Annotated in this window: 51 protein-coding genes (1 of these 51 running past the window's edge); 14 read left to right on the top strand and 37 right to left on the bottom strand. The window is 43.5% G+C overall.

What is annotated here, in order from left to right; genetic code table 11:
• The 7 genes from IH597_05105 to IH597_05075 form a co-directional block, all read left to right on the top strand.
• Nucleotides 1-1,101, top strand: the 3' portion of a protein-coding gene (locus IH597_05105) for a hypothetical protein (protein MBE0661828.1). It extends 372 nt beyond the left edge of the window; 1,101 of the gene's 1,473 nt are visible here — the last part of the coding sequence; its start codon lies off the left edge, out of view; its stop codon occupies nucleotides 1,099-1,101.
• Nucleotides 1,102-1,416: 315 nt separating this feature from the next.
• Nucleotides 1,417-2,295 (top strand): NAD kinase, encoded by an 879-nt coding sequence (locus tag IH597_05100; GenBank protein MBE0661827.1) that lies wholly within the window; start codon nucleotides 1,417-1,419, stop codon nucleotides 2,293-2,295.
• A gap of 61 nt (nucleotides 2,296-2,356) precedes the next feature.
• Nucleotides 2,357-3,151: an outer membrane beta-barrel protein gene (locus IH597_05095; protein ID MBE0661826.1), complete on the top strand. Its 795-nt coding sequence runs from the start codon at nucleotides 2,357-2,359 to the stop codon at nucleotides 3,149-3,151.
• A 71-nt stretch (nucleotides 3,152-3,222) separates the two neighbouring features.
• The gene (locus IH597_05090) at nucleotides 3,223-3,978 is read left to right on the top strand and encodes an isoprenyl transferase (protein MBE0661825.1); all 756 of its coding nucleotides are present in this window, start codon (nucleotides 3,223-3,225) and stop codon (nucleotides 3,976-3,978) included.
• Complete coding sequence (locus IH597_05085) at nucleotides 3,975-6,608, top strand: BamA/TamA family outer membrane protein (protein MBE0661824.1); 2,634 nt, start codon at nucleotides 3,975-3,977, stop codon at nucleotides 6,606-6,608. Before IH597_05090 ends, IH597_05085 begins: the two co-directional genes overlap by 4 nt.
• A 134-nt stretch (nucleotides 6,609-6,742) precedes the next feature.
• Nucleotides 6,743-7,255 carry an OmpH family outer membrane protein gene (locus tag IH597_05080; GenBank protein ID MBE0661823.1) on the top strand — a complete coding sequence of 171 codons (513 nt, stop codon included), beginning with the start codon at nucleotides 6,743-6,745 and terminating at the stop codon, nucleotides 7,253-7,255.
• A 112-nt stretch (nucleotides 7,256-7,367) separates the two neighbouring features.
• Entirely contained in the window at nucleotides 7,368-7,883 is a 516-nt protein-coding gene (locus IH597_05075) for an OmpH family outer membrane protein (GenBank protein ID MBE0661822.1), read from the top strand.
• A 93-nt stretch (nucleotides 7,884-7,976) separates the two neighbouring features.
• Here the strand turns inward: IH597_05075 and IH597_05070 are convergent, their stop codons facing one another.
• The 6 genes from IH597_05070 to IH597_05045 form a co-directional block, all read right to left on the bottom strand.
• Complete coding sequence (locus IH597_05070; GenBank protein MBE0661821.1) at nucleotides 7,977-11,852, bottom strand: SBBP repeat-containing protein; 3,876 nt, start codon at nucleotides 11,850-11,852, stop codon at nucleotides 7,977-7,979.
• A 215-nt stretch (nucleotides 11,853-12,067) separates the two neighbouring features.
• Complete coding sequence (locus IH597_05065; protein MBE0661820.1) at nucleotides 12,068-12,748, bottom strand: zinc metallopeptidase; 681 nt, start codon at nucleotides 12,746-12,748, stop codon at nucleotides 12,068-12,070.
• Between the two features lie 401 nt (nucleotides 12,749-13,149).
• The gene (locus IH597_05060) at nucleotides 13,150-13,662 is read right to left on the bottom strand and encodes a gamma carbonic anhydrase family protein (GenBank protein MBE0661819.1); all 513 of its coding nucleotides are present in this window, start codon (nucleotides 13,660-13,662) and stop codon (nucleotides 13,150-13,152) included.
• Between the two features lie 259 nt (nucleotides 13,663-13,921).
• Entirely contained in the window at nucleotides 13,922-15,229 is a 1,308-nt protein-coding gene (odhB, locus tag IH597_05055) for a 2-oxoglutarate dehydrogenase complex dihydrolipoyllysine-residue succinyltransferase (GenBank protein ID MBE0661818.1), read from the bottom strand.
• 385 nt (nucleotides 15,230-15,614) lie between these two features.
• Entirely contained in the window at nucleotides 15,615-18,416 is a 2,802-nt protein-coding gene (locus tag IH597_05050; protein MBE0661817.1) for a 2-oxoglutarate dehydrogenase E1 component, read from the bottom strand.
• A 229-nt stretch (nucleotides 18,417-18,645) separates the two neighbouring features.
• Entirely contained in the window at nucleotides 18,646-18,813 is a 168-nt protein-coding gene (locus tag IH597_05045; protein ID MBE0661816.1) for a 4Fe-4S binding protein, read from the bottom strand.
• 373 nt (nucleotides 18,814-19,186) lie between these two features.
• Here IH597_05045 and IH597_05040 point away from each other — a divergent pair, with 373 nt between their 5' ends.
• The 7 genes from IH597_05040 to IH597_05010 all read left to right on the top strand — a co-directional run bounded on the left by IH597_05040 (nucleotide 19,187) and on the right by IH597_05010 (nucleotide 28,724).
• Nucleotides 19,187-21,037, top strand: coding sequence for a 2-oxoacid:acceptor oxidoreductase subunit alpha (locus tag IH597_05040; GenBank protein ID MBE0661815.1), 1,851 nt, complete (start codon nucleotides 19,187-19,189; stop codon nucleotides 21,035-21,037).
• Complete coding sequence (locus IH597_05035) at nucleotides 21,034-22,071, top strand: 2-oxoacid:ferredoxin oxidoreductase subunit beta (protein MBE0661814.1); 1,038 nt, start codon at nucleotides 21,034-21,036, stop codon at nucleotides 22,069-22,071. Before IH597_05040 ends, IH597_05035 begins: the two co-directional genes overlap by 4 nt.
• Nucleotides 22,072-22,374: 303 nt before the next feature.
• Nucleotides 22,375-24,036, top strand: coding sequence for a C10 family peptidase (locus IH597_05030; protein ID MBE0661813.1), 1,662 nt, complete (start codon nucleotides 22,375-22,377; stop codon nucleotides 24,034-24,036).
• 90 nt (nucleotides 24,037-24,126) lie between these two features.
• Nucleotides 24,127-24,705 (top strand): four helix bundle protein, encoded by a 579-nt coding sequence (locus IH597_05025; protein MBE0661812.1) that lies wholly within the window; start codon nucleotides 24,127-24,129, stop codon nucleotides 24,703-24,705.
• Nucleotides 24,706-24,879: 174 nt separating this feature from the next.
• On the top strand, nucleotides 24,880-26,049 hold the full coding sequence (locus tag IH597_05020; protein MBE0661811.1) for a sigma-54-dependent Fis family transcriptional regulator: 1,170 nt from the start codon (nucleotides 24,880-24,882) through the stop codon (nucleotides 26,047-26,049).
• 19 nt (nucleotides 26,050-26,068) lie between these two features.
• Nucleotides 26,069-27,247 (top strand): putative C-S lyase, encoded by a 1,179-nt coding sequence (locus IH597_05015; GenBank protein ID MBE0661810.1) that lies wholly within the window; start codon nucleotides 26,069-26,071, stop codon nucleotides 27,245-27,247.
• 436 nt (nucleotides 27,248-27,683) lie between these two features.
• Complete coding sequence (locus IH597_05010) at nucleotides 27,684-28,724, top strand: aminotransferase class I/II-fold pyridoxal phosphate-dependent enzyme (protein MBE0661809.1); 1,041 nt, start codon at nucleotides 27,684-27,686, stop codon at nucleotides 28,722-28,724.
• Between the two features lie 21 nt (nucleotides 28,725-28,745).
• On the opposite strand, the gene IH597_05005 is transcribed toward IH597_05010, so the two are convergent.
• The 31 genes from IH597_05005 to IH597_04855 form a co-directional block, all read right to left on the bottom strand.
• Nucleotides 28,746-29,279: a DUF4424 family protein gene (locus IH597_05005; protein ID MBE0661808.1), complete on the bottom strand. Its 534-nt coding sequence runs from the start codon at nucleotides 29,277-29,279 to the stop codon at nucleotides 28,746-28,748.
• Nucleotides 29,280-29,317: 38 nt separating this feature from the next.
• Nucleotides 29,318-30,490: a T9SS type A sorting domain-containing protein gene (locus IH597_05000; protein ID MBE0661807.1), complete on the bottom strand. Its 1,173-nt coding sequence runs from the start codon at nucleotides 30,488-30,490 to the stop codon at nucleotides 29,318-29,320.
• 192 nt (nucleotides 30,491-30,682) lie between these two features.
• A complete protein-coding gene (locus tag IH597_04995; protein ID MBE0661806.1) occupies nucleotides 30,683-31,426 on the bottom strand; it encodes a sulfite exporter TauE/SafE family protein in 744 nt (247 codons plus the stop codon).
• A gap of 3 nt (nucleotides 31,427-31,429) precedes the next feature.
• Entirely contained in the window at nucleotides 31,430-31,876 is a 447-nt protein-coding gene (locus IH597_04990; GenBank protein ID MBE0661805.1) for a FixH family protein, read from the bottom strand.
• A gap of 25 nt (nucleotides 31,877-31,901) precedes the next feature.
• Complete coding sequence (gene ccoG, locus IH597_04985) at nucleotides 31,902-33,335, bottom strand: cytochrome c oxidase accessory protein CcoG (protein MBE0661804.1); 1,434 nt, start codon at nucleotides 33,333-33,335, stop codon at nucleotides 31,902-31,904.
• Between the two features lie 249 nt (nucleotides 33,336-33,584).
• On the bottom strand, nucleotides 33,585-34,193 hold the full coding sequence (locus tag IH597_04980; protein ID MBE0661803.1) for a c-type cytochrome: 609 nt from the start codon (nucleotides 34,191-34,193) through the stop codon (nucleotides 33,585-33,587).
• Nucleotide 34,194: 1 nt separating this feature from the next.
• Complete coding sequence (locus IH597_04975; protein ID MBE0661802.1) at nucleotides 34,195-34,422, bottom strand: CcoQ/FixQ family Cbb3-type cytochrome c oxidase assembly chaperone; 228 nt, start codon at nucleotides 34,420-34,422, stop codon at nucleotides 34,195-34,197.
• Between the two features lie 7 nt (nucleotides 34,423-34,429).
• Nucleotides 34,430-36,571: a cytochrome-c oxidase, cbb3-type subunit I gene (ccoN, locus tag IH597_04970; protein ID MBE0661801.1), complete on the bottom strand. Its 2,142-nt coding sequence runs from the start codon at nucleotides 36,569-36,571 to the stop codon at nucleotides 34,430-34,432.
• 15 nt (nucleotides 36,572-36,586) lie between these two features.
• Nucleotides 36,587-36,775, bottom strand: coding sequence for a cbb3-type cytochrome oxidase assembly protein CcoS (gene ccoS, locus IH597_04965; GenBank protein ID MBE0661800.1), 189 nt, complete (start codon nucleotides 36,773-36,775; stop codon nucleotides 36,587-36,589).
• Nucleotides 36,776-37,358: 583 nt separating this feature from the next.
• Nucleotides 37,359-39,749 (bottom strand): heavy metal translocating P-type ATPase metal-binding domain-containing protein, encoded by a 2,391-nt coding sequence (locus IH597_04960; protein ID MBE0661799.1) that lies wholly within the window; start codon nucleotides 39,747-39,749, stop codon nucleotides 37,359-37,361.
• Nucleotides 39,750-40,043: 294 nt separating this feature from the next.
• Nucleotides 40,044-40,559 (bottom strand): cob(I)yrinic acid a,c-diamide adenosyltransferase, encoded by a 516-nt coding sequence (gene cobO / locus IH597_04955; protein MBE0661798.1) that lies wholly within the window; start codon nucleotides 40,557-40,559, stop codon nucleotides 40,044-40,046.
• A 56-nt stretch (nucleotides 40,560-40,615) separates the two neighbouring features.
• Entirely contained in the window at nucleotides 40,616-41,797 is a 1,182-nt protein-coding gene (locus IH597_04950; GenBank protein MBE0661797.1) for a PLP-dependent transferase, read from the bottom strand.
• Nucleotides 41,798-41,801: 4 nt separating this feature from the next.
• The gene (locus tag IH597_04945) at nucleotides 41,802-42,215 is read right to left on the bottom strand and encodes an acyl-CoA thioesterase (protein ID MBE0661796.1); all 414 of its coding nucleotides are present in this window, start codon (nucleotides 42,213-42,215) and stop codon (nucleotides 41,802-41,804) included.
• The gene (locus IH597_04940; GenBank protein ID MBE0661795.1) at nucleotides 42,215-43,573 is read right to left on the bottom strand and encodes an FAD-dependent oxidoreductase; all 1,359 of its coding nucleotides are present in this window, start codon (nucleotides 43,571-43,573) and stop codon (nucleotides 42,215-42,217) included. The genes IH597_04945 and IH597_04940 overlap by 1 nt, the downstream gene beginning before the upstream one ends.
• Before the next feature lie 20 nt (nucleotides 43,574-43,593).
• Complete coding sequence (locus tag IH597_04935; protein MBE0661794.1) at nucleotides 43,594-44,409, bottom strand: Mrp/NBP35 family ATP-binding protein; 816 nt, start codon at nucleotides 44,407-44,409, stop codon at nucleotides 43,594-43,596.
• Nucleotides 44,410-44,449: 40 nt separating this feature from the next.
• Complete coding sequence (locus IH597_04930; protein ID MBE0661793.1) at nucleotides 44,450-45,058, bottom strand: DUF169 domain-containing protein; 609 nt, start codon at nucleotides 45,056-45,058, stop codon at nucleotides 44,450-44,452.
• Nucleotides 45,055-45,585, bottom strand: a complete 531-nt coding sequence (gene def / locus IH597_04925) for a peptide deformylase (GenBank protein ID MBE0661792.1) — start codon at nucleotides 45,583-45,585, stop codon at nucleotides 45,055-45,057. Before def ends, IH597_04930 begins: the two co-directional genes overlap by 4 nt.
• 4 nt (nucleotides 45,586-45,589) lie before the next feature.
• Nucleotides 45,590-46,528: a radical SAM protein gene (locus tag IH597_04920; GenBank protein ID MBE0661791.1), complete on the bottom strand. Its 939-nt coding sequence runs from the start codon at nucleotides 46,526-46,528 to the stop codon at nucleotides 45,590-45,592.
• A gap of 2 nt (nucleotides 46,529-46,530) precedes the next feature.
• Nucleotides 46,531-47,394, bottom strand: coding sequence for an ATP-binding protein (locus tag IH597_04915; GenBank protein MBE0661790.1), 864 nt, complete (start codon nucleotides 47,392-47,394; stop codon nucleotides 46,531-46,533).
• Nucleotides 47,369-48,262 carry an ATP-binding protein gene (locus tag IH597_04910; GenBank protein ID MBE0661789.1) on the bottom strand — a complete coding sequence of 298 codons (894 nt, stop codon included), beginning with the start codon at nucleotides 48,260-48,262 and terminating at the stop codon, nucleotides 47,369-47,371. The genes IH597_04915 and IH597_04910 overlap by 26 nt, the downstream gene beginning before the upstream one ends.
• Nucleotides 48,255-48,701 carry a CGGC domain-containing protein gene (locus IH597_04905; protein MBE0661788.1) on the bottom strand — a complete coding sequence of 149 codons (447 nt, stop codon included), beginning with the start codon at nucleotides 48,699-48,701 and terminating at the stop codon, nucleotides 48,255-48,257. Before IH597_04905 ends, IH597_04910 begins: the two co-directional genes overlap by 8 nt.
• 30 nt (nucleotides 48,702-48,731) lie before the next feature.
• The gene (locus IH597_04900; protein ID MBE0661787.1) at nucleotides 48,732-49,469 is read right to left on the bottom strand and encodes a DUF89 family protein; all 738 of its coding nucleotides are present in this window, start codon (nucleotides 49,467-49,469) and stop codon (nucleotides 48,732-48,734) included.
• Between the two features lie 118 nt (nucleotides 49,470-49,587).
• Nucleotides 49,588-49,959: a NifB/NifX family molybdenum-iron cluster-binding protein gene (locus IH597_04895; GenBank protein MBE0661786.1), complete on the bottom strand. Its 372-nt coding sequence runs from the start codon at nucleotides 49,957-49,959 to the stop codon at nucleotides 49,588-49,590.
• 71 nt (nucleotides 49,960-50,030) lie between these two features.
• Nucleotides 50,031-50,738, bottom strand: coding sequence for a peroxiredoxin (locus tag IH597_04890; protein ID MBE0661785.1), 708 nt, complete (start codon nucleotides 50,736-50,738; stop codon nucleotides 50,031-50,033).
• A 144-nt stretch (nucleotides 50,739-50,882) separates the two neighbouring features.
• Entirely contained in the window at nucleotides 50,883-51,107 is a 225-nt protein-coding gene (locus tag IH597_04885) for a DUF5320 domain-containing protein (GenBank protein MBE0661784.1), read from the bottom strand.
• Nucleotides 51,108-51,137: 30 nt separating this feature from the next.
• A complete protein-coding gene (locus IH597_04880; GenBank protein ID MBE0661783.1) occupies nucleotides 51,138-51,320 on the bottom strand; it encodes a DUF5320 family protein in 183 nt (60 codons plus the stop codon).
• Nucleotides 51,321-51,332: 12 nt separating this feature from the next.
• Nucleotides 51,333-51,650: a NifB/NifX family molybdenum-iron cluster-binding protein gene (locus IH597_04875; protein MBE0661782.1), complete on the bottom strand. Its 318-nt coding sequence runs from the start codon at nucleotides 51,648-51,650 to the stop codon at nucleotides 51,333-51,335.
• Nucleotides 51,651-51,708: 58 nt separating this feature from the next.
• Nucleotides 51,709-52,317: a DUF134 domain-containing protein gene (locus IH597_04870; GenBank protein MBE0661781.1), complete on the bottom strand. Its 609-nt coding sequence runs from the start codon at nucleotides 52,315-52,317 to the stop codon at nucleotides 51,709-51,711.
• A 176-nt stretch (nucleotides 52,318-52,493) separates the two neighbouring features.
• Nucleotides 52,494-54,191, bottom strand: a complete 1,698-nt coding sequence (locus IH597_04865; GenBank protein MBE0661780.1) for an agmatine deiminase family protein — start codon at nucleotides 54,189-54,191, stop codon at nucleotides 52,494-52,496.
• 102 nt (nucleotides 54,192-54,293) lie between these two features.
• The gene (locus IH597_04860; protein ID MBE0661779.1) at nucleotides 54,294-55,106 is read right to left on the bottom strand and encodes a hypothetical protein; all 813 of its coding nucleotides are present in this window, start codon (nucleotides 55,104-55,106) and stop codon (nucleotides 54,294-54,296) included.
• A gap of 139 nt (nucleotides 55,107-55,245) precedes the next feature.
• Complete coding sequence (locus IH597_04855; GenBank protein ID MBE0661778.1) at nucleotides 55,246-57,375, bottom strand: TonB-dependent receptor; 2,130 nt, start codon at nucleotides 57,373-57,375, stop codon at nucleotides 55,246-55,248.
• Nucleotides 57,376-57,671 lie beyond the last annotated feature (296 nt).

Raw genomic sequence — 57,671 nt, 5'->3', positions numbered from 1 at the left:
GTTGAAAGATGGTATATATGGCCAATCCCTGTGGTTGAACTTGCCGACCGCAACTTCAATGAGTGGTGGGAAAGTCGGGATTTTTCGCGACTCAACTACGGCATCTTTCTGAACCACAATAATTTCCGCGGGCGTCGTGAATTGCTCCAGGCGCTTGTGCTGGCAGGTTACAGCCAGGCTTTTGCACTGAACTACCTTAAGCCCAATTTAAACAAGGCGCAAACGCTGGGCTTTGGACTGGGTTTTTCTTTTAGCCGCAGGCATGAACTCGCTTATGCCACCAGCAACGACCTGCTTGTATATTTTGATGACCCCAGAAAATATACCATGAGGGATTTTATTGTTAATGGCAGTTTGTTTTTTCGCCCCCAAATCCATCAAAGCCACAGTCTTTTACTGCAATTCAGTCAATTTCATTTTACTGATACAATTTACAGTCTAAATCCTGATTTTTATATTAACAACAATACATCGCCACGTTTCCTAAGCCTGGTGTATGAATTCCGCAGCGATCACCGCAACCTGAAATATTACCCTACCTCAGGTTATTACTACGACCTGGTAGTCTCAAAACACGGACTTGGAATTTTGCAGAACAGCAAGCTGAATGTTCTCAATGTGAGTTCAAGTTATAAACGTTACCTTCCATTACACGAGCGATGGTATCTGCTGACGGGTGCTACAGCAAAGCTCTCATTTTCTTCCGAACAACCTTATTTTATGAGCCGTTCACTCGGCTATATGTATGATTTTGTAAGGGGGTACGAGTATTATGTTGTGGATGGAACGCATGCAGGCCTCTTGAAAACAAATCTTAAATATCAAATCCTTAAGCCGGTTGTCATTCAATTGCCATTTATCAGGTCGGAAAAATTCAGCAAATTACATTTGTCACTTTTTCTGGGCATTCATTCCGACATTGGTTTTGTTTACGAACCCGGAAACGATAATTCTGCGAACCAGTTGCCCAACCGTTTGCTCTGGGGAAATGGAGTAGGTTTTGATGTGGTAACATACTATGATCGGGTCATGCGGATGGAATACTCTGTGAACCATTTCGGTGAATACGGTTTCTTCGTGCACTTCCTGGCGCCCATTTGAAAGTCCCAAATCCCAAGTCTCAAAATCAAAGACCCAAGAGACAAGAGACGAGAATCAAGAGAAAAGAGAAAAGAACCAAGACCCAAGTCCAAAATTCAAAATCCCAAGAAAAAAGTTGGCAGTTGGCAAATAACAGTTGGCAAAAACTGAAGTCCGCAATCCTGGTACTTAGTACAACACTCCATCACTGCATCACTGCAACCAATCAACCAATTGACCAGTTGACCAGTTGACCAATCGACAAATCACACAACAAAACAATTTTTCGTAATCTTGCACTATCAATCCCTTGCATACATTTAACCAAATAAGCGTATGAGAATAGCATTATACGGGAAATCAGCCGATAGCGAAGGCATCGCTTGCCTTAAACCATTGTTTGAAAGATTCAGCCATCACCAGATCAGCTACATAATTTACAAGCCTTTTTATGAAGTCTTGCGATCTGAGATTGATCTGGGTGACAATCCGGCACTTTTCACAAGCAAGGATGTGCTGAAGGATAAAGCTGACTTTCTCTTTTCAATCGGTGGCGACGGTACGCTGCTTGACACACTAACACTTGTGCGCGATTCAGGTATACCGGTTATGGGTATCAACCTGGGCAGAATGGGATTTTTATCAAGCATCTCAAAAAAAGATATTATTCCGGCTATTGATGCAATCGTCAGCGGTGAATATGTGCTGGATTCACGGGAATTGCTCAGCCTTGAAACTTCCGGAAATCTTTTTGGCGAACTGAACTTTGCATTGAATGAACTCACCATTAATAAGAAAGATACATCCTCCATGATTCTGATCCATGTTTATGTGGATGAGAAATTCCTGCATGCCTATTGGGCCGATGGACTGATCATTTCCACACCTACCGGATCAACCGCTTATTCATTATCATGCAATGGCCCAATCATCGCACCCGATGCTGCTAATTTCGTAATCACACCAATTGCCACACACAATTTAACCGTAAGGCCTGTCGTTATTCCCGATAAAAGCATTATCCGCATCAAGGTAGAGGGTCGTGAAAAAGAATATCTTGTGAGCCTTGATTCCCGCTCAGAGGTGATACATCCGGAAACTGAACTTCTGGTGCGCAAGGCCAACTTCCGCATCAACCTTCTTCAGATGAAAGATCAATACTTCTTTCGCACCATTCGCGAGAAGCTGAGCTGGGGTCAGGACATAAGGAACTGAATCAAACCCGTTACCCTTTGTTGTGAAGATAAAAGTGGTAATTTAGCGCCCTCAAAATAAAATGAAAAAATATCTTGTAGCACTGCTCCTTGCCAGCATTTTTTATGCATCAAATGCACAGAAAATTGAACTCGGGGCTTTTGGTGGGGTATCTTATTATATGGGAGATCTGAATCCTGATAAGCCTTTCGAACTTATACAACCAGCCTATGGTTTGGTTTACAGGTATAACTTTAATAACAGGGTTGCTGTGAAAGCCAACCTGTTAAGAGGACTGGTTATAGGCGACGATCTATTAACCAAATACCGTGAAGAAAGAGCCATCAATTTTGAATCCGACATTTATGAACTGTCAGTAATGATGGAGTTTAACTTTTTGGATTACTTTACCGGAAGCAGCCACAACTATGTTACTCCTTACATTTTCGGCGGAGTCGGAGCATTTATGTTCGATCCGCAGGCAACTTACGGTGGCACGCAATACAGCCTGCGCGAACTGCAAACCGAAGGCAACTCTTACTCACAGTTTGCTATGACGTTTCCATTTGGCATCGGATTAAAATATAGCCTTACCAGCAAAATTGGCCTGACATTAGAGTGGGGCATGCGAAAAACAACTACGGATTACCTCGATGATGTGAGCACAACCTATTCATCACAGGCATTGGGCATTGGTGCTGACCTGAACCCACAACCTGTTGCCCCTTTCGACCCATCAGGAAATTACACGGAAGGAATGCAGCGGGGAAATTCAAAAGATAATGATTGGTATAGTTTTGCCGGCCTGTCGGTGGTATTCAGGATTAACTTCAAGGGAAAGGCAAACTGCGATGAACCGGACAGGGTGCGGTTTTAACATTACTTAACAATATAAAACACGGTGTATTTGTATTTTATCCGTTATTTTGGATGACGGCAATTAGCAAGATGAGCCTAAAAGAAAAAATAAACCCCGACCAATTACCACAGCATATTGCCATCATCATGGATGGAAATGGCCGTTGGGCAAAAATGCGAGGAGAGCATCGGATTTTCGGGCATGAGCAAGGTGTAATATCAGTAAGGGAAACCGCTGAAGCTGCCGCCGAAATCGGAATTAAATATCTGACCCTGTATGCCTTTTCAACTGAAAACTGGAAACGCCCGGCTACCGAAATTGAAGCATTGATGCATTTGCTGGTTCAAACCATTAACCAGGAAACAAAAACGCTGTCAGACAATGATATAAGGCTTAAGGCAATTGGCGACCTGAATTCACTTGATAGTCGTTGCCGGGATGAATTACTGGAAGCAATTAAGAAAACATCCGGCAACAAAAGGATGGATCTTATGCTGGCGCTGAGTTACAGTGGTCGCTGGGAGCTTACAGAAACCTTTAAGCAACTGGCCCAGCAGATAAAAGATGGTGTTCTTAAACCATCCGATATCTGCCAGGAAACGATTGCCGCAAACCTGACTACGGCAGGCATTCCCGACCCTGAGCTGCTGATACGTACAAGCGGTGAGTACCGCATCAGTAATTTCCTGCTATGGCAAAGCGCTTACACCGAAATGTATTTTACAACAAAACTCTGGCCCGATTTCCGGAAAGACGACCTGTATGAAGCCATCATTGACTATCAAAACCGTGAGAGGCGGTTCGGGAAAGTGAGCGAACAACTTATAAAGTGTAAACAAAAATGAAATTGAGGTTAATTTGTTCTATCTGCCTGGTACTATCCTTTATTGGCCCTCCGGCAGCGTTATCACAGGTGTTGATCGGCTCTGAACTCCCTGAAATCAATTATACCAGGCCTGCAACCTATACAATAGGTGGAATCACAGTAAGCGGTGTTGAATATCTCGATCATGGTGTAATCATCGTGCTTTCCGGACTAAGCGTAGGCGATATAATCGAAGTTCCAAGCGACAGAATCCGCGATGCTATAGAAAAACTCTGGCTGCAGGGTTTGTTTGAAAATATTAGCATTACCGCAAGCCGGGTAGAAGGTGAGTTGATCTTCCTCAACCTTCACATGAAAGAAAGGCCGCGTTTGAGCAGGTTCAGCTTTCGTGGCGTAAGAAAAGCTGAAGCCGATGATATGCGCGACAAAATAAAACTGGTTCGCAATGATGTTGTAACAGACCATCTGATCATCAGAACCGAAAACATCATCAAAAATCATTTCAGCAGTAAAGGCTATATGAACACCGAAGTAGACATCACTTCTATTCCCGACACTGCTGCCATTCACCAAGTTGAACTTATCATCAACATTGATAAGAAAAGCCGCATCCGTATCGAAACCATCAACATTGATGGCAATCATGCATTATCAGATAAAAAGGCAAAACGGCAACTCAAAGATACCAAGGAGCGCGGGATAGTTAAGCCTTTCGACAGCATGGAACCGTTGATACGGAATGTTGGAAAATCTGCGCTGCGGCTCGATGTACAAGGCATTGGTCAAGCAATAGTAGACGCTTTCAGTGAAGATATCAGGCCCCGAATTCTAAAATCTTCCCGTTTGATCCAGGATGATTATGCTACCGATAAACGCAACCTGATCAGTAAATACAATGAGTTAGGCTATCGCGATGCACGGATCATCTCTGATTCCGTTTATCGAACCGGCAAAAATTTTGTAGCTATTGACTTAAAAATTGATGAAGGCCCGCAATACTATTTTGGCGATATCAGATGGATAGGCAATACCAAATACAGCACAGAAGTGCTTAGCACCGTTCTGGGTATCAATAAAGGGGATATCTACAACCAGAAAATACTTGAAACAAACCTGATGTATAATCCGCAAGGCCTTGACATCAGTTCCCTTTACCTCGACGACGGGTATTTATTTTTCCGTGTCACCCCAGTGGAAGTGCGGGTTGAAAACGATACCATTGACCTTGAAATGCGCCTTTTTGAGGGCAAGCAGGCAACCATCAATAATGTTTCGATTCAGGGCAACACAAGAACAAATGACCATGTTGTTATCCGTGAGTTGCGAACCAGGCCCGGCCAGCTATTCAACCGTACCGATATTATACGATCCACACGCGACCTGGCTCAATTAAAATATTTTGACGCCGAAAAAATAAACCCGGTTCCCATTCCCAACCCCGACGAAGGAACTGTTGATCTTATTTATGAAGTGGAAGAAACCTCCGCTGATCAAATCGAATTGTCGGGTGGCTGGGGCTATGGGCGTATCATTGGCACCCTGGGTTTATCGTTCAATAATTTTTCGACACGGAATTTATTCAAAGGCGATGCCTGGCGGCCAATTCCTGGCGGCGACGGGCAGAAACTCAGCCTGCGGATGCAATCCTTCGGCCGGGGTTACATAAGCTACAGCGCCTCATTTACTGAGCCATGGCTGGGTGGGAAAAAGCCCAACTCCCTTAGTGTTTCTTACTATCACTCAACTTTTACAACAGGTGTTGCAAAGAGCAATCCGCAGTTTGGATCGTTCAAACAGGATGGGTTCTCAGTGATGCTTGGAAAACGTTTACAATGGCCCGACGACTTTTTTGTGCTTATACAAACCATGTCCCTGCAACGCTATTCATTATTTAACTATGCCAATATTCTCCCCGTCGGTGGCGGTACCGGTGATTTTAACAGCATCAGCTACGGGGTAACATTTGGACGAAAATCAGTTGATCAGCCGATTTACCCGCGCGGAGGTTCCGATTTCACCGTTGCACTCACAGTCACACCGCCATATAGTCTTTTCAGCAATAAAAACTATGATGGAATGGCTGATAAAGACAAGTTTAAATGGCTTGAATATCATAAGTGGAACATCAACTCGTCATGGTTTCAGGCAATTGTTGGAGATCTGGTTCTTAGTGTGCGATCACGATACGGTTTTCTTGGGCATTACAACAACGATATTGGCACCATACCCTTCGAACGCTATTTCGTAGGTGGCGATGGCCTTTCGGGTTACAACAACTTCGACGGGCGCGAAATCATCGCCTTCCGTGGGTATAGCGACCAATCACTCACACCAGGCCGTTACAATAACGAGAATATCGGAGCCACTATATATAATAAGAACACCGTGGAGGTCAGATATCCTTTATCACTTAATCCAAGTGCAACGATTTATGTTCTGGGTTTTGCCGAAGCAGGCAACGCCTGGCGTAACTTCGGCGAGTTTAATCCTTTTGATCTCAAACGCTCGGCAGGTGTTGGGGTAAGGGTATTTTTGCCCATGTTCGGTTTGTTAGGCCTCGACTGGGGTTATGGGTTCGACCCAATACCCGGAATGCCATCAGCCAATAAAGGACAGTTCCATTTCTCGATCAACCAATCCATTGATTAGCTATGAAAACTAATAATTTTCAAATTTGGCAGGAAGTTTGCTTATGCGCTGTTGTCGAAAATATTTTTAACATCTAATTTTAGGAGAAATTTATCATGAAAGCATATTCTTTGTTAACCAACCAGAAATCCAACATGATCACATTGTTGGTTGCAGCTACCTTTATGGTTTTTGGGTTCACAAGCCAGGCACAGAAGTTCGCATACGTTGACACCAGTTATATCCTTGAAAACGTACCTGAGTATAATAGCGCTCAAACCCGTATTGATGCCTTAACCGTTGAGTACCAAAAAGAGATTGAGGCGAAGTTTGCTGAAATCGAAAGTCTTTACCGCACTTTCCAGAACGAAGTGATCTTGCTTCCCGAAGAAATGAAACGCAAGCGTGAGGAAGAGATCGTTACCAAGGAAAAGGAAGTAAAAGAATTGCAGCAAAAGCGGTTCGGACAAAGTGGTGATTTATTCAAAAAGCGCGAAGAACTCATCAAGCCTATCCAGGAAAAAATTTACACCGCCCTTGAGGAAGTGGCAGCTGCTGGCAATTATGCCATAATTTTTGATAAAGCCGGCAGTGTTTCTATGCTTTTCACCGATCCGCGATTCGACATCAGCGAAGAAGTGCTGGCTAAGATGGGATATGCTTTCTAAGAATTCTCAATCCGCCCGGTCAGATCGCTAAACAGGGTTTTTGAAATGTTATTAATTGTCTACTTTTGCAGTTTATTAATCAGAAAAACAAATATTTAATTTACGAATGAAAATGAAAAAAGGACTAATTTTTATTGCTTTAAGTGTGTTGGTTTTTACCACACTCAATGTTTCGGCTCAGTCGAAAGCCAAATTTGGCCATATTGATTTTGCTGTATTGTATGCCGCTATGCCGGGTCAGGACTCAATCAAAACGATTTTTGAACAATACACCAAAGACCTGCAGGATACTTTTGCCAGCATGACCAATGAGTATCAGACAAAACTCCAGGATTACCAAGCCAATATGGCCACTATGTCGAACCTGATCCGCCAGAATAAGGAACGCGAAATCATGGATATTCAAACCCGTATGGAAGATTTCCGCACACAAGCAGAACAGGATTTGCAACAAAAGGAGCTTGAACTGACAACACCGATCATTGATAAAGCCCGCCAGGCTGTAAGTGATGTAGCCAAAGAAAACGGTTACACCTACGTTTTCAATAGCTCAGAAGGACTGTTGCTTTATTCTGACCCAAGCGATGATATACTTCCGCTGGTAAAGAAAAAGTTAAACATTCAGTAGCCAACAAAAGAAATCATAAAAAACGAGGCTGCCTCATTGCGGGGCAGCCTCGTTTTGTTTTTGAATAGGTGTTTTTTTTGAATTGTTTTCGGTTCATAGTTTGATCATCTTCACACTGCCGGAAATATTTGAACCAGCAACCCGCAGATAATAAATGCCTCCTGGCAGATGTTGCATGTTAAGTTTAACGTCAAGGCTGCCGGAAATAATTTCCTGTGTGTGAAGAATACTGCCAAGCAGATCAAAAACTGTAATCGTTAAATCGGATTCGTAAACTGGTGCTTGGAAAACAAGTGTGAACAAACCATCGCCGGGATTGGGATAGATCATGAACCCAACTTTGCCTGCCAGATTTCCAATTCCTGATGGTTCATGAATTACAGTATTCGAGTGAATTTTTAAGCCATCTTTCATTAAACTACAATCTTCCGGCATATCAATTTCAACCATGTATTTTTTATAGCCTGTTGGTGGGGCAACATCGGTAAACGACAGGTTTGTTGATGGAACCAACCCAATTTGCTGATAAGGACTGTTATCGATGCTTCGCATAATATAATGGGTAGGATAGTTAAATCCCTCATAGGGCGTCCATAAAAGGTTGATCTCATTATTCACACCCACATTCATTGATAAATGTATGGATTTATGCAACGAGCTTAAACCCGATTCTTCCTGACATGAATCAACCACGGCCAGTTTGTAGCGGTAACTTTGTTGTGCAGGATTTGCTAATGTATCTGTAAACACAGAAGGCTCAGAGAAAAGCGTGGAGCCAATCATTTCATAAACACCGCTTGCGCTGCCTTCCCGGTAAATATTATATGCTATGGTTCGCACATTCTCAGTCTTTTCCCAGAGAATGGTGTTGTTACCGGTTTCCGGATTTACCGTAACCGCGCAAATCAGCTCCCCATCGTAAGGCCGGATGTAGTCAATGCTGAAGCTAATAGTTTCTTCGCACCCATTTGAATCAATAATAGTTACGGTATTTTCCCCAATCGGCAAAGTAACAGCCATATCACCGGTTTCGCTGTTGCTCCAGGCAAAAGTATAAGGCGGAGTTCCTTCCGAACCTTCAACAATTGCAACACCGTCAAGACTGTTTGCACAACTTGCAGCTTGGGTGCTTACTATTTCCGGAACGGGAACCGGGACATGCCCGATGCTGAAGCTGATAGTTTCTTCACACCCGTTGGCATCAGTTACAACTACAAAATGATTACCAACAGCGAGTGCAACAGCCGTATCTCCGGTTTCACCATTGCTCCAGGAAAATTGATAAGGCGGGGTTCCGCCTGTGCTTGTGGCAATGGCCGACCCATTCTGGCTACCAATACAACTTGTTGGCTGAATATTTACTATTTCAGGAACCGGGGCTGGTATGTGTCCAATTGTAAAACTGATACTATCCATGCAACCATTATTGTCCGTTACGACTACAAAATGCTCACCGACCTCCAGGCTTTGGGCTGAATTTCCGTACTCACCATTACTCCACTCAAAAGAATATGGAGGTGTTCCACCTGATGTAATAGCAATTGCAGTTCCATCTGCCGAATTAGAGCAACTTGCCGGGCCTGTAACAATGGTGTCGAAAACGAGTAACAATGGTTCCTCAATCACAATGCTTTCTGTTGCGGTGCAACCGATGGAGTCGGTTACTGTTACCGTATAAGTGCCGGCAGCAAGGTTTAGTGCAATGGCGCTTGTCTGTCCATCGCTCCATACATACGTGTAGGGTGGAATTCCACCTGCAGGAATTGATTGAGCCTGGGCATCAACACCACCTTTACAGCTAACATGGTTAATCACACTTACATTGCATACAGTTTGGCAATTAACCGGCATTATTGATGTAATAAATATATCCCAAGAGCCTCCACCAAATGTTTGCTGGTATGCACCATTGGTTATATGATACCCCGGACCCGTTATTCCGGCTACAATGATATTATCATCCGCATCTACTTTAACATCACGGCCTGACGTGGATGAAAATGAATAGTTTGACAGCAGGGCTGAATAAAACAACTCAGATCCGTTATTTGAAAGTTTACTGACAAATACGGCTTCATAAAATCCATCATTACCTATAAATTGATCTGTGGTTACGGGAAAATCATAAGAGCCTGTGTGGCCAGTGACTATAACATTGTCATTGTCGTCAAGCTCCATTCCAAATAATTGTTCTATTCCATTTCCACTTAGAACAGTTCCCCAAACCATTTGGGTACAACTGGAATTAAGCCTGATAATAAATGCGTCATGCCCATTTCCTACAGGTTGAAACGATCCTGGTGAAGTTGGGAAGTTGGTGGACCAGGTGAAACCACCAACGACGATGTCTCCGTTGGATGCAATTCTAATTGTTCGGCCATAATCCGTACTACTTCCTGTTAGATAGGTTGAATAGAGTACGGCAGTTGCAGTTGGATTGACAACCAGGGCAAAAGCAGGCCAATAGGCTGGACTTGGTAATGTTTGGAATGCACCAGGTGTGATTGGAAAGTGTCCTCCTGCAGATACACTTCCTGTCAGATAAGCATTACCAAGCGCATCAATAGAAATATCTTGGCCTTCAGCTTCGGCAAATATTGCACTATAAATAAGACCTGTGCCTGTGGGGTTTAGCTTGGCTACGAATAAAGTGCCATATTGATAATGAATTGTTCCAGGTGTGGTTGGAAAACCAGAATATGATAATGAACCTCCGGTTATATAAGCATTTCCGGTTTGATCAACAACAATAGCCTTACCGTAGTCATTTCCATTTCCGCCTAAATAAGTTGAATAGGTTAAGGATGTTCCTGTTGCACTCATCCGGGTTACGAACGCAGATGAACCTCCAGGATTCGTTGTCTGGAAAGCTTGATTTGTGACAGGAAAATCGGATGATTGTGTAGATCCGGTAATAAATATACTTTCATCTTGTCCCAATACCATTTTGGGGTGTTCCTCACGCTGACCTCCACCAAGAAAAGTTGAAAAAATCAACATTGACCCTGTGTGATCCAACTTCGAAATAAAAATATCAAAGTCGTCATTTTTTTCCGTTTGGTAAGCTCCTGCTGTTGCAGGGAAATTAGTTGAAATGGTTTGTCCAGCAATAATTATAGAACCATCCTGAGTCAAAGCAATTGAAGGATAAGCATCCAATGCATTCCCTCCCAAATACGTCGAAAACACCAGCGGGTCAATTACCAGGTCTTTGTCAGGGTCATAATTTTCTGCTACGACTCCAAGTGTGCCATCGGTGTTCTTTAGAAAATGACAGGTGACTTCTTTTTCTGCACCATTGATAAACTGGTAGGCGTAGAGTTGGCCGTGGATGACTTCGCCCAGGCTGGTTTCAATTATTAGTTCGCCGTTTTCGTTGATTTTCAAAGCGGCCGGGCCTTCGAGGCTGAATCGTATCTGGTTGATATCCGCCCCGGCTTTCACATGAAAATCATAGCGCAACAAACCGCCATCAAAGTAATATTTAACATTGATGCCTTCATAAACCTCATGGATTTCAATTTGTCCGTAAAGCGGCACATAGCTGGCCCATTTTTCCGGATCATTGCCTTTGAAATAATTATAGTAACCCGGCTGTTTGTCAATTCCGGCGCTTGCGGCGTTTTGGTCAGCGCCCTCAAGGTTCATTTTCACAACATGCCCCTTAATTGTGGTGTTCTCCATTTCGGCCATTCGCTTTTCGTGGACAGGCAAATTCAGTAAATCGGAGGGTTCGTAATTGCGTTCAATAATAAAGTGATCGTAAACAACTCCATTGTTTGTGATCCAGGCGTTCATTCCCGCAATTTTTGTCAGGAAACGAACCTCATCAGGCCATTGGCCTTTGTTTTCAATAAAAAACTGATTGTTCGATCCATTAGTTTCACCAGCATTGGTTGGAATATTTCCAAAAGCGATGAAGGCAACAATGAAAGTTGTAAAAGCGAGGGATAGGTTTTTGTGTTTCATCGTGAATAGGTTTGATGGGTAATACAATAACACGATTGGAATGTCGAACAAATATATATAACATTGTTGAAAAATCTATCAACATCTTAAAATTTAATCCTAAGCATGATTTAAAATGGCAATGAGGCTATTTCTGGTTTAGAAATAGCCTCATTGTTATCAATGTCTAGGTTCTCTCAATTAAGAACCTCAAACTTTTTTTAGTTACACGATCATTAATCCCTTCTTCCCATAAAAATCATGATGTAATACAGCAAAGTCGCCAGTGAAGCCAGTGCAGCCACTACATATGTGTAAGCTGCCCAGCGTAAAGCTTCCTGTGCCTTGGGATGGGTTTCGCGGTTGGTAACACCGGTGCTGCTTAACCAAACAAGGGCGCGGCGACTGGCATCAATTTCAACCGGAAGTGTGATAAAGCTAAAGAGTGTTGTCAATGCAAATAAAACGATACCTGCCAGTAAAATTCCTGGCATGGTTTGAACCAGTAAAATGCCTGCCAGTAAAACCCATTGTACCCATTTTGAAGTAATGCTTACAACCGGAACAAGTTGAGAGCGCATCTGCAACCACGCATAGGCGCGGTCGTGCTGCACGGCATGGCCACATTCGTGTGCTGCAACCGCAGCTGCTGCAACACTGCGACCATTGTATACCTCGGGACTTAAATTCACGGTTCGGTTCGCAGGATTGTAGTGATCAGATAACTTGCCGGGAACCGAAACCACGTTCACACCTTCAACATTGCTTTCGCGGAGCATGCGCTCGGCAATTTCTTTACCGCTAAGCCCAAAGTTGATAGGTATTTTAGAAAAGGCAGTGAATTTTGATTTTAACCGCTGTCCGATGAGCCAGCTCAAAATCATGAAACCAATAAATATAATCCAGATTATGGGCATTTTTCTTTAAGTATTAAGTGAGATGTTCAATTAATCAAACCATTTGCCAAATTTGCTTTCACCGTAATCAACGCCAAATTGACACAATTAGTTTATCCGCTGAAGTTTTGTGATGCTGTGTTGCAGTAGTGCTGTGATGCAGTGATGCAGTGATACTGTTTGGAATAATGGAGTAATGGAGTTGTGGAGTTGTGGAATTGTGGAATTATTAATTCAAAATTCAAGATTTAAGATTCGTAAATCAACAAACGACAGCTTTTTTGAATTTGGAATTTGGGCTTTGATCTTTGAGTTTGGGTCTTGGCTCTTGATTCTTGGATCTTGGCTCTTTGAATTTGTGACTTGTCTCTTGGTTCTTGGTTCTTGGCTCTTTGAATTTGGGGCTTTGAACTTAAAACTTCCTACCTGTACCATCCCGCATACATCACATAACTCTTTGCGATTCGCTGCACCTGGCCTTCAAGAAGGTTTTTGTCAATGTCTTTGATTTTTTTAGCCGGAATGCCGGCATAAACACTGCCACTTTTTACAATGGTATTTTCGAGCACAATAGCCCCGGCAGCGATCATCGAATTGCTTTCAATCACGGCATTGTCCATGATGATGGCGCCCATACCAATCAACACATTGTCATGAATGGTGCAGCCGTGTACGATAGCCTTGTGTGCAATGGAAACATTGTTACCAATATTTACCGGCGCTTTCTGGTAGGTACAATGTATGATAGCACCATCCTGGATGTTCACCATGTTGCCAATTTTTATATAATGAACATCGCCGCGAACCACGGCATTGAACCAAACGCTGCAGTCATCTCCCATGATGACTTCACCAACAACGGTAGCATTATCGGCAAGGAAGCAGTTGTTGCCAAAAGCAGGCGTGAAGCCACGGACGGATTTGATTAGTGCCATATATTTTGTGCTGATGTGATGCAGTAATACTGTGATACAGTAGCTGAGTCTGCAATCATTTATTTATTCTAGCGTAATATTGAATCTGCCCCGAAAAAGTATTATTTTTAAGATTGTCTGAAATATATGTTCATATGATATCAGTGAATACTAGCATTTTGGATTGAATTATTCGTTCATTCGTGGCTAACGAACACCTTTCGCTGCGGACTCAATCTTGAATCATGAATGTGGAATTTTGAATCCTGTTTAAATAATTTTATAGGTTCAAAAGTTGTTTTTCCGGATCATTCCCCTCAAATAACATCTTCACCGGGTCCTCAATCATTTCTTTTACTTTTACCAGGAAGCCGACGGATTCGCGGCCATCAATCACACGGTGATCGTAGGAAAGGGCAACGTACATAATCGGGTGGATTTCAACTTTTCCGTTTACGGCAACAGGCCGCTCCACGATATTATGCATGCCAAGGATCGCACTTTGAGGAGGGTTGAGAATGGGCGTTGAAAGCATAGAGCCAAAAACCCCGCCGTTAGTAATTGTAAAGGTTCCTCCGGTCATCTCCTCTAGCGTGATTTTATTATCCCTTGCTTTGGCAGCCAGTTCCTTGATGTTTTTTTCAATCTGATCAAGTGTGAGGCTTTCGGCGTTACGGATCACAGGAACAACAAGTCCTTTTGGAGCGCTCACGGCTATGCCAATGTCAACGTATTTATGATAAACCATTTCATCGCCATCAATCATGCCGTTTACCTGCGGGAAATGCTTCAACGCCTCGGCCACAGCCTTTACAAAGAAAGTGACAAAGCCAAAACTGAAACCATATTTTTCCTTAAGCGCAGGACCGTATTTATCGCGCATGGCCATTACCTTGCTCATGTTCACCTCATTGAAAGTTGTGAGCATGGCGGTTTCCTGTTTTACGGCCACCAGGCGTTTGGCAAGTTTTAACCTCAGGGTGCTCATCTTTTTGCGTTCAACATCTCTTGACCCAGGTTTCACTGTGCTGCTTTCTTTTGCCGGCGATGATTTCCTAGCTCCAATATATTCTTCAACATCTGATTTTGAAATGCGAAGATTTAGAAAGTGGTTTGCAACTTCATCGGCTTCGAGCTTGTTTTCCTGCATGAGCTTGCGGGCCAGCGGAGAAATATTTACCTGGATATTTTCTGGCAGTGAAGACTTTTCAGCGCCTGATGTTTTTGAATCAGCTGGTTTTGCTTTCTCATGAATTGGTTCGGCCTCAACAGGCTTTTGTTCAGGTTTTTCTTCTTTGGTGTTATTCTCTGTTTTCGTATTTTCCTTTGGTTTCGAACCTTTTTCAGGCACAGCCGAAGTGTCTATTCTGGCAATCACAGCGCCCACCTCCACCGATTCGCCGGCCTGAACCTCAATGCTGATTACACCACTCTCAGGAGCATTGATAGTGAGTGTAGCTTTGTCGGAATCTATCTCAGCAATATCGGTATCTCTTTCAACGAAAGCGCCATTGCTAACAAGCCATGAAGCCAGTTGCACCTCAGAAATTGATTCGCCCGGACTGGGAACTTTAATCTCAATAATCATCAGATTAATATTTTTACTCTATAGTTATTACGAACACGTTTCTTTCTCAAGGCTCAGATGTTGGAGTAATGGAGTGATGGAGTGTTGAACTACATAGAATCATTACTCCACTATTCCTGGCTTCGACTAGCAGCCACCGAATCCCAAATTCCAAGTCCTAAATTCCAAGCCCCAAATTCCAAAAATCAAAATCCAAAGTTCAAACAAATCTTAAATCTGTAATTTTGAATCAATAATTACAATACTCCACCAACCTATTACTTCTGGCTTCGAAAAGCTCAGCCTCTAGAACCCATTACTCCAACACTCCATTACTCCATTAAACTACCACTCCACTAATTAACCACTCAACCCATTAACCATCCACACATTCAAACAAACAAAGCTACTCTTTTTCTGCCACCGTCATCGCCGGCCTCCACTCTTTGGGAGCACAAATCATTTTGCAGACAGCGCCCGAACGTGGACAATTACACTCACCAAAGGCTTTTTCAATGATCTTGCGTTGCCTGAGATTATGCAAATGTATTGAACCCGTTGCGGGACTTCCACTTTCAGGCCGTGCAGCAACAATCAGGTTGTAGCCCGGCAGGCGTCGTGAAATAAAACTCCAGGCTCCCATATTCACTGGTTCTTCCTGAACCCAGATGTAAGTCTCAGCTAAAAGATGCTTTGAAAGAATTTCCTGAATCTGCTTTTCAGGGAAAGGGTAAAGTTGCTCCAACCTGATGATAGCGGTATCCCATCGTTCCATTTTTTCGCGTTCTTCAACAAGCTCATAATAAACTTTTCCAGAACACAACACCACGCGCCTCACCTTTCCGGGATCGGCCTGTTCATCATCAATCACCTCCTTAAACCCACCCTGGGTAAAGTCTTCCAATGTTGAAACACATTTCGGATGCCTGAGCAAGCTCTTAGGCGTGAACACAACCAGGGGTTTCCTGATTTCACGGTGCAACTGCCTTCGCAGCAAATGGAAAAAGTTGGCCGGCGTTGTGCAGTTTGCTACCTGCATATTATAATCTGCACAGAGGGTTAGGAAGCGTTCCATGCGGGCGCTGCTGTGCTCAGGGCCTTGTCCTTCATAGCCATGAGGCAGCAGCATGACCAGATCGTTCATTACCATCCACTTTTCCTCTGCGCTGCTGATATACTGATCAATAATTATCTGAGCACCATTGTTAAAATCACCAAACTGCGCTTCCCAGATGGTAAGCGTATTGGGTGAAGCAAGCGCATAACCATATTCAAAGCCAAGCACACCATATTCTGACAGCGGCGAATTAAAAACATCAAACCTGGCCTGGTTCGCACTGATGTTATTTAGAGGAACATATCTTTCTTCCGATCCCTCAATAGTGAGCACCGAATGACGATGCGAAAAAGTGCCACGCTGGGTGTCCTGTCCACTAAGCCTTACGGGATAACCTTCGTCAAGCAAGGTTCCGTAGGCAAGCAACTCGCCCATAGCCCAGTCAAGGCTACCATCTTTTTCAAGCATAGCCCGCCGCTCATCCAACAACTTTATGATCTTGCGGTAAAATTCTTTGTCGGGGGGTTTTTCGGTGATTTTTTTTCCGATCCTCAGTAAAGTCTCCTTTGTAACAGCCGTTTCAGGGCTGTAACTGAAATCTTCAAGTGTTGACTTTCTAATGCCGGTCCAGAGGTGTTCGTAAAACAAATATAATTTTGATTTCTGTGCACTCTGCGATGCCGCCAGTTCTTTTTCAAGTAACTCATTGAATTCGTGCTCCACTTCAAGGGCTTCTTCTTTGGTGATCACACCTTCATTGATGAGTTTTTCTGAATAAATGCTATATGGATCGGGGTGTTTCTCAATAATTTTGTAAAGAATGGGCTGTGTGAACCTGGGTTCGTCACCTTCGTTATGCCCGTATTTCCGGTAACAAAGCAGATCAATAAAAACATCTTTATGGAACCTTGCCCTGAACTCCATCGCCATCCGGACCGTATAGGCCAATGCCTCAACATCATCGCCGTTGACATGAAAAACAGGTGATTGAGTTGTTTTGGCTACATCGGTGCAATAGGTGCTGGTTCTTGCATCAAGGTAATTGGTTGTAAAACCGATTTGATTATTGATTACAAGATGAATGGTTCCTCCGGTTTTATAGCCCTGCAAACCTGACATTTGCAGTAATTCATAAACAATTCCCTGCCCGGCAATGGATGCATCGCCATGAATGAGAATTGGAATGATTTTGCTTTGATCGCCATTGTATTCGGTATCAATGCGCGAACGCACTATGCCTTCCACCACGGGATTTACGGCTTCGAGATGAGAAGGATTTGGACAAAGTGATAACATGCTCTTGTTACCGTTGCCACTTTCGAAGGTGGATGTGAAACCCAGATGGTATTTTACATCGCCCAACACCGATTCATCTTCAAATTGCTTGTTGAGGAACTCATTGAAAACGTCCTGATAGGATTTCTGCATGACATTGGTCAATACATTCAACCGTCCGCGATGCGCCATTCCCAAAACAAATTCCTGTATGCCCATTTCCGAACCATACTCTATTACGGCATGAAGGGCCGGAATAAGTGATTCGGCGCCTTCGAGCGAAAATCTCTTTTGGCCTGTAAATTTGCGGTGGATGAATTTCTCGAAAAATACCGCCCTGGCCAGTTTGCGCAACATGGTTTTTTTCACCTCAACACTGAATTTGGGTGTATTGCGTGAGGTTTCCATTTTATTTCTCAGCCACTCAAAAATTTCCTTGGTGCGGATGAAAAAGAATTCGGCGCCAATGGATTGGCAATATGTATGCTGCAGGTGGGCAATTATCTCTCGTAAACTTGCTTTTCCGATGCCAATCTCGCTGCCAGCCTCAAACATCGTGTCCAGATCGGTTTCGGCAAGGCCAAAGTTTTCAATATCCAGGTTTGGGGAATACTGGCGGCGTTGGCGAACCGGGTTCGTTTTAGTAAAAAGGTGACCCCGTTGCCGGTAATTATTTATGAGATTAATTACTTTAAACTCTTTGGGTAAAAGATAGCTTTCGGGTTGAGGTTCAGAATATGATTTGCGTGCGAACTCAAAGCCTTCGAAAAACCTTTGCCAGCCTTCATCAACGGAAGCTGGGTCTTTCAGGAATTGCTCAAATAATTGCTCAATGGCGCTGGGTTCGGCATTCGACAAATAGGAGTGTTTTTCCATAGTTATGGGTCTACCCGTTTATAAGTCAAATAGTTCTTTTATTCGTTTTTGATTGCTGATCGGAAATCCGACCAATTATAAAATTCAGCATTTACAAAGATAAACGCTTTTGTATTAAGCTTTGTTAACGCAAGCTAAACAAAGAACGTCAATAAAAGGTTCTGAAAGCCCAATAAAAAAGCCCACCGTCAAAGATGGGCTCATATGTTGTGGTATTCAACCGGGAATGCTATTCCGGGTGTATTGCTTCCACCGGGCAAACATCGGCGCAGGCACCACAGTCGGTGCAGATATCCGGATCAATAACGTAGATATCGCCTTCAGAAATTGCATCAACCGGACATTCGTCTATACATGTTCCACATGCTGTGCAGTCATCATTAATTACGTAAGCCATAGCTGTTGTTTTTTTTTCGTTTGAAATAATAAATTCGACTGCAAATATAGCATTAAATGTTATGGTAAAATGGCTTTTTGTATTTTAGAACCGTTATAAATTATGCCTGTTCCAAGCTTTTGAAATTCACAATCAGCCTTTTCTGAACCTATGGTTGAAACCGCAAGACCGGCATTGCCAAAACCGCTTCAACACAAGGTTCGGAGTAGGTGGCATTTTAAAATCACGAAAATGTTCCCCTGAAAATCAGTTGCTGTGGTTGCTGAACACTGCTCCAACGACAGCGTCAGGACATTGAAAAAATGTATGCCTTTGCCCCTAGCTGAACAAATAAAACAAGTACTTTTGCACGAAACTAATTCAGCCATTAACTATGAGCAATACCAAGGTTAAAAACATAATCCGCAGAGATGATGTAGTTATAAAATTCGCCGGTGACTCCGGCGATGGTATGCAGCTAACCGGCACCTTGTTTTCGGAAGCAGCCGCTATTGCCGGAAAAGACCTGGCAACATTTCCGGATTATCCCGCCGAGATCCGCGCGCCCCACAATACTGTTGCAGGTGTTTCAGGATTCCAGGTGCATATCGGTCATAAAAAAATTCATACCTCCGGCGATTTATGCGATGTGATTGTTGCCATGAACCCAGCCTCGTTGCGGGCCAACCTGAAATGGGCAAAAAAAGGCGCCACCATCATTGTTGATAAAGATGCCTTCGAAGAAAAAGCTATTGAAAAAGCAGGCTATAAAAGCAATCCGCTCGATGATGGCAGCCTCGAAGTTTTTCACCTTGTTGATGCACCCATCTCAACACTTACAAAGGAAAGCATTAAGGAACTGGGGCTGGGATCAAAAATTGCGGATAAAAGCCGGAACATGTTTGCACTTGGAATGATGTTGTTCATTTTTGACATTGGGTTCGACAGCACTTATTCATTTCTGAAGAAGAAATTTAAGGCCAGCCCCGATATTATTGAAGCCAACGAAAGAGTGTTGCGCGCCGGTTACAATTATGCCGAAACCATTGAAATTGTTGAATCCAAAATTGATGTTCCTGCCGCCGAGCTGCCCAAGGGCCGCTACCGCAATATTACCGGAAACGTTGCTACATCCTGGGGTTTTCTTGCTGCATCCGAACGTTCGGGAAGACCATTGTTTTTGGGTTCGTACCCCATTACACCCGCCACCGAGATCCTGATGGACCTTGCCAAGCATAAATATCTTGGTGCAAGGGTTTTCCAGGCCGAAGACGAAATTGCCGGAATTTGCTCTGCCATCGGCGCCGCCTATGCCGGTTCACTAGCTATTACAACTACTTCCGGACCCGGTTTATCATTGAAAAGTGAAGCCATGGGGCTGGCAGTAATGACTGAATTGCCTCTTGTGATCGTGAACGTTCAACGCGGAGGGCCATCCACAGGGCTGCCGACCAAATCAGAACAATCCGATTTGCTGCAGGCTTTGTATGGCCGCAACGGGGAATGCCCGATGATTGTTCTTGCTGCATCTTCATCATCCAATTGCTTTGATTATGCCTTTATGGCCGCTAAACTGGCCATGGAACATATGACCCCTGTATTGCTGCTTACTGATGGAAACCTGGGTAACGGTTCGCAACTTTTTAAAATACCAAAAGTGGCCGACCTGCCTGAAATAAACCCTCCTATTGCCGAACCCAACACGGCTTTCAAGCCTTACGAACGCAACCCGGTTACCCTGGCTCGCAAATGGGCTTTGCCCGGAACAGAAGGTTTGCGCCACAGGATTGGCGGACTTGAAAAAGAAAACATTCACGGTAATGTAACTACCGATCCGCTGAATCATGAATTGATGATTAAGCTCAGGCAGGAAAAAGTTGACAAGGTTGCTGATTATATTCCCGAACAAACAATTACCGGCGATCCCAGCGGCGATTTGCTCGTTGTAAGCTGGGGAAGCACGGCAGGCTCCATGTTGACCGCGGTTCAGGAAATGAGAGAAGAAGGCGCTAATATAAGCCATGCCCATTTCCACTATATCATGCCATTGCCTAAAAACACTGCCGATGTTTTCAAGGGTTTCAAAAAGATTGTTGTTTGTGAGCAAAATATGGGACAGTTTGCAGGTTATCTCAGAATGCAACATCCGCAATTTACCTATCAGCTATTCAATAAGGTGCAGTGCCTGCCATTCATGGTTCACGAACTAAAAGAAAAATTCACTCAAATTCTGGAGGAAAAATGAAAATCGAAAATACAACCGTTAAAAGAACCGATGTCCCGCTGAGTAAGGAAGATTTTGTCAGCGACCAGATGGTAAAATGGTGTCCCGGTTGCGGAGCCCATGCCATCCTTGCCGCAGTAGCCAATGTTTTTCCGAAGATCGGATACCGCAAGGAGAACTTTATGTTCGTTTCCGGAATCGGCTGTTCCTCCAGGTTTCCTTATTATCTGAACACCTACGGATTTCATGGCATTCATGGAAGGGCTTTGCCCATTGCTACCGGAATTAAAATCGCCAATCCTCACCTGAGCGTTTGGGTCGCAACCGGCGACGGCGATTCCATGGCCATCGGCGGAAACCATTTCATCCACGCCATACGCCGCAACATTGACATCAATGTCCTGCTTTTCAATAATGAAATCTATGGGTTGACCAAGGGTCAATATTCACCTACCACGCCCATGGGTTCAAAAACGAAAACTTCACCGTACGGAACCATTGAGCATCCGTTTAACCCCGGCGAACTGGTACTTGGCGCCCAGGGAACTTTTTTTGCCCGCGCTGCCGATAACAACCTGAAGATGTTAACCGAAGTCATGTTTGAAGCTGCACGCCATGATGGAACTTCTATTGTTGAGATCATGCAAAATTGTATCATTTTCAACGATAAGGCTTTCGAGCAGGTAACTGCAAGAGATATGCGCGATGATCAACAGATTTTCCTTCGTAACGGCGAGCCCCTGATCTTCGGAACAAACAAAGACAAAGGCATCCGTTTGAACGGTGTTAAACTGGAAGTAGTTAAGCTGGGTGAAAATGGCGTTACTGAAAATGATCTGCTGGTTCATGATCAATATGAAAAAGACCCCACGCTGCACCTGATGCTTGCGAAAATGAAACCGCCATATTATCCTGTAGCCATGGGTGTGATCCGATCGGCTGTTTTTGCAACCTATGATGACCTGGTTGTTGAGCAGAACGAGTATGCCAAGGCAAACTCCCCAATTAAAAATGTTGACGCCCTGCTGAGCAGCGGCGATACCTGGGAGATTTAGTTTGCACTTGCCCATTCCTGGGTTTCTTCTGATTTACGAGTTTGGATTGCAAACCTGCCGGCGAGGCAGGTTTTTGCTTTTGCCAGGACGGGCACTGACTATAATGAGTAAGCGGCTGTTAAGCTATTATTGTCTGCTTTTAACTATGCTAATTTTTTGGAAACTAATTGGAGTGTTTCGATTTTTAATTGCGCTTGACCTAAACAAAATGGTAGTAAATTTATGCTCTAATTACTGGCGCCTCAGGCCAGCGTGATATCAGGGCAGAAATCCATATTCTTGTGTCAAATCAAATTAAAAAAAATGAAAACCTCTACCTTGCTTTTTTTAGCTGCATTGCTGTTTGTTTTCAAAACTGGCAGCGCTGAAGAAACCAAAGTTGACCGGCATGAAGCATTTACAATTGCGGTCAATTTTTTCAGGTCATCTGATTATGAGATAGCGCTTTATGATGATGCAGTTGAGCTCCTGACATACAATGAAAGCCTTAGGCTGGCATATGTTTTTCAGGGAGATCGTAACGGTTTTGTTGTTGTGGCGGCTGACAAGCGTCTTAATCCCGTCATATATTACAGCACAAGCGGGAAATATAACTCAACAGGCCCATTGGAGAGTATTTTACGCGCTGACCTTGCAAAACGGCTGGATCATTACGGTCAGTTTTCAGTTGAATATAAACAACAAATTGCTGCAGATTGGCAAAGGTATTCGGCTGCCAATGTTGAGAAACGGCTTGTTCAATACTGGCCGCCTGCCGGCACCACAAGCTCCGGGGGCTGGACCGAGACAAACTGGAGCCAGAACTATCCCTATAATATTTTCTGCCCCGTGCACCTGGCTACCGGCCAACGTACACTCGTTGGCTGCCCCGCAACAGCTATTTCACAAATCCTGTATTACCACCGTGACCTTCAGCAGACTCAGTTTGGAGTTACTGACAGGTACTACCATAACTATAACCAGTCATTTTGGATTGATGATGCATGGGAAACCTACGACTTCCTCTCTTTCAATTCCATAAATGACTTTCTAGTGGATATAGAGGCCAAAATGCTTGACTACGAAACGCTTGAAGTTGAGGATATGGCCGCCCTTTCACTTGCCGCTGCTTTTGCATGCCGTTCAGTATTTTCACCTTCTGCTTCAGGAACTTTTGGTGTGAACCAGGCTTTTGATGCTTTTCAGAAATTTGGTTTTACGGAGTCGGTATTGCTAGACCACACGTATTCAAACGACGAGATTCGTCAGAAAATGATAGAAAACATTCAGTCAGCTAACCCGGTTTTGCTTGCCGTAGTTGACGCCAATTGGCAAAGTGGCCATAATGTTGTTTGTGACGGTTACAGCGCCGATGGTTTTTTCAGGATCAACATGGGCTGGGGTGGAAGCATGAACGGCTGGTACAATTTGCCAGAGCAATTCCCCTACAACCTCACTGTTTTTGAAGGTGTGGTTGCCGATATCGTATCCAGCGCAACAAATCCTGTAACTTTTGTTGTCCATGACGAGGATGGTTTTCCGATGCAGAATATCATGATTTCAATTGAAAACACAGCTGATTCAGCATGGACCAACGAATCGGGAATTGCAATTATAGACCTGGCCAATGGTACTTATACTTACACCATAAGCGTGGATGGTTATCCTGTTGAAAATAATGAGTTTACCGTGGTGCGGGAAAAACTGACAATTGACATTACACTTATCCCGACTTATCTGATTAGTTTAATGACGCCTGTCCCTGTTATTTACCCAAACCCTGCAGGAATATCTTTTACAGTATCCAACGCAAGGGGTGCTACTATTTGTGTGCGAAACACCATGGGAATGTTGGTTGTTGAACCAACTTTCATAAGCGAAGAAATGAAACACATCTCTATTGCCCACCTTGATAAAGGTTCGTATATTATTACCGTTGTTCATGAAAATGGGAGAACCTTTACATCAAAGCTTTTAAAGAATTAGAAAAAGAATTGGGACTTTAGAGACAGTTGCGACATGGCAATAGTCCCAAAAGTCCCTAAAAGTCTCAAGAAAAAAATAAAAGAGAATAAAATGAATGAGAATGCTAAAAATTCCGATGGCTTTATACCAAAACACGGTGGCTATCAGAATTTGATAACCTATCAAAAAGCGGAAATCATTTATGATGGCACTATATACTTTACAAAAAGGTTCTTAAAAAAATATGACCGTACCATTGATCAAATGGTGCAGGCAGCAAGAAGCGGAAAACAGAATATTGTTGAAGCCAGCATGGCTTCAGGCACTTCGAAAGAAATGGAAATTAAATTGACCAACGTTGCACGGGCATCTTTAGAAGAACTTAAAATTGACTTCCAGGATTTTCTCAGAACACAAAAGCTTCCAATCTGGGATAAAGAGCACAAACTTACAACCAGGTTCAGGGAAATAAACAAAACGCCAAATGCCAACTATGAAACCTACCGGAAGGCAATAGAACATGAACAACCCGAAATTTGTGCCAATTCAATGATATGTCTTATTCACATCGTTAGCTATTTGTTAGCACAACAGATTAAATCATTGGAAACTATTTTTTTAAATGAAGGAGGCTTAAGGGAAAGAATGACAAAAGCCAGAATAGACAAAAGAAACCAAAACAAGAATTAACATATAATGAGCAAAATTCCGGGAACTAATTCTCTGGTAACATTCAAGCTTGGATTAATAACTTCTTTTCTTTAAGCGATCAAGCGTAAGATTAGTTTCAGGAATAAGGCTTGAGCGATAACCCTCCCTTGAAGCTCCCCCCACATTCCCTATCTTTGTCCCAAAATTTAAACCATGACCAAGATCCTTGTTGTTGATGATGAGAAAAGTATCCGCAATACGCTGAGAGAAATTCTGGAATACGAAAAGTTTGAGGTAGACGAAGCCGCCGAAGGCCAGGAAGCGCTTGAAAAAACCAGGAATAACCGCTACGACCTCATCCTGCTCGATATCAAAATGCCCCGCATGGACGGCATTGAAGTGCTTGAACAACTCATGAAATTTACCGATGTTCCGGTGGTGATGATTTCCGGCCACGGAACCGTTGAAACCGTTGTGGAAGCCGTTAAAAAAGGCGCTTACGATTATATCACAAAACCCCTGGATCTGAACCGCCTGCTGGTAACCATCCGCAATGCGCAGGAACGGCAAACGCTGGTTACCGAAACCAAAGCCCTCAAGCGACAGGTGAGCAAAACCTATGATATGATTGGCGAATCGCCGGCCATGCATGAAATAAAAGCCATGATTGAGCGGGTGGCGCCCACCGATGCACGGGTAATGATTACCGGCGCCAACGGAACCGGAAAAGAACTTGTTGCACGATGGCTGCATGAACTCTCCAACCGGGCACAGGGGCCGTTTGTTGAAGTCAACTGCGCCGCCATTCCTTCCGAACTAATTGAAAGCGTGTTGTTTGGCCACGAAAAAGGTTCATTTACCTCGGCCATCAAACAACGGAAAGGCGATTTTGAGCAAGCCAGCGGCGGCACGCTTTTCCTGGATGAAATCGGTGATATGAGCCTTTCTGCCCAGGCCAAGGTGCTGCGTGCATTGCAGGAAAACAAGATCATGCGCGTGGGCGGCGAAAAAGACATCCCGGTGGATGTGCGTGTAATTGCGGCCACCAACAAAGACATCCCAAAAGAAATTGAGAAAGGAAATTTCCGCGAAGACCTTTACCATCGCCTGGCTGTGATAGTTATTCATGTGCCAACCCTCAACGAGCGTGAAGATGATATTCCGGTTATTGCGAACCATTTCCTTGCCGAAATATGCCAGAGCATGGCCAAGCCGCTGATGCAGTTCGATGAAAAAGCCCTGGAATCATTAAAGAAGATTCAATGGACCGGAAATATCCGGGAATTGCGCAATGTTGTCGAACGGCTCGCAATTTTGTGCGATCAGAACATCAGCAACGATGATATCCGCAAATATGCCCAGCCTCTGAAAACGAACTTCTGAACCTGCAAAAACCAGGAGCATGACTTACAACTTCGATGAAATTGTCCCGCGCCACAACACTTCCTGTGTAAAATACGACCTTCTTGATCATTTTTTTGGCTCTGCCGATCTGATCCCGCTCTGGGTGGCCGACATGGATTTTAAAACCCCGGATTTTGTTGTGAACGCAGTGAAGGAAAGGGCTTCACACGAAATTTATGGCTATTCGATTCGCCCTCCGTCATATGAGGAGGCTATCATCAACTGGTTCAAACGCAGGCATAACTGGGAAATTAAAAAGCAGTGGATGGCTTTCAGTCCGGGCGTTGTACCGGCCATGAACATGATTGTGATGGGCTTTACCGAACCCGGCGATGAGATCATCGTTCAGCCACCGGTTTATTTCCCGTTTTTCAGCGCTGTCGAAAACAACAAACGGACGCTGGTTCATAACCAGTTGAAATACACAAACCGGCGGTATTATTTCGATCTCGGAGACCTTGAGTCAAAGATTACTTCCCGGACCAAAATGCTTTTACTCTGCAATCCGCATAACCCTGTTGGGCGTGCCTGGACAAAAGATGAACTGAACCAGTTGGCTTCAATCTGTTTGAAACAAAATATCCTGATCCTGTCAGATGAGATCCATGCCGACCTGGCCATACCGCCTTATAAACACATGGTAATGGCTTCTTTATCTGAAGAGATTGCGAACCAGACCATCACGACAGTCGCGCCCAGCAAGACTTTTAACCTGGCGGGAATGGCAACCTCTGCCGTTATCATTTCCAATCCCGAACTCAAAAAGAAATACGATAAAATTCTGGATCAGGTGCATGTTGGTTTGGGCAATCTTTTTGGCAATGTGGCCACCGAGGCTGCATATACACATGGCGACGATTGGCTGGATCAGATGCTGGAATATGTGAAAGACAATTGCAGGTTTGTTATAGATTATCTGGAGACTTTTTTACCGCAAATCAAACCTATTCCGCTGGAGGCAACGTACCTGCTCTGGCTGGATTGCCGGAACCTGGGTTTTGGTTCGGATGAAAAATTGAAAGAATTTATGATCCAAAAAGCCGGACTTGCAATGAGTGAAGGAGCTAGCTTCGGGCCGGGAGGAGAAGGGTTTATGCGCATGAATCTTGCATGCCCGAGGGCGGTGATTGTAAAAGCATTGGAACAGTTGAGGAAGGCGTATGCTGACAGAGCTTAGTTTTCGTGAAAATGAGAAAATGGGAAGAAGAGAAGGTGAGATTGGGGGACTTGGAGACGAAGAGGGACAAGAGACAAGAGACAAGAATCAAGAGACAAGGAGAAATGGAGAAAAGGAGAATGAAGGTGACGACTGTATGACAATGTATGACCACATTCGACAACCGTATGGCCATGTATTACAACCGAATAACAATTGTATGACCCAAATCATGTAACAAGCAACCAGTAACAAGCAATCAGCAACCAGTAACCAACAACAAAGTATGACAACCGAATGACAATTGTATGACCCAAATCATGCAACAAGCAATCAGTAACAAGAAACCAGCAACTTACACCTGAGGAATCCGAACAATAGAATAATAGAACATTTGAACAATAGAACCATAGAATAGGAATCTTGAATCACGAATTTTGAATCTTGAATTATTAAAATGAATAAAACAAAGAAAGTTGACCTCCGCAGCGATACGCTTACAAGACCCACTCCGGCCATGCTGGATGCCATGTTCAATGCAGCCGTGGGTGATGATGTTTGGGGTGAAGACCCGAGTATGAATGCCCTGGAAACAAAAGTTGCCGCCCTCTTCGGGCATGAAGCGGCGATATTCTGCCCTTCGGGGATTATGACCAATCAACTGGCCATCAAGGTACATACTGTTCCGGGCGATGAAGTTATATGCGACAGGTTATCGCATATTTACAACTATGAAGGTGGTGGCATTGCCCTGAACTCAGGCGCTTCGGTAAGATTGCTTTACGGAAATCGCGGTAGGTTCACAGCAAAAGATGTACTTGCCAATATTAATCCCGATGATGTGCACTATCCGAGTACCAGCCTGGTTTCAGTTGAAAACACAGTGAACAAGGGTGGCGGATCGGTATGGGATTGGAATGAACTGCTTGAAATCGGAAAAGTATGCAAAAAACACGGATTGCGTTATCATCTTGATGGCGCGCGTTTGTTCAATGCGCTGGCAGTCACAGATCAAACTGCGCTTGATTACGGCCAACTTTTTGATTCTATTTCAATTTGCCTCTCCAAAGGACTTGGCGCCCCGGTGGGTTCAATGCTCAGCGGTTCAAAAGAATTTATTCATAAAGCAAGGCGATTCCGCAGGGCTTTTGGCGGAGGTATGCGGCAGGCCGGCTATCTTGCGGCAGCAGGAATTTATGCTTTGGATCACAATATTGAGCGCCTGAAAGACGACCACCAAAGGGCAAAACAAATTGCTGAAGCACTGTCAGGTCAATCATGGGTAAAAGAAATTTTGCCGGTTGAAACCAATATTGTCATTTTCCTGGTTCCGGACGAAATCAGGGTTCCCGATCTGGTTCAGAAGTTGGAAGAAAAAGGAATTTTAACGGTCCAGTTCGACCACAACAGCATCCGCATGGTCACCCACCTTGATATTGATGATGCGATGGTGGAGTATGTGGTGGAAGTTTTGGGAAGTGTTGATGTAATGCAGTGATGCAGTGATACAGTTCCCGAATCACTTTGTTTGGATGATCTCAAACCAGATTTCAAAATCGTTTGCTGGCATAAAATTTTGCCTTGTCCAGTGATAAATGCTTGTGCCTTCAAATTCACTGATTTTATCAGGCGGTTCAAAGCAGGATAGAATGTTGATATAAGGAGGGACCACCAACTTGAATTCTGCTAATTGCAAGGGCTTTCCCCAATATTTGGTTGTGGTCAGGATGTACTTCGCATAATTGCCGTTATGCCGCTGGCTGTAAATAATTGTGATTTGTTTTTCCGATCCGGGCTGCATCTGGATTTCAAAAGAAATCAATGTGTCATGCAATTGAAAAGGAATTGCAAGGTTCTCTTCGCTGAAAACCATTATAGTATCAAATAAAGGTCCATCAGCAAGCCGTGGCAACGGATAGCTGATCAAGCTGCGCTGCTGACTGAGTGAATTATTTCTGAAATAATACTGCCCGGATACGGTAAAATTGGTTGAATCAAGCTGAAAGGTTAAATCTTCCCGGAAAAAATCGAGCCGTTGGCTATGAACGCTCAAACAGCTTAACAACAGTAAAAAAAGAAGGATATTGGTTCTTAATTGCATACCAGTTTTCCGCTTCTTAACAAATTGCCCTCTCTTTGCACAGTGTACGAATAAACGCCTGCAGCGCCAAGATCGGATTTCCTGACATTGAGCATGGTTTTCTCACCCTGTGGCAACTTATAAGATTTCACAATACTTCCGGACAAATTATAAATATGCACAGTAACGTCCGATAAACCTTCATCGGATTCAAGGTAGAGTTGTGTGATATCGGAAAACGGATTTGGTGCGACAACAACGCTCATCTTTGTTTGTGCAGGCAATTCCACTGGCAATCCAACCAAAAACCCGTTTCCGGTTAGATGTAGATCGGTATCCAATATATCGCCTGGTTCGAAGTTAAACGGAACAGTAGCAACTGTTATATCCTGAAAGACTAAGGCTCCATTAGGGTCGCACTCTCCGATCAAACGGGTAATCTTTGTGATTGCCGATTGATGGGCTGCAAGCTCTGTTGCAAAGTTTCCTGCACTGTCAATGGTCATACCCATGAAATCGAAATAAAATGTGTAATCTGGTTGTATAAAAATCCATTCAATATTCTGAGTCAAAGCCAGACTGTGACATTCCGGAACCCAGGTAATCAATTGTCCGTTCATATCGTATATTTTACCTGTTACGGTAGCCGTTGCGTCAATAAAATTGTTCACTGCACCGATGGTAGGTGAGTTTGTTTTATAAAAGTAATCCGTCGGGAATCCATACTCATCAATCCGGCTGCAAATGCTTTGACCGGGATAAACAAACGGGATAAAGCAATCGGGATAGCCATAGGCGAGTGAGTGGGTGAATGATATCGGAGGCCCTGACTCAACGCTCCAATAGGCCACCAGTGTCAGCGTATCCTGATCCTGATCGAGGTAGAAATCAGGATAATTTACTGAATAATATAGTTGTTTATGATAGCCTTTTGAAGATAATTCTTTATTTGTACTCCGGATTTTTACCCGGCTTGTTTGGGAGTACATGATTATGCTGTCAAACACTAAATATCCGACATCCCAGGAGAGGAAATGCACTTCAAGCGTCCAGGTTCCCGGTTCAGAAAAATACAGCTCTGAGATGACCGGTTGCATACAATGCGGAGGAAAAGGGTTAGCATTGGCCCTTGGCAGGAAGGTAAAAAACAGGGCAATCAGAATAAGAACAATTGTTTTTTTCATGATGGGATGGGTTAGGGGAACAAATGTAATTGAATTAACGCTTTGCTGAGGTACTATATTCTTCGTTTCAGGAAAAAGCCTATGGGGAAGTGTTGGCATTCGCAAGTTGGAATGAATCAAAAGTACAAGCAACTAAAACAGTTTCACTGCATCACTGCGTCACAGCATCACAACTATATCCGGGAAAAACCCTCAGAGCGCCAATGTTTCACCACTGCCGCAGCAAGCGCCGGAAGTTCCTATTTCCTTATCTGGTGTCAGCATTTTGCTTTTCGGGCTGATATAGGGAATCCCCAGCGACATTCCCCTTAGAATGAAAATGATGCCGAGCACAACGATAAAAACCGGTATGATCCTAGCTAATTTTCTCTTCATTGCCTGCCCGATCATATTGCCCAGCAGCGAGACGCTTAACAACAAAGGAATGGTTCCCAGGCCAAAAGCGATCATGAAAAACACACCGGCAACAACATCGTTTGTGTTGATGGCCCCGGCTATTGCCACATAAACCAAACCACAAGGCAACAAGCCGTTGAGCAGTCCGATGAGCAGGAGATTGTGTTTGGCGTGGTTGCTGAACAATGTTCTCAGTTTCTGAACCAGTTTCCTGGTAATGCCTTGTCCCAGCGATTCGGTGTTGAACTGCCCCTTGAAAATAAATGGAAAGAAAACGCTCATGATCATGACCACGCCTAATAATATTGAAGCCCATTGCTGAAAGCCGGCCATTTCAATTCCTTTTCCAAGCAGGCCGAATATGGCTCCCATCATGCCGTAGGTAATGGTGCGACCCAAATTATAGAGCAATCCACCCAAGGCGCGGTCGCCAACACTGCGGTTGCCCAAAGGCAGGGCAACGGCAATGGGGCCGCACATGCCGATGCAATGTAAACTTCCGATAAGGCCGATGGTCAGTGCTGTGTAGAGGTCAAACATTTTTTATTCTATGCTAATGTCTTTTTCAGTGTAATAGTCAATTCCATCCTGCTGCCATGAAATTTTAAGGATGAACCTTCCTTTGAATCCGTCGACAGGATAAATAAAAACGCCATCTTCGTTTAGGTTCAGATTAGCAAAGCGGTCATTCGCATCATTTATGCGACTGTAGAAATGTACCTGACCTTCTACTTTTTCGGGTCGGAAAAAAGCAGGGAAAGCAATATGGACCTCGTTAATTTCAACTTTCGCAATAATATCATTGGCGTATGGAACGGTGTTCTGAACCATGTCAATCATTTCCTGGTAAGCCTGGCCACGGGGATAATAATCCTTTTCAACGAGGCTTATATCCTGCTGAAACATAAAGACTACCAAAGATATTATCATCAGCATAAATGCCGCCATGGCCACTACCAGCTTGGTGGGCCAATTCCATTGTATCTTCATGGGTGTATCATTTTTGCAGAACCGTTTATTTATCCAGGCTTTCGGGAGCCAGGAAGTTTGTTTTGTAAACGTCAATTTGCTTATTGTCAGAGAAAATGCCTATCTGTATCGGTGTATTGCTTGCAGTTAGCAGTTCCTGACTGATTACAACCATAAAATTGGCTTCTGTGACTTTCCCTTTTTGCGCGGTTAACTCATTTCCGATAAATTTAATCTCTCCTTCATGAGAAATCAAGCTGAGGCTAATGGGCATATCAGCATTTGCCTTGTTCACCAGTTGTATCTTGTAGATGTTGGAGTAATTTCCGGGGCCATATTCCTGGTAAATGGAACCAGGAATGCGTAAAACCGTGGCTTCCACATCGCCACGGATAATGAAAAGTGTGCTGATTATCGAGAGCAACACAAACAGAAAAGCCGAATAGGCAGTTGAGCGGGCATTCAGGAATTTTTTGCTGCCGGTTGAAATCCCTTTTTCTGAATCGTACCGTACAAGCCCCCGTGGCTGTTTAATGCGATCCATTACCTGGTTGCAGGCATCAATGCAGGCGGTGCAGTTGATACATTCAAGTTGGGTACCGTTGCGGATGTCGATCCCCGTTGGGCAAACGGCTACACAGTTATGGCAGTCAATGCAATCGCCTTTGTCGGTTTCCAGTTTGTTCTGATTCGGTTTCAAAGTAGCCCTTGGTTCGCCACGCTTATAATCATAGGCCACCACAACAGATTTCTCATCAAGCAGCACGCCCTGCAGCCGGCCATAAGGGCAAACGATAATGCAAACCTGTTCACGGAAAAACGCGTACGCTCCGTAAAAAGCTAAGGCAAAAACGAAAACTGCTAGAAATAGTCCGGAATTTGCAAGCGGCCCGCTGCTGATGACCTCTCCCAATCTGTTTCCGCCAATGAGATAAGCAAGGAATACATTAGTGATCAAAAAAGCCATGCCGAAGAACACAACATGCTTGAGGCTTTTTTTAAAGGTTTTTTCCAGATCCCAGGGTTGTTTGTCCAGTTTCTTTTGTTTGTTGCTATCGCCTTCAATAAGGTATTCTATTTGCCTGAAAACAAACTCCATGAAGATAGTTTGCGGACAAGCCCAGCCGCAGAAAACCCTGCCAAAGTTTACTGTGAAAAGAATAATGAAGATGATGAGGGCTATGATTGAGAGCACCAGCAGATGGAAATCTTGTGGCCAGAAAACCTGACCGAAAATGATGAACTTTCGTTCAAGCACATTCATCAGCATGAAAGGTTCGCCATTGTATGAAACAAATGGAGCAATGAATAGAAATCCCAGCAACAGAATTGCAACCAGCCAGCGGAATGTATAGAGCCTGCCTTTAGGGCGTTTCGGGAAAATCCATCGCCTGCCACCACTTTCGTCAATGGTTTGCAGCATATCCTTGAAGTAAGGTTTGCCATGCCTGCTTTCTGATGTTGAACCTTGATCTTCCATGGATTGAATGTAGATAGGGAGCGAGGGTTGGTAGATGTGTTTGGAGGGTTTAGGGGGTCTAGGAGTTAGTTGCCGGTTACGGGTTGCTGGTTGCTGGTTCGGGATTCATAATTCGAATGTTCTATTGTTCTATTGTTATATGTTATATTATTTTTTCAAGTTACAAGGTTCGAGGTTCATGGTTGATAGGGTTATGCGTTTAGGGGTTTTGATTCTTAGTAAGAATGAAACAAAACCAACTGTATTTATTTACTCATAAATCTCGCCTTCGGGCGCTTTGGGATTTGCCGGTTGTGTTCCTACAAGTTTTTCAAGAATATAGCCGATTACTTCGAGGCGCTGCTGTGGCGAGAGCTGGTCGCGGTAAGGGATCATACCCTTTTCTATCACGCCTTCGGTTACAATCTTAAACATATCTTCAACGGAATTGCCGTGAATCCAGTAATTGTCGGTGAAGTTTGGCCCTACCAGCCCTCCCCCATCCACCAGGTGACAAACGGCACAAATATTATCATAGGTTTGTTTTCCGCTTGCCAGTGATTTTTCATCATCCAGCAAGGCAAATTCAAAATTGCCTGCATCCGGCTCAGCCGATCTTATGCTGCTGGCCTGGGCCATTTCTTTGGCAAATTCTGTCTCCTGAACCAAACCCGTGGGCTTGAACATCCACAGCGTATAAAGGTAAATTATTGCAAACCCTATGGTTACTATAAACAGAAGGTTGAACCATGATGGCGGGGAATTGTCAAGTTCTCTGATCCCATCATACTCATGATCTTTGAGCAGCCGGTCATTGGTCAGGGTATCGTATTCATAATCTTCCTGAGGCTCTTCGTTGGGTATTTTATCTGTTGTCATCTTACTTGTTGTTTGTTTTCTCAATATCAGTTTCATCTTCGGTTCCTGAAAAATCATCATCTTCATCGCTCTCTAGCGGCATTCGGCTATATTCTTCCACCTTACGTTTTTTCATCCGGATTACCCAGATAACAAGGAAAATAAAAAATGTGAAGAATATAAGAATCCCAATGATGGCATAGATTTCCAGACCTGCAATATCATCGAGTACGCTTCGTGCCAGTCTCATGTTGCTGCTAATTTGATTCTGTGTTAATTCCTGTTCTGTGGATGTCCAGACCAAGCCTTTGAATGTAGGCTATGAGGGCAATAATTTCTTTTTTCCCATCCACATTTTCAAACCCATCAGTGCGCAGTCCATCGGCAATGACTTTGGCTTGCTGCATAAGATCTTCATTGGCGATTTTATCATATTCTTCAGGATATGGAACGCCCAATGACTGCATTACCCTGATTTTTTTTGCCGTTGTGCTCACATCCAGATCACGTTTATAGAGCCAGGGATAAGGCGGCATAATGGATTGGGGAATGAGTTTTTGCGGATCGTCAAAATGGGTAAAATGCCATGAGTTTGGTTTATTCACAAGACTGCCCGGCACTCCTGCCCTTGCCAGGTCGGGTCCGGTTCGTTTGGAACCAAACTGGAAAGGATGATCATAGACAACTTCCCCGGCTTTGGAGTAATCGCCATAGCGTTCAACTTCCGATCTGAATGGCCGCACCATCTGACTGTGACAATTGTAACATCCTTCCCGCACATAAATGTCGCGGCCATGCAACTCAAGCGGAGTGTAAGGTTTCACGGCTTCAATGGTAGGAACATTTGATTTGATCATAAACATAGGTACAAACTGTACGATCCCTCCAACAAGAATTACAAACAATGCAAGAATCGTAAATTGCACCGGTCTGGATTCAAGTCCCCGGTGACCGCGATCGGTGAGGGTTTCAGGGTTCAGAGCAGGTGCCTGGTCATCTTCAAAACGGACAAACTTCCCAATCCCGGCCGTCTTGATCACATTTATTATCAGCAATACAATACCAGTGACGTATAAGGTTCCGCCAAAAATGCGAAGGATATACATGGGCAGAATCTGCACCACTGTTTCCATGAAATTGGGGTACTTCAAAAACCCTTCTTCCGTAAACTCTTTCCACATCAGGCTTTGGGTGATGCCGGCAAAATACAGTGGAACAGCAAAGAAAAGCATACCGGTGGTTGCCAGCCAGAAATGAGCGTTGGCCATCTTCACGCTCCATAGTTTGGTTTTATACAACCTGGGCATCAGCCAGTAAATCATTCCAAAAGTGAGCATACCGTTCCAGCCTAACGCGCCAATATGAACGTGCGCGATGGTCCAGTCAGTGAAATGGCTGAGTGCATTTACGGTTTTGAACGAAAGCAACGGCCCCTCAAAAGTTGCCATACCATAAGCTGTAATAGCTACAACAAACATTTTTAGAACCGGGTCTCTTCTCACTTTATCCCATGCACCACGCAAGGTAAGCAGGCCATTCACTGTTCCACCCCAGGATGGCGCTATGAGCATCACGGAAAATACTACACCCAATGCCTGAGCCCAATCAGGCAAAGAAGAATACAACAAATGGTGTGGCCCAGCCCAGATGTAAAGGAAAATCAGCGACCAGAAATGGATAATGGAAAGCCTGTAGGAATAAACGGGGCGGTTCGCAGCTTTGGGTACAAAATAATACATCAGCCCTAAAAAAGGTGTGGTCAGAAAAAAAGCAACTGCATTGTGGCCATACCACCATTGCACCAGCGCATCCTGAATGCCTGCATAAACCGGGTAACTCTTTAGTAATGAAACAGGTATATTGATTGAGTTCACAATATGCAATACAGCCACCGTAACAAAGGTGGCGATGTAAAACCAGATGGCAACATAGATATGTTTGACCCTTCGCTTTACAGTGGTCATGATCAGGTTCAGGCCAAACACGACCCAGATAACAGCAATAGCTATATCAATCGGCCACTCCAGTTCGGCGTATTCTTTTCCAACTGTGATACCAAGCGGTAACGAAACAGCCGCTGCCACTATGATCAACTGCCAGCCCCAGAAATTGATCAGCCCCAGCGTCTGACTGTAAATCTGCGTCTTGAGCAAGCGGGGTAAAGAATAGTAAATCCCCATGAAAATTGCATTTCCAACAAAGGCAAAAATGGCTGCATTGGTATGCAATGGCCTTAACCGTCCGAATGAAAGAAATGAAACCCCATTGGTTAGCAAGGGAACCACCAGTTCAATAGCTATTGTTAATCCCACAAGTACTGCTATGATGCCCCAAAAAACAGTGGCATTCAGGAACAGGCGCGAGATTTTGTTATCGTAGGTAAACTTTTGTAGCTCCATACAGGTATGAATTTGTTATTGTTGTTTTTCTGTTTGAACCTCTTCTGATTGTATATCTTGCTTTGGTTTCTTCTCAAAAAGCATTCTTACCGATGGAGAATAATCATCATCGTACTGCCCGCTTTTCACAGCCCATATAAAGGCTGCAAGAAAACCGGCGGCTACAATGATCCCAATGATGATTAGAAAAATGATGGCAGACATTTCAGTATTGTTGCTCCTGTTTGCTAGAAACTGAGACAAAAATATATAAAGATTTCACACTATGTTAAGCGCCAGCTAATTCAGATAAGTTCTAAATAGCCGGAGTGGAAAATGCACTAACAAACTTTTTGGCTTGAACCAAAAAGTTACAAAAAGTTCAAGGCTTTATAAAAACTCCTTGAATACTACGTCAGGTTATGGCCGCGCAGCACGAACCGTTCCGCGGATAACATTTGTTTTTCATAGTATTGTGTTCACCACGGCACTCTGCTTGCTGCTGGCGCAAGGCCCGCACTGAGAAATGCAAGCGTTTGTCTTCGTAATTTAGTCTGGTAGCTTTCTCAGTGCTTACCCTGCAAAACCTTCCTTGTATTGCTACGGAGTTTTTATAATGCCGTTTAGCACTTCGCATACGTTTTGCTTACCCGTCCGACTGCTTCGCTTGTGCTGAGCCTGGTCGAAGTAAGCGGTCTGACGGATAAAACCTATCGGGATGCTGGCGCCGACCTGCCTTGATTCAGGTAAATTCTAAATAGCTGGAGTGAAAGGTTTTTCATTCAAGCCCGGAAATAAGGCTGCATTTTTACGAAACCGGAAGTTTGCGTTTTGCGAGCCAGTTAACCGATAAAGTAGCAAATGCAACCACAGTGATAGAACTGAGGGGCATCAGGATGGCAGCAATCAATGGAGATAACATGGCCGAAACGGCAAAAGAAAGCCCAACCAAATTGTAGATGAGGGAAATCACAAAACTGGATCTGACCACTGCGAAACTGCTGCGTGTGAATGCAATAAAGCGATCAAGTTGCCCGAACATGGATGAGGACATGATGGCATCGCAGGCAGGGGAAAAACTGAACACATCATCGGCAATGGTAATGCCTGTATCGCTTGCCGCCAGGGCGCCCGCATCGTTCAAGCCGTCGCCGATCATAAGCACTTTTTCACCCCGGTTCTGTAATTCCATGATATAAGCTTTTTTATCCGTAGGACTTTGATTAAAATGAATGCTTGCACTGGATCCAAAAATAGATGTCAAACGTTGTTTCTCGGCTTCATTATCGCCCGAGATCAGGTGAAGTTGATATTTTTTACCAAGCCTGGCAATAACTTCCTTCAGCCCATCGCGGTAAACATTGCTGATCGAAAAATGCCCTCTCATCTGGTTATTAATGCTAATATAAACCCGGCTTTCGGTAATGCTGATATCGTCAGAGGTTCCGGTAACGAATTGTTTCGAACCAATATTGATCCTTACTTCTCCAAATTTGCCTGTAATTCCCATCCCGGGAATTTCCTCGTAGCTGTCTGGTTCGATGGCTTGATGATCCTTTAGGAACTCTTTCAGTGTGATGCTGAGGGGATGAGACGAGTGCTTTACAAGGGAATGCAATAGGTTCTTATCTTCAGAGGAAAGATCCGCACCCTGAAATTTCACATCAACTTCGCGGTTAATGGTGATGGTTCCGGTCTTATCAAACACAATCGAATTGGTTCGGTAAATCTGCTCAACAACATCGGTTTTTTTAAGATAGAAACCCCGACGGCCAAAAACCCGCATGGTGGTCCCAAAAGCGAAAGGAACTGTTAGCGCCAATGCGCAGGGGCAGGCAATGATGAGCACGGAAGCAAAAACATACACAGCGGTAGACAAATCCTTTTGCAACCAATAAAAAAATGCCGTGAAAGCAATCATGAGAACCGCTATGGTGAAATAATGGCTCACCATATTCACGTGGGTTTTCAGTAAAGATTTTTCATCCCTGAAACTTTTCTGGTTCCAGAGTTGTGTGAGATAACTCTGCTCAACTTCTTTTTCAATATTCAGTTCAATTGAACTGCCCACCTGCCTGCCTCCGGCATAAATGAAATCTCCTTCATTTTTGGGAACCGGCAGTGCTTCACCAGTAACAAACGAATAGTCAATGTTTCCCTTTCCCTTTACAATTCGGGCATCGGCAGGTATCAGCTCCATGTTTCGAACCAGGATCCGGTCGCCTTTGCGCAATTCACTGATCAATGTAATGCTTTCGTCAACACCATCAATCCGTGTCACAGCCACCGGGAAATAAGATTTATAGTTGCGTTCAAACGACAAGGCCTGGTAAGTTTTTTCCTGGTACCATTTGCCTATCAGAAGAAAAAAGATCAAGCCAGCCAGCGAATCCATATAACCAATGCCGTTGCCGTTAAATACTTCCCAACTACTTTGGAGAAACAATGCCAGAATGCCCAAGGTGATAGGCACATCAATGCTGATTATTTTGTGCTTTAATCCTTTCCATGCTGACAAATAATAATCATTGGCGCTGTAAAAAACCACAGGCAGGATCAGGAAAAAGCTAAGCCATCCGAAAATATCCTTAAAATCCTGCTCCAGCAAATCGCCTCCCGGGAGGTATTCAGGGAAGCTGTACATCATGATGTTCAGGAAACTAAATGATGCGACCCCGATTTTGATCAGCAAACTGCGATTGGTCTTGCCTGGTTTCTTGGTTTCTAGCCTGTCGAGGGTAATTTCAGGAACATAATGTATGGCCGAGAGCAATTCTGCTAATTGCCTGATTGTAAGCTGATCGTTGTTGAAAGTGATATGCACTTCCTTTTTAGGAAAATTCACATCCGAAAATGTAATTCCCGGATGAAGTGTATTCAGGTGTTCGAGCAACCAGATGCAGGAGGCACAATGGATGGTGGGAATAAAAAAAGTTGTTTTTGAAGTGTTCCCATCTTTGAACCCAATAAGTTTTTCGGCAATTTCCGGGTTATCGAGAAAGGCAAATTTCTTTAGTTGCTGCGGGTTCTCAATTCTGATGCCTGGTGCAGGCTGGATATCGTAATATTGACCCAGGTCCTTTTCGTGCAGGATTTCATAGACCGTTTTACAGCCGTAGCAGCAAAACTGCTTAGCGTTCCATACAACTGGGCTTGAACCGCAATCAGCCCCGCAATGCTCGCACACTAATTGGCTCATGAGATTGATGAAGATTTGAATTTAGAACTTCAGCAATAAAAACCTGGCGGCGGCAAAAGTAACCATTATGGTGGTTTAAACAGGCTATTTGCCGAACCTTCCGTCGGCACGACCAGTTTAAATAAGGTTTCCTTTTCAACTGAGCGAGCCGGCTTTTAAAATTTTGCGAACATCAAAAGATAGAACAAAGGGATTATTGTCAAGAAGCGTTGTGCCATCAACCATGTCCACGTCTTCAATCAATTGAATGCTTTCGATTATTTCTATGTTTTTACCTCCGATTGGGACCGCAACCTAAAACTCAATACCCTCCCTGGCTTCCACGCCTTGCTGATAATAATGTTTCACTTCTCTCATTTCAGTAACCAGGTCAGCCACCTCAATAAGTTCAGGTGGAGCATATCGGCCTGTAATCACAATATCCATGGATTCAGGCCTTAAAATGATAATATCCAGTAAATCGCTCAGCAAGAATAGTTTGTAATACAAAGCTATACATCCTTCATCCAAGATCACCACATCATACAATCCCGATCTGATTTTTTCAGCAACTTCTGCTAATCCCTGTTTTGCAAGAGCGAAATCCTCTTCCTGGGGTTCATGCCTGATAAAGCAATCGCGGCCGTATTGCTTCAGTGTTATTTCAGGTTCGAACCGTTTCAGGGCATCCAGTTCAGCGTAGTGCATGCCTTTTACAAACTGGGCAATGAAAACCTTTTTGCCGGCACCTGCCGCACGCAAAGCCAATCCTAAGGCAGCAGTGGTTTTGCCTTTTCCGTTACCGGTGTAAACATGAATATAGCCTTGCATAATTATGATATTCAATAAAAATTAGAACCTCAAAATTAAGCTCCAAAGAAGGAATTTCAAGATTTCTTGAGTGCAGCATTCAGGTCTTCAATAATATCATCCACATCCTCAATGCCCACCGCCAAACGTACCAAGTCATCAGTAATTCCAGCCTTAATTTTGTGTTCAACAGAAACTTTTGAATGTGTCATGGATGCCGGGTGCTGGATCAAAGTTTCAACCCCACCCAATGAAACAGCCAGCAAGGCAAGATGCACATTGTCCATCAGCGATTTTGCCGCAGTAAATCCACCATGTAAACCAAAACTGATCATTGCACCGGGGGCTTTCATTTGCCTTCTTGCCAGTTCATATTGCGGATGACAATGTAAGCCGGGATATTTTATCCAGGCTACTTTGGGATGGGCTTCCAGGAAAGCAGCAACTTTTTGGGCGCTTTCTGTGGCGCGGTCAATACGGATGCCCAAAGTTTTTACACCTCTCAGCACCAGATACGCTTGGTGGGGATCCATATTGCAGCCCATGTTTACCATGATGCTCCTTAAGCTCTTATACAATACCGGATCTTTTGCGATCACAATACCCGCTACAATATCAGCGTGACCGTTGATGAACTTGGTCATGGAGTGCATCACGATGTCGGCTCCCAGGTCAAGGGGTTTTTGCAGGTAAGGGCTGCAGAAAGTATTGTCAACAGCCAGTAACGCGCCATGGCGGTGTGCAATTTCTGCACAAGCCGTAATGTCTGAAACATCCATAGTTGGGTTGGCAGGGGTTTCAATAAAAAGCAATTTGGTATTGGAGCGGAAAGCTTTTTCGACCTCTTCAAGGTTGGCTGTGTTCACAAAACTGCTCTCAACCTTGTATTTAGGGTAATGATTTTCCATCACCGCCCGGCTCGGGCCATAAACAGCTCCGGAACAAATCATATGATCACCGCTTGCAAGCAATCCCTGATAAATAACGTTAACGGCAGCCATTCCCGAACCGACTGCAATGCCGCCAAATCCATTTTCGAGCAGGGCAATCTGGCGTTCCAACGCATCAATGGTTGGATTGCCAATGCGGGTATAAATATAGCCCTTGCGTTCACCTGAGAAACATTCTGCGCCATGGTCAGCGCTATCAAAAGAAAAGGTGGAAGTTTGATAAATAGGCACTGTGGCTGAGCCATATGCATCTTCGATTTCACCTCCGTGGATGAGTTTTGTGTTAAAACCTGATTTTTTGTGATCCATGATGTTAATTTTTAAGAGTTAAGAGTTTTGATTTTATGATTGAAGGTGGAAAGCAGGCTTTCCGGTTTACTTTGTTAACATAAGCGAGTGCGATCTCTGATTTGCAGATGGTTTCTCCCGCTTCATCAAACATGTCAGCAGCAAAAACGATGCGTGGTCCTTTATTCAGTGCGATGCGGGTTTCAATCCTGATTCTCTGATCGTAAAAAGCAGGTTTTTTATAATTAACATTCGCTTGAATAACCGGCATGATCACTCCATCGTTTTCAATTTCTGAATAACTTATACCTATTTCCCTGAGTAACTCGTAGCGTGCCATTTCAAAATACCTGAGGTAGTTTGAATGATGCATTACTCCCATTTGGTCAGTATCGGAATAGGCTACACGAAACCAAAAAATATGCTGATTGTCTGTCATTACCAGTGTCTCATTTTAGCAGCAATGATCTCGGCTGCTTTGATCAACGGATAACCTGCGGGAGATGCAGTAAGACAAGGATGGGTGCCAATTTGCGATGTAAGCAGACTGTTCACGGTCATCCGATTTTCAATGGCGAGGCCTATAACATTGGTGAGTTCGCCTGCACTTTCACCGCCGATCACTTCACCACCTATGATCACCCCTGAATATTTAGCTGCAATCAATTTTACCAATTGTTTGTGGGCCCCGGGAAGATTGGATGGATGGCGGTCAACACCTTCGAATATTCCTGTGTGAATTGCAATTTCTTCTTCAATTGCACGAGCTTCAGTGAGTCCGGCAGTTCCGAATCCAATTTCACCGATGGAAGTAGAATAAATGCCAATGGTTCCGCTGAATGTTTTCACAACGTGGATGTTGAACAAATTTAAACCTGCGACCCTGGCTTCAGCGCAAGCTGTTGAGGCCAACATAATTGGAGTGCGTCTGCGGGTAACAAAATCCCGTTTCTGTGCACAATCTCCGGCAGCGAATATATGAGGCGTTGGTGTTCGCATGTATTCGTCAATAATAATAAACCTGTCGTGGTCAACTTCAATGCCTGATTTAACTGCCAGTTCTGTGTTGGGTTTATAGCCCATGGAAAGTATTACTGCATCGGCCGGAATTGACTCGCCGTTTTCCAGCAATACACTCTCAACTTTTCCACTGCCACAAACTTCACTTACGCCTGCACCTACAATTACCTTCACACCTCTTTCCAATATATATGCTTTGATGCGGTCAGAAAGTTCTGTGTCAAAAGCAAGGCTAAGAATTTGTGGTTGTTTCTCGACGAGGGTTACATCATACCCTGCTTTATTCAACTCATCCGAGAGTTCAACTCCAATAAACCCAGCTCCAATCACAATTACTCTTTTGAGATTGCTGAGCCGGGCAGTCATTTCATCAAGGTAAGATTTATCCTTTGGGATCACAAAAACATTCTCAAGGTCTTTGCCTTTTAACCAGATAGGCTTAACGGGTATTGAACCTGTTGCAATAAGCAACTTCTCCCATTTAATGATTTCACCACTTGCAAGTGTAACGTTTTTAGCGGCTTTATCTACGGTTAATACTTCATCAACGATGGACTCAATACCAGCTTTTGCCATCAAGGCATCCACTGGCATTATATTTTGATTGCTGCTTTCGAGCGTTCCGAAAATATAGGGAATCCCGCATGGCACCATCATTTCTTTTTGTTTTTTCACCATGATGAATTTCTTTTCGGGCCAAGCCGATTTTCCTGTTAGTGCAGCTACCATTCCGGCGGCACTTCCTCCAATAATTAATACATCTGTTTCTTTCATTATGTATAGTGTTTATAGAAAAGTTAGTTGTTAGTTGATTGAAATGCAAATTTTAACAAGCCTTCAGAAATATTGTCAAAGGCTTTGATTACTGTTTGATCCGTTTGGCTGAATATACTGAGACCTTTCTCGGCTGATTCTCCCACCTCTTTTACCAATGGTATTTGTCCGAGCAGTTTTGTGCCTAATTCTTCCGCAAGTCTCTTGCCGCCATCCTTCCCAAAAATGAAATACTTCTCATCAGGATGTTTGGCCGGTGTGAACCACGACATGTTTTCTATGACACCCAGCACTGGAACATGGATATCATGATGCGTGAACAATGAAGCCGCTTTACGTGCATCGTTCAGGGCAATTTCCTGGGGTGTGGTAACGATGAGTGCACCAGTAATCTCAAGTTTTTGAACCGTGGTGAGCTGGATATCTCCGGTTCCCGGTGGATAGTCAATGATCAATATGTCAATATCGCCCCATACAGTGTTTTCAATGAGCTGGGTAATGGCATTTGCAGCCATAGGGCCACGCCATATCAATGATTGGTTCCGGGAAATAAAGAAGCCAATTGACATAACTTTAACTCCGAAACGTTCGATTGGGAAAAATACTTCTTTACCATTATCAGAACGTACTTCCGGTTTGGCATCTTCAATCCCAAACATTCTTGGAACCGAAGGCCCGTAAATATCTCCATCCACCAAAGCCACCTTCATTCCATTTCTGGCAAGGGAAATGGCCAGGTTAACGGCAACTGTTGATTTGCCAACACCTCCTTTTCCTGAGGCGATAACAATCACATTTCTTACGTTTTCAAGTTTGATCTTTTCTATTTCTGTGCTCATTCTTTATACTATTAGAAGTTTATGTTCCAGGAATTTTCATTTATCCAAAAAGCTTTAAGCAGGTATCATAAGGTATTCCTACCACAGCATGGTCTTCTTTTAAAAATCCATACTTTCTTGATTCAGGACAGCCAAATGAAATGCTGATCACATGGTTCAGACAGGTGTTTACAAATACGTTGGCACATACCGACATGAAAGTATAAGGCTTGATCACCGGAAAGGCATCCAGTTTTAAAGCATACATTTTCATCAGTTGCATCACCTTCAAAGGGGTTGTAAATACAATGTACATGTCGGGCTGTATCGTTTTCTCCATGCTTTCAGTGATTCCCATCAAAATATTTTCCGGAGGGCTTTTCAGCCGGGGAATGTCATTGATTGCCTTTTCGATGGTTGCCTTTTTTATACCACTTTCCTCATGAACGTGATCAATCAATTCAGGATCATGCTTTAACAGTCCCATGCTGCGCCGGGCTCCTGCGCATTTCACCTGGTGAGGGCTCACGCAAAATGTTGTTTGAAATGCTTCTCCCACCATTTCGCAAAAGCGTGCTTGTTTGGTATAAACAGGGGCCGACCCTGTTTCTGCATTCACCTTTAAACCCATGCAGGTTGTGCCAAATATTTTCTGTAATTCCGTTATCATCTCCTATGATACTTTTTGGTTTTTTGAACAAGGCTCTTCAGTTTTCCAGAAATCATGACTTTTCTCATCGGATGAATCTTGTCAATAAAAAGGATGCCCTCCAGGTGGTCATATTCATGTTGGAAAATCCTTGCCTCTGTGCCATTTAACTTTCGCTCAACTGGTTCAAATGTTTCATCAAGATATCTGACTTCAATCTCTTTGGGTCTTTCAACCTCCTCCCAGATGTCCGGGATGCTCAGGCAGCCTTCTGAATATCTCACGGTTTCGTTACTTGTTGCCAGGATCAAGGGATTGATAACGACCCTTTTGAATTTTTCAACCTGTTCATCATCCAAAGGGAAGGTATCCATGACAAATGTCCTTTTTAACTCTCCTATTTGGGGTGCAGCCAAGCCTATACCGCCTTTTTTCTCCAATGTTTCAAAGAGGGTGTTGATAAACTCCTCCAACTTATTGTTGTTTACAACTTCCTCTGAATGTTGGCGGAGTATTCTTGAACCGTAAATTAAAACATCTGCTATCATTGGTTTATCCTCCATATTTACGCAAGTAATACTTCATTGATTTATAGCTCAATTGGCGAATTTTCTGTTCCTGAATCAACTGCTCCGGCAAACTGAAATCTGCATGATTCTTTGCCAGTAATTTTTGCATGGTATCTTCCCTGATGGGATGCACGGCACAGATATTCAAAATATCCTCCCTGGCATTTCCGGTAAAACCTGTATCTGAGCCTTCAAAACCGAGGATAAGTTCTGTTTTCAGACCTTTTTTATTAAAGATTTGGTAGGCTTCATTGGTAACCATTTCGTCCGGGGCTTTTACCCACTCCACTGCCGGAGGGCGGGTAGGAACGGCAATGTAGGCAGTGCCGGGATGAATCTGGCGGATCAATGCTGCGGTTTGTTCAAGTGCTGCTGTACTGTCGTTGATCCCTGCAACCAACATGGTTTCGGTGGCTAGTTTGCCTTCAAATTCAGCAGCAAACCGGTATAGTCCTTCAAGGTAGCTGTTAAACTCTATACTGTGATGTGGCCGGTTAAGTCTTTTCCAGATAAAGAAATCTGCAGTATCAATTTTAACTGATACCCAATCTGCCAGCTTTAGATCTTCCCTTACCTTCTGATCACCAATCAGGGAAGCATTTGTGATAACCGCAACCGGAATTCTGAGATTTTTCAGCATCTGTATGGATTCACCCAAACAGGCATCCAGTGTTGGTTCACCATTGGCAACAAAAGTCAGATAATCAGGCAGATTACTTTTTTCGAGTTGTTGAAGGTGTTTTTCAACTTCCCGGTAAATCTGAACCGGTTCATAAAAACATTCCCTGTTGATGCTAAATTTGTTTGTAAGCCCCACCTGGCAGTATATGCAAGAGTAGGAACAAATCTTTGGTGAAGGAACATTATTGATCCCGAGACTCTTCCCTAATCTTCGTGATGGTATGGGGCCAAAACTAATCATGATCAAAAATTTAAAATTGTTTTCCAGATCCTGTTTAATGCTTTACTGGTTTCTGACTTCGGCTTCCACTCAACAATACTTTTACAATTCAGCATGGCTTCTGTCATTTGCGGATCGAAAGCCAGTTTACCAACAACGGGAATCCAGACAGTATCGCAAAAAACTTCAATTCGCGAAGTCATTTCCGGATTGAGGTCGTATTTGTTGATCAGAACCATTGCCGGATATTTAAATCCCTGAACCAGTTCAACGGTGCGCTTTAGATCACTTAAACCGGAAATGCCTGGCTCTGTAACGATCAGCACCTTGTCGGTTCCTGTAATGGTTGAAATCACAGGGCACCCAGTTCCTGGCGGCCCGTCAATGATAATGTGTGATAATCCGTTTTGCTGAGCCAGCTTCTTCACTTTTTCCCTTATCAGATTAACCAGCTTGCCTGAGTTTTCTTCACCGGGTGCCAGCCAACCATAAACCATACGGCCATCTCGAAAACTGCCTGTATACATTCTACTTTTATCATGCTGAATCATTTCGATGGCTTGTTCCGGACAAATTCTGGAACACAGAAAACATCCATCGCAGGAAGCTTCAGAAATGTTAATCTGGTTGTTAACCATTGCAATGGCATCAAAGCGGCAATAATCAATACATTGTCTGCAAAGCGTACAATTTTCCTGATCAACCACAGCCTTATAGCTGCCGGTAAAAACCTCTTCTTCGTCATGTGGAGGGTTGAAAAGCAAATATAAATTGGCCGCATCCACATCGCAATCTGCAAGGATTACATTTGAACCCATGGTAGCAAATGCCGCTGCAATGCTCGATTTACCCGTTCCCCCTTTACCGCTGATGATGGCCAATTCCATGTTTATCCGTAATTTTTTGTTCGAGTTTTAAAAGCTGATGTTTCAGTGCAGGATTATGGTTCACAACCATTCCACCATTGGAACAGATTCGGGCGATTTCTTTGTCGAAAGGAATTTCAAGCAACAGCTCTATCCCCTCGGATTCCAGGTAATCGTAAACTTCATTATTTCCGATCCCGGCCCGGTTCACAATAACTCCAAATGGTTTGTTCATTTGCTTCAAAGTTTCTACGCTTCTTTTCAGGTCGCTCAGGCCAAATGGAGTAGGTTCGGTAACAAGCACAACGTAATCGGCTGCAGCTACCGTGTGAATAAAAGGGCATGAAGTTCCCGGTGGTGAGTCAAGTATCACAATATTATTCCGATGATCAATTTGCCGGATGGCTGCTTTTATCACCAGTACGGGTGTCATCACTCCAATCTTTGTGCGGGCCTCTATCAGGTTAACATTTTCATTTATTGAATTCAACGAAACCTGTCCCAATGTAACTGATTTTTGAGTAATGGCATCATACTTACAAGCAACCAGGCACGCTCCGCAAGCATGGCACAAATCTTCAATTACCTTAATAATTTCAAGAGACGGCAGGATGAAAATTGCATTGTAAGCACAGTATTCATGACATTTCCCACAAAAAGTGCATTTGGCTGAGTCAATTACCGGAACCTGTTGTGTAACTTCGATGCAATCAGCCTGACGGGAATCAAAAAAAGCCAGCGCATTGGGCGCTTCGGCATCGCAATCAATCAACATCACATTTTCCCCGGTTTCTTTCAAAGCATGGAAAAGATTGGTGGCCACGAAAGTTTTTCCGGTTCCGCCTTTGCCACTGGCAATGGCAATAATATGGTGTTTTGACTTAATCATATCTAAACCTGATTTCCTTTCCAGGCAAAACGGGTTCGATGGCTCTTTGAAGAAAAGGCGTATTCCATGTATTGAGTGCCATATGTGTCAAATAATACTTCTCGGGAATGGGGTGTGTACCAAAAATGACCTTCATCCCATACTTTTCGCTAATAAACTCCTCAAAATGTTCCATATACGGACAAGGTGGATAACCTACCAGAAACCCGGTGGCAAAGTGAATATGGGTTACTCCGTTTTTCTTCATTTCTTCAGGTGCATACTCAATATTTCCACCAGGGCAGCCACCGCATGTGGTGAAGCCGGCAATTTCAGCATCAACATCCATATACGTGGCAAAAGCGCCTTCACGGTTTCTCAGGGAGCGAAAGCATTTTCCTCCGGCACAGGCTGAATAGCGATCGCAGATGATGATTCCTATCTTGATCTTTTCCATTATGTTTTATTTAGAAGGCTAATTGATAAAGATTTATATTGCAGCAAATTGATTATAAACTACAAAATCTCCTTTTTTTACGTTAAGGCGGTTGGCAATAATATCGCACTTCACCATCAGTAAAAAGAAAATTCTTGGATCGGAATGTGGCAATAGCCCTTCCAAATTACCTTGCCCTTTTGATATTATCAGGTCAGCCGATTCATATATTCTTAAAAACTCATTACTGCAACGGCTCAACACTGTGGAGGGAGCATCAAATCCATTTGTTATGACACTAGCCACATCAAACATTCCCACCTGGCTGGCATCCTTCATGGTCACATCATTTAGCACCGGTTTGCTTTTTACTACGTAGGTAACATTAGTATTTATCATGGTTTCGATAAACAGTTTGTCGAAAACAATTTCGCCGGCATTGTCACCCAGATATAAGATATCTTGAGCATCAGATACTCTTTCCCTCAGCAATTGTGAATGATCGATAGCAAAGTTGTCCATCAACACACGTGTAATGGTTTGTTGGATATCGAAACTGATATTTGCTCCATAATCCATAATATTACCCGCAATGGCAAGCCTGAGGGCAAGGTCGAAAGGGTTTGCAGATGTGGCTACTTTCGGTTTCCAGGTATCGTAAAGATCAAGTGCAATTTCATTACTGCTTTTCTTCTCTGCGGCAAATGGATCAGAAATCCCAATAATATCGCAAAAAATCTTGTTGAGAATTCGCTGAATTTCAGGAGTTGTGAGGAAGCTCTTCGTTTTCACGGTTTTATTAAAAAACTCAATAAAATCCTGTTGCTGCGATTCACCAACCTTAAACTTTTGAAAAAGGTGTTTGTATGTTTTCAGAAAACATTGAACACACCTTTCATCAATAGTTGATCTAGTGTTTGCAATTTTCGTGATCATGATGCCCTTCGTGGTCGCAATAGTTGGCAGTAAGCACCAATTTGTTTTCAAGGAATTCGCTCACCAGTTCTTTTGCATTTCGGATAGGGGCACCAATAAAAACATTGATATGCTGATCGTTAAAAATCATAATGGCTTTTTGCCCCATGCCGCCTGCAATTACATCAGTGACTCCTTTTTCAGACAGCCAGGCTGGAAGTAAACCGGGTTCATGCGGAGGAGGAGTCAATAAATGCTCAGCAGTAATTTTGTTACTATCGGTTTCAATAATCGAGAATTGTTGGCAGTGGCCGAAATGTGGGCACAATACGCCGTCTTCTAGAGGAATAGCAATTTTTTTTATCATAAAATGTTGTTTTTAACCCCGGCAAACCTGTAGGTTCAGGATTGCCTGGTTTGAATGAAATCCGTAATGAATTATTTTTTCAGTATCCTATCTAATACAGTTTTCTTATCTATTTTCTTGGTGCAGAAGAACCAGTCTTTACAATCAAGCCCTTCTTCTTTGCCTTCCATGCGATCCTTTGCTGTTCCGCATGAACCGGCTGGAGAAATGATTACATCATCACCTGGGCGCCAGTCGGCGGGGGTTGCAATTTTAAACTCGTCGGCTGTTTGTAATGCAATAATAATCCGGTACATCTCATCAAAATTACGGCCCAGGCTTAAGGGATAATAAAGCACGGTTCTTACAATGCCTTTGGGATCAATCACAAATACAGCACGAACGGCCTTGGTATTGCTCTCGCCTGGCATCATCATTCCATATTTTTTAGCCACTTCCATGGTAATGTCTTCAATGAGCGGAAACATTACCTCCACGTTTTTCATTCCTTTGTATTCTATCTTTTCTTTGATGGTTCGCAACCAGGCAATGTGACTGTAAAGCCCATCTACTGAAAGTCCAACCAGTTTGCAATTGGCTTCGTTAAATTGCTTTTCCATTGTGGCAAATGTCATGAACTCGGAAGTGCAGACTGGTGTAAAGTCAGCAGGATGGCTGAAGAGTATGACCCAACTTCCTTTGTAGTCAGATGGGAAATTAATGTCACCTTGTGTGGTAACGGCTTTGAATTCAGGTGCTTTTTCACCTATTCTTGGCATTGTAAAAACTTGTTCTTCCATGATTTTGATTTCTTAGTTTAAGATTGTCGATTCATTGAATTTATAATAAAGCATCTCGGGAATAGAATTACTAATCCTGATTTTTTCTAAATACTTTCGAAGATAAACCCTTCAGTTCCCTGGTTTTGATAAGGTTTATCAGTTTTATTCTCCGCCTCTGAAACGATTTCGAAGTCCAAAACCCCGGCCTCCCCCTCTGCCTCTACGGCCAAATCCAAAACCTCTGCGGCTATCGTTTTCCGAAAGACCATCCGTGTTTTCAGATTGAGTTGATTTTTTGAGTTTTGCACCATATCCGGTACAACATCCCATACGGCGGCCAGTCATAGCTCCTTCGCCTTCAGGCCCTGTTTTGTCAAATCCAGGCATAATTACCTCCTTTTTATTGATTGTTGAACTTTATTTCATTCTGTTTCCAAGGCGTTTCCCTTTGCCTTCACTACCTCCTGTTTGCCTTCCTTTACCCATTCCTTTACTTAATTTCTTGAGCGCCTCTTCTTCGTTGTGGTCCTTGCATTTTCCCAATCTCCGGCCCGTGCCTGAACCTTTGCCTTCCGGTCCGGTTTCATTCATGTGTGGCATAATCATTTCATTTTAAGTGTTTAACATATCAATGACTTCCTGAATCTTTAATTCAGGCTTTTTGATCACGATCATTTGAATCTTCAAACTGTCGAGCAAGGATTTAATCTTTAACCCGAACTCACCAGCCACAATTTTGCTTACTCCACGCGAAGCAAGCAGTTGCACGGCTGCAGGCCCGGCACCAGATTCAGCCTCTTTATGCGGATTGGGCAAAAATTCGGTGGATCTGGTTTCGGTGTCGTATATCACGAAAAAGACACAACGGCCAAAGCGTTCGTCAATTTGAGATTCGAGTGTGTTTCCTGTTGATGTAATGGCTACTTTCATAAAATTATCTTTAAGTCTTTTCTATTGATTTGAATTTATTTGATTCTGAACTTTGAATCTATTTGGGATTTTGGATTTTGTGCTTAGGATTTCTCTTCCCTGGTGTTCCTTTACGGGTCATACGTGTATTGCATTTTGGGCAAGATTGACCTCCACAGGGTTTGCCATATTCGTGTGCTTGCTCAAAACCGCATGAAGGGCAGAGGCAAATATCCTCACAGCGCTTCTCTTCATCAAATTTCAGGGAGTCATGTGGTTCGTAACTGATAACATCAAAACTTTTGCAGAGCGGGCATGTTTCAATGCTTTTTTCTTTTTCAGGATTGTTGAAATAGCAGGTACAATGCTTGCAATGATACCAATCGCTGTCGAAATATACTTTGCCCCCTTCAATGCTAAGCTGGCTTCCTTCAACCAGTGTTTTGGCGATTTTCTGCCGCGCAGAAGCATAGATCCTGGTAAACGTTGGTCTTGAAACTGCCATGATCACGCAGGCCTGATGGTGGTTGAACATATCGTAATCGCATAGCCTGAGTGCTTCATATTCTTCAAAAAGCAGGGTCACAGCAGAAGTCTTGTCTTCAGCAACATCAGGGCCGTAAGGCTTTAAACCTTTAATTGTTGGTGGATTTAGTACTTTTCGTATGCGTTTATTTCTTGGCGACATAATATAATGAGCAAATGTTCGCAGCAAAGGTAGTGAACATTTGCTCAAAATAAACATTTATCTAGAAAATTGTTACGATTACCTCCTTTTTAAGGGAAGTAAAATCAGAATAGAGGCAATTGCCTGAATAAGAAATTGGGAATCAAATTAAGACTCAGCCTGGAATCTTTTTTTCATCAATCAGTTAGCAAACATTTTGTTGAAACTGAGAATTTGTCATTCGAATAGACTACAATAAAAGTTCCTGATTTAATGTCATTGGACTTATTATCTTTTCCGTCCCAGTTAATCTTATTCTCCCCGGGTGGAAGGTTGTTCCATTCCCTGACCTTCTTTCCGTCCGCAGTCCATATCGTCAATCTGCCGGAAGAATCGCTATTGTAAAAGATTATTTGGGTTATTTCTGTGAATGGGTTCGGGGAAATAATAAGTTCAGCTGCTAGTTCTGTTTTATGGATGCCTGTCGTGTTGTCTGCATAAGTAAAAGTATGGTAGGCAAACGGGGCCGTGATTGGATGAGTTTCGTTCCTCCCGGAAGAATCGCTGGCGGAAATGAAATAATTATAGATTTTTGAAACTTCCGCACCTGGAATAATTGCCATTAATGAATCAGTGCCTTCTACAGGAACCAAGGGCTGCTGCTGCCAGCCAAAGTTACCCTGTTCGCGCCAGTAAAGCTTAAGGCCTTCATTGATAAGACCTGCATCGGAATAGGCATGAATTCTGGTTTTAATCACAGGTAAACCGGCAAATATTTGATCTCCTTTCAAGGGTTTGTGTTCAATACGCAACATATATCTGTCGAAAATGCCCATTGTGCGGCAATGCAATGCATCATAGTAATACCACGAACCCCATGAAAACCCAATGACTTCATAGCTAGGCATGGCTTCTTCATAAACCTGGAGTGCTTGCTCATCTTCCGGGATATTAAACAATGGTACAAGCACCTTTTTATTAAGAATAAAAGAATTGGTGTAGGCCGCCGAATTGTTCCCGCTGTAGTTTGCACAAAAAACACGAACAATCTCATAAGGCTCGCCAAAAGCGTTGGTTTCATTGCCCAAATGATTTGCCAATGCTTCACAGCAGGCGAACTCGGGGTGAAATAAGGGAACTTTTTTAACAAGTATGGTTTCTTCGTCGAGGAATTTTGCATAGCAATCAATATGCTGTATTCCATGAACTTCAGGGTTGTCAACGATGATGAAATTTGAGATCCCCAGGCTATCTGCAGCCATCTGCCTGAACTGCTCCTCGTTGAAACCCGGGAAGTTTTCATCCAGCATTTGCTGGGTGGCAACGGCCGTTTTAAAACCATCAACCATTACATTGCCGCCTGTTAGAAAAATCGGCAACGAAATGAGGGGGCAATTAAAGTTTTCGGCAAGTGTGGCATTCACTGCATTATCCAGTGCATAACCACCGTAGATATGGCGTTCATAATCTACTTCCAAATCCAGCGCTGATTTCGGATTGCAGCCCGGAACCCAGGGATAACCAGAGAAATAGGGATCAGCAATTCCACCAACACCATTTTCATTGAACACATAATGCGGTCCCCAGTCGCGCGTCCAATGCGAGTTGGTGGGTGCAATGATGAACTGGCAGTGATCAAGGTTCACACTCCAGGAAGAGAAAGTGTTGATCGCTTGTGTTTTCTGGGTTTGGTTGGCCACAAGCACATAAAGACTGTCGTCTGTGGCCAGTTCAACCACAAGATCTGAGGGGATTCCAAGTGGCCAGCGGATCAGCGTGCCCCAGGCGGGTTCCCATTCGGCTACGAAGCGGCGGGATTGCTGTGCTAGTGAAATCTGAGGAATAAGCCACAGAACAAATGCTACGGAGAAAATGATGGTTTTTAAGTGGTTCATAGGTGTAAATCCTTTTCCCGGTGTCTCTGTGACTATTGAAACAATTTAGTAAGCCTACAAGGCAAAAATAATGCTTTCGTGGAGTTCCTTCACACTAATCTTTTACTCCAGCGCAATTTGATGCAGTTGCAACGGAAACTGGTACTCCACCGTAAAAACATCTATCCCGTTCTCACAACCCATTTGCATGGCGGCCTGGTTTTGCATGATGGCGCCACCCCAGTGATTGTGGTCGTAAATATGAGGATTCTTGAACCAGTTTTGGATGTTCATGCTTAGTTCGGCTATAATTAACATTTCTTCTACTACTTCGAAACCGGGGCCGTTTAATTTTATCTTGAAGTAATTTTGTACAAATCCAGTGATAGAATCACTTTCATAGATCTGTCCGATGCCCAGGTGGAAATTAAAAGATCTTCGAACCTCATCCGGGTCCAGCCACCAACCGTTGAGCATCATGTAATGGTAGCCCCCGCCCAACATATCGGGCCAGGCCATGTTTACTTCAGGTGGATTTACAAACATGAATGATTCATTCTTCTCTTCTGAAATGCCAAAAATGAATGTGATGGAATCATAAATTCCGGCAGGGATATCTCCAGGCAGATTCCAGGTAAAAGTGGAAGGGATATTGGTGTCAACATAATAAATGTCGTCCCAGGTGGCGGGTTCAACAACGGTTCCATCGTTGCGGTGCAATTTGAGGTCGGATATGAAATACATGACCTCGGTAACCTCATAAACATTGCCGGCGGCGTTGGTGTAAATCATCTGGTCTTTGATCAGCGGTTCGCCATCTACTTTGTGTTCAAATTGAATTTGTATTCTGGCTGTAGCCTCATCTTGTTTATCCTTTTTACATGATCCGAAAAGGAGCGCCACGATGATTATGATTAAGAATGGTATTGATCTCATATTTTCTTTGTTTCTGAATGGAACGCGGATGATGCTGATTTGACTAATTTATGCGGATTTTCACCCATCGGATCGCTGGGAGCGATACGATGGGAACCAAATCGTAAATTAAAAATCGTCCATCGCAAATATCTTTGGTTTATATGGTAATCTTCAAATTCACAAAAACCGATCTTCCTGCTTCATAAAAATTCTCCCCGGTTCCTATTATACGCCGGTTCAGGTGGTCGTAGTATGCTTTATTAAAAAGATTGTTCACCCCTACCATGATCCTGATGTTGTTATGAGGCTGCCATGCAAGCCCTATGTTTGGAATAATATAGCCCGGCGTAACTGCCTCATAACTTGCTTCTGAAACCTGCCTCTGCGATGCAACAGCGCGGATTTCAAGAGATGGTTCAAGATGCCAGCCGGAAAACAAATAACTGAGCCTGAAATTTGACTCCAGTGCCGGCATTTCAGGAACCGGATCATTGGTCAGCATTTCAGTACCAACGGCTTGTCCGTTTTCTAATAGTATTTTTTCGATCCCTGGAAAATAAGCGTAGGTATAGCCTACATTGAGGGAAGCTTTCATTCCAGAAACCGGTTCAGCGCTTAGCCCGCTTTCAAAGCCGTAAAATATAGCTTGCTTCATATTTTCAAACTGCTTTACCCCCGGCGCTCCCATGCTTTGAGGTCGGGCAACAGAAGGTGGAAGGAGTTTTCCTGATATGAAATTCCTGATATCGGCCCTGAAAACGTTGGTGAAAAAATGAAGATTCTCCCTGGAATAGTCCAACATGAGGTCGGCCTGGTAATTGACTTCCGGTTTAAGCTCTGGATTCCCAAGGTAATCGTAACGATCAAAACCTGTGGCGAGGAACTGAATATAACGCTCAGATAAATCCGGCGGGCGCACGCCGCGGCCCAAGCCCAATGAGAGTTTCCAATATTCTGTAAACTGCCATGATGCATTGGTTGAAAAACTCCAGAATGCATGGGTTGCAGGTTTGGCATCGTAATAGATAATCCCTTCCTTTTCGATAAAAAGCGTATCACCGGAATTTGAGTGGTTCAGATCGGTTCGCAAAGTAGCTGAAAGTTGCCATGGTTTACCATTGGTTGAAATTCCGGCAAACAATCCATTGTTTAGGCTTCGGGCGCTTTTCCAAAGGTTTACGGTGCGCTCCGAAATGAACTCCTGGCCATCCATCTGCATGATCATTTTCACAAAACGGTTCCCATCCTTATAGGTATGATGAATATCATAGCCTCCTTCGAGCATATAATTATTCAATTTCTTCTGCTTTGTGATCCTGACGCCACTACTGCGGGCATCCACTTTGGCCACTGCCTGCATACGTCCCAGGTATGGCGGAACTACAGCAGAATATTGTGGCCTGCGGCTATTATCCATCTCGTGATACACCATGGAGTGATGCACGGCAATTTTGATCAGGTCATCCGTTTGATCAGGGTTTCTGATGGTATAAACAGCGGAAAGAATATTTGTATTATCAGCGGTTTCATCCATGGGCAAAGCCGGAAAAAGAACATCCCTTGCAAATGAACCCTTATATGACAATTCAAGTTGCTGATGTTTTGCGAACCGGAAGCCTGCATCGGCGCTGAAACCGTATTTTGTAAATCCTGAATTCCACTCCCTGCCATTGCCATCGGTGTAATTTCCATAATTCATGTAACCACCTGAAACCCGGTAAAATGTATTTCCTGAAGAACCCCATAGCGCCAGATGCTGCCTGAATCCGTTGCGCCCTGCATCGTATCCGCTTAGCGATGTCGCCTGTATTTTTCTGTAGGAGAAAATATTTTCTTTCCGTGTTGTTACCCTGATGCTGCTTCCGAGCGCAGGACCGTACTTGAATTGGTATGGGCCATAGGCTACTTCAAGGCGCTGAATATCTCCGGGCTGTATATGCGCCAGCACCGGATCCATCCGGTTCGGACAACCGCCTTCGATATGAATTCCCTCATCAAGTGAAATATTTATCTGCGAATACCGGAAGCCGCGTACAACAGGGTCAACGGCATAGCCACCCCGGCGAATGCCGCTGATATTTGGTTGGGATCGAAGGATTTCGCCAATATCCACAACAGCGGTGCGATCCATCAAGTCGCTTTTTATAATGGTGATCGGCTGGATGGATTGTATAGCTTTTTCTTTGATTTCTATCCCTTTTAATATGATGATGGTATCAGGCAGGGATTGGCCTGAGGAAAACGGAATTTGAGCCAACAGAAGAAAAAATAAGGCAGTTATTCTCATGATTGATAGCTAATGAATGATGAAGCACAAATTTAATCAATTTAATAGTAGATTTAAGATTGAGCCTGCTCTGAAAAGTATTAAATCAATTTTTCACCTTATAGCTACACAGTAGAAACTACTTGTCCGCTCTGCCGAATTGTATTGACATAGTTTTTTAAACAGTGTATAAACTATGTGTCATCTATGTGGTCTATGTGGTTCAAGCTACTTAACGGAATGGGCTCAAGGATAACCTAAGTAATCTTATTACAATTTTTCCCTTGAATGCTGTAAAATTGAGTAAAGCAATTCTC

It is taken from the genome of Bacteroidales bacterium, assembly GCA_014860575.1.
Lineage (GTDB): Bacteria > Bacteroidota > Bacteroidia > Bacteroidales > JAAYJT01 > JAAYJT01.
This window is presented reverse-complemented; position numbering and strand designations above follow the sequence as displayed.

What these genes read in the sequence shown, in the direction of transcription:
- ccoG (MBE0661804.1), bottom strand. Translation starts at nt 33,335, where the DNA reads ATGGAAGATCAAGGTTCAACATCAGAAAGCAGGCATGGCAAACCTTAC.
- IH597_04975 (MBE0661802.1), bottom strand. Translation starts at nt 34,422, where the DNA reads ATGAGACTGGCACGAAGCGTACTCGATGATATTGCAGGTCTGGAAATC.
- IH597_04855 (MBE0661778.1), bottom strand. Translation starts at nt 57,375, where the DNA reads ATGAGAATAACTGCCTTATTTTTTCTTCTGTTGGCTCAAATTCCGTTT.
- IH597_05070 (MBE0661821.1), bottom strand. Translation starts at nt 11,852, where the DNA reads ATGAAACACAAAAACCTATCCCTCGCTTTTACAACTTTCATTGTTGCC.
- IH597_04910 (MBE0661789.1), bottom strand. Translation starts at nt 48,262, where the DNA reads ATGATTAAGTCAAAACACCATATTATTGCCATTGCCAGTGGCAAAGGC.
- IH597_05045 (MBE0661816.1), bottom strand. Translation starts at nt 18,813, where the DNA reads ATGGCTTACGTAATTAATGATGACTGCACAGCATGTGGAACATGTATA.
- IH597_04860 (MBE0661779.1), bottom strand. Translation starts at nt 55,106, where the DNA reads ATGAGATCAATACCATTCTTAATCATAATCATCGTGGCGCTCCTTTTC.
- IH597_05035 (MBE0661814.1), top strand. Translation starts at nt 21,034, where the DNA reads ATGAAAATCGAAAATACAACCGTTAAAAGAACCGATGTCCCGCTGAGT.
- IH597_04885 (MBE0661784.1), bottom strand. Translation starts at nt 51,107, where the DNA reads ATGCCTGGATTTGACAAAACAGGGCCTGAAGGCGAAGGAGCTATGACT.
- IH597_04935 (MBE0661794.1), bottom strand. Translation starts at nt 44,409, where the DNA reads ATGAGCACAGAAATAGAAAAGATCAAACTTGAAAACGTAAGAAATGTG.
- IH597_05090 (MBE0661825.1), top strand. Translation starts at nt 3,223, where the DNA reads ATGAGCCTAAAAGAAAAAATAAACCCCGACCAATTACCACAGCATATT.
- IH597_05025 (MBE0661812.1), top strand. Translation starts at nt 24,127, where the DNA reads ATGAATGAGAATGCTAAAAATTCCGATGGCTTTATACCAAAACACGGT.
- IH597_04915 (MBE0661790.1), bottom strand. Translation starts at nt 47,394, where the DNA reads ATGGAATTGGCCATCATCAGCGGTAAAGGGGGAACGGGTAAATCGAGC.
- IH597_05050 (MBE0661817.1), bottom strand. Translation starts at nt 18,416, where the DNA reads ATGGAAAAACACTCCTATTTGTCGAATGCCGAACCCAGCGCCATTGAG.
- IH597_04870 (MBE0661781.1), bottom strand. Translation starts at nt 52,317, where the DNA reads ATGTCGCCAAGAAATAAACGCATACGAAAAGTACTAAATCCACCAACA.
- IH597_04890 (MBE0661785.1), bottom strand. Translation starts at nt 50,738, where the DNA reads ATGGAAGAACAAGTTTTTACAATGCCAAGAATAGGTGAAAAAGCACCT.
- IH597_05085 (MBE0661824.1), top strand. Translation starts at nt 3,975, where the DNA reads ATGAAATTGAGGTTAATTTGTTCTATCTGCCTGGTACTATCCTTTATT.
- IH597_04960 (MBE0661799.1), bottom strand. Translation starts at nt 39,749, where the DNA reads ATGAGCCAATTAGTGTGCGAGCATTGCGGGGCTGATTGCGGTTCAAGC.
- IH597_05065 (MBE0661820.1), bottom strand. Translation starts at nt 12,748, where the DNA reads ATGCCCATAATCTGGATTATATTTATTGGTTTCATGATTTTGAGCTGG.
- cobO (MBE0661798.1), bottom strand. Translation starts at nt 40,559, where the DNA reads ATGCAAGGCTATATTCATGTTTACACCGGTAACGGAAAAGGCAAAACC.
- IH597_05095 (MBE0661826.1), top strand. Translation starts at nt 2,357, where the DNA reads ATGAAAAAATATCTTGTAGCACTGCTCCTTGCCAGCATTTTTTATGCA.
- IH597_05015 (MBE0661810.1), top strand. Translation starts at nt 26,069, where the DNA reads ATGACTTACAACTTCGATGAAATTGTCCCGCGCCACAACACTTCCTGT.
- IH597_04920 (MBE0661791.1), bottom strand. Translation starts at nt 46,528, where the DNA reads ATGATTAGTTTTGGCCCCATACCATCACGAAGATTAGGGAAGAGTCTC.
- IH597_04995 (MBE0661806.1), bottom strand. Translation starts at nt 31,426, where the DNA reads ATGTTTGACCTCTACACAGCACTGACCATCGGCCTTATCGGAAGTTTA.
- IH597_04895 (MBE0661786.1), bottom strand. Translation starts at nt 49,959, where the DNA reads ATGATAAAAAAAATTGCTATTCCTCTAGAAGACGGCGTATTGTGCCCA.
- odhB (MBE0661818.1), bottom strand. Translation starts at nt 15,229, where the DNA reads ATGATTATTGAGATTAAAGTTCCCAGTCCGGGCGAATCAATTTCTGAG.
- def (MBE0661792.1), bottom strand. Translation starts at nt 45,585, where the DNA reads ATGATAGCAGATGTTTTAATTTACGGTTCAAGAATACTCCGCCAACAT.
- IH597_04930 (MBE0661793.1), bottom strand. Translation starts at nt 45,058, where the DNA reads ATGATAACGGAATTACAGAAAATATTTGGCACAACCTGCATGGGTTTA.
- IH597_05100 (MBE0661827.1), top strand. Translation starts at nt 1,417, where the DNA reads ATGAGAATAGCATTATACGGGAAATCAGCCGATAGCGAAGGCATCGCT.
- IH597_05000 (MBE0661807.1), bottom strand. Translation starts at nt 30,490, where the DNA reads ATGAAAAAAACAATTGTTCTTATTCTGATTGCCCTGTTTTTTACCTTC.
- ccoN (MBE0661801.1), bottom strand. Translation starts at nt 36,571, where the DNA reads ATGGAGCTACAAAAGTTTACCTACGATAACAAAATCTCGCGCCTGTTC.
- IH597_05010 (MBE0661809.1), top strand. Translation starts at nt 27,684, where the DNA reads ATGAATAAAACAAAGAAAGTTGACCTCCGCAGCGATACGCTTACAAGA.
- IH597_05060 (MBE0661819.1), bottom strand. Translation starts at nt 13,662, where the DNA reads ATGGCACTAATCAAATCCGTCCGTGGCTTCACGCCTGCTTTTGGCAAC.
- IH597_05020 (MBE0661811.1), top strand. Translation starts at nt 24,880, where the DNA reads ATGACCAAGATCCTTGTTGTTGATGATGAGAAAAGTATCCGCAATACG.
- IH597_05075 (MBE0661822.1), top strand. Translation starts at nt 7,368, where the DNA reads ATGAAAAAAGGACTAATTTTTATTGCTTTAAGTGTGTTGGTTTTTACC.
- IH597_04865 (MBE0661780.1), bottom strand. Translation starts at nt 54,191, where the DNA reads ATGAACCACTTAAAAACCATCATTTTCTCCGTAGCATTTGTTCTGTGG.
- IH597_04980 (MBE0661803.1), bottom strand. Translation starts at nt 34,193, where the DNA reads ATGACAACAGATAAAATACCCAACGAAGAGCCTCAGGAAGATTATGAA.
- ccoS (MBE0661800.1), bottom strand. Translation starts at nt 36,775, where the DNA reads ATGTCTGCCATCATTTTTCTAATCATCATTGGGATCATTGTAGCCGCC.
- IH597_05040 (MBE0661815.1), top strand. Translation starts at nt 19,187, where the DNA reads ATGAGCAATACCAAGGTTAAAAACATAATCCGCAGAGATGATGTAGTT.
- IH597_05080 (MBE0661823.1), top strand. Translation starts at nt 6,743, where the DNA reads ATGATCACATTGTTGGTTGCAGCTACCTTTATGGTTTTTGGGTTCACA.
- IH597_04875 (MBE0661782.1), bottom strand. Translation starts at nt 51,650, where the DNA reads ATGAAAGTAGCCATTACATCAACAGGAAACACACTCGAATCTCAAATT.
- IH597_04945 (MBE0661796.1), bottom strand. Translation starts at nt 42,215, where the DNA reads ATGACAGACAATCAGCATATTTTTTGGTTTCGTGTAGCCTATTCCGAT.
- IH597_04990 (MBE0661805.1), bottom strand. Translation starts at nt 31,876, where the DNA reads ATGAAGATACAATGGAATTGGCCCACCAAGCTGGTAGTGGCCATGGCG.
- IH597_04880 (MBE0661783.1), bottom strand. Translation starts at nt 51,320, where the DNA reads ATGCCACACATGAATGAAACCGGACCGGAAGGCAAAGGTTCAGGCACG.
- IH597_05030 (MBE0661813.1), top strand. Translation starts at nt 22,375, where the DNA reads ATGAAAACCTCTACCTTGCTTTTTTTAGCTGCATTGCTGTTTGTTTTC.
- IH597_04950 (MBE0661797.1), bottom strand. Translation starts at nt 41,797, where the DNA reads ATGGATCACAAAAAATCAGGTTTTAACACAAAACTCATCCACGGAGGT.